The organism is Algoriphagus chordae (assembly GCF_003254055.1).
In the GTDB taxonomy this organism is placed as follows: domain Bacteria; phylum Bacteroidota; class Bacteroidia; order Cytophagales; family Cyclobacteriaceae; genus Algoriphagus; species Algoriphagus chordae.
The window spans coordinates 268,753-326,423 of the sequence record NZ_QKZT01000003.1; the positions used below are offsets into that span (position 1 = coordinate 268,753).

General features: G+C 40.5%; 58 protein-coding genes and 1 pseudogene (1 of these 59 running past the window's edge). 20 read left to right on the plus strand and 39 right to left on the minus strand.

What is annotated here, in order from left to right:
* Positions 1-139: 139 nt before the first annotated feature.
* Positions 140-1,771, minus strand: a complete 1,632-nt coding sequence (groL, locus tag LV85_RS04785) for a chaperonin GroEL (protein WP_111317041.1) — start codon at positions 1,769-1,771, stop codon at positions 140-142.
* A 38-nt stretch (positions 1,772-1,809) separates the two neighbouring features.
* Entirely contained in the window at positions 1,810-2,088 is a 279-nt protein-coding gene (locus LV85_RS04790) for a co-chaperone GroES (protein WP_111317042.1), read from the minus strand.
* A gap of 214 nt (positions 2,089-2,302) precedes the next feature.
* Here LV85_RS04790 and LV85_RS04800 point away from each other — a divergent pair, with 214 nt between their 5' ends.
* Entirely contained in the window at positions 2,303-3,016 is a 714-nt protein-coding gene (locus tag LV85_RS04800; RefSeq protein WP_111317044.1) for a hypothetical protein, read from the plus strand.
* An 87-nt stretch (positions 3,017-3,103) separates the two neighbouring features.
* Here LV85_RS04800 and secG read toward each other — a convergent pair whose 3' ends face one another.
* From secG to LV85_RS04840, 8 genes are all read right to left on the minus strand, one after another.
* Positions 3,104-3,469, minus strand: coding sequence for a preprotein translocase subunit SecG (gene secG, locus LV85_RS04805; RefSeq protein ID WP_111317045.1), 366 nt, complete (start codon positions 3,467-3,469; stop codon positions 3,104-3,106).
* 12 nt (positions 3,470-3,481) lie between these two features.
* Positions 3,482-4,186 (minus strand): hypothetical protein, encoded by a 705-nt coding sequence (locus LV85_RS04810; protein WP_111317046.1) that lies wholly within the window; start codon positions 4,184-4,186, stop codon positions 3,482-3,484.
* Between the two features lie 33 nt (positions 4,187-4,219).
* The gene (lptE, locus tag LV85_RS04815; RefSeq protein WP_111317047.1) at positions 4,220-4,759 is read right to left on the minus strand and encodes an LPS assembly lipoprotein LptE; all 540 of its coding nucleotides are present in this window, start codon (positions 4,757-4,759) and stop codon (positions 4,220-4,222) included.
* A complete protein-coding gene (locus LV85_RS04820) occupies positions 4,743-6,032 on the minus strand; it encodes a sigma-54 interaction domain-containing protein (protein WP_111317048.1) in 1,290 nt (429 codons plus the stop codon). Before LV85_RS04820 ends, lptE begins: the two co-directional genes overlap by 17 nt.
* A complete protein-coding gene (gene miaB / locus LV85_RS04825; RefSeq protein WP_111317049.1) occupies positions 6,032-7,507 on the minus strand; it encodes a tRNA (N6-isopentenyl adenosine(37)-C2)-methylthiotransferase MiaB in 1,476 nt (491 codons plus the stop codon). Before miaB ends, LV85_RS04820 begins: the two co-directional genes overlap by 1 nt.
* Positions 7,508-7,643: 136 nt before the next feature.
* Positions 7,644-8,729: a DNA polymerase IV gene (gene dinB / locus LV85_RS04830; protein WP_111317169.1), complete on the minus strand. Its 1,086-nt coding sequence runs from the start codon at positions 8,727-8,729 to the stop codon at positions 7,644-7,646.
* A gap of 7 nt (positions 8,730-8,736) precedes the next feature.
* Positions 8,737-9,987 carry an anthranilate synthase component I family protein gene (locus tag LV85_RS04835; protein WP_111317050.1) on the minus strand — a complete coding sequence of 417 codons (1,251 nt, stop codon included), beginning with the start codon at positions 9,985-9,987 and terminating at the stop codon, positions 8,737-8,739.
* A gap of 62 nt (positions 9,988-10,049) precedes the next feature.
* Positions 10,050-10,772, minus strand: coding sequence for a YceI family protein (locus LV85_RS04840; protein ID WP_111317051.1), 723 nt, complete (start codon positions 10,770-10,772; stop codon positions 10,050-10,052).
* Between the two features lie 135 nt (positions 10,773-10,907).
* Here LV85_RS04840 and LV85_RS04845 point away from each other — a divergent pair, with 135 nt between their 5' ends.
* Together LV85_RS04845 and LV85_RS04850 are read left to right on the plus strand one after the other, a co-directional pair.
* On the plus strand, positions 10,908-11,420 hold the full coding sequence (locus LV85_RS04845; RefSeq protein WP_111317052.1) for a gamma carbonic anhydrase family protein: 513 nt from the start codon (positions 10,908-10,910) through the stop codon (positions 11,418-11,420).
* Between the two features lie 87 nt (positions 11,421-11,507).
* Complete coding sequence (locus LV85_RS04850; RefSeq protein WP_111317053.1) at positions 11,508-12,020, plus strand: hypothetical protein; 513 nt, start codon at positions 11,508-11,510, stop codon at positions 12,018-12,020.
* A gap of 90 nt (positions 12,021-12,110) precedes the next feature.
* Here LV85_RS04850 and pyrE read toward each other — a convergent pair whose 3' ends face one another.
* The gene (gene pyrE, locus LV85_RS04855; RefSeq protein WP_111317054.1) at positions 12,111-12,755 is read right to left on the minus strand and encodes an orotate phosphoribosyltransferase; all 645 of its coding nucleotides are present in this window, start codon (positions 12,753-12,755) and stop codon (positions 12,111-12,113) included.
* Between the two features lie 99 nt (positions 12,756-12,854).
* On the opposite strand from pyrE, the gene LV85_RS04860 reads away from it, so the two are divergent.
* Positions 12,855-13,541, plus strand: coding sequence for an NUDIX hydrolase (locus LV85_RS04860; protein ID WP_111317055.1), 687 nt, complete (start codon positions 12,855-12,857; stop codon positions 13,539-13,541).
* On the opposite strand, the gene coaD is transcribed toward LV85_RS04860, so the two are convergent.
* The 4 genes from coaD to LV85_RS04880 form a co-directional block, all read right to left on the minus strand.
* Positions 13,529-13,984, minus strand: a complete 456-nt coding sequence (gene coaD, locus LV85_RS04865) for a pantetheine-phosphate adenylyltransferase (protein WP_111317056.1) — start codon at positions 13,982-13,984, stop codon at positions 13,529-13,531. The genes LV85_RS04860 and coaD overlap by 13 nt on opposite strands.
* 75 nt (positions 13,985-14,059) lie before the next feature.
* Positions 14,060-14,878, minus strand: coding sequence for a DUF3822 family protein (locus tag LV85_RS04870; RefSeq protein WP_158531143.1), 819 nt, complete (start codon positions 14,876-14,878; stop codon positions 14,060-14,062).
* An 11-nt stretch (positions 14,879-14,889) separates the two neighbouring features.
* Positions 14,890-15,471 (minus strand): hypothetical protein, encoded by a 582-nt coding sequence (locus tag LV85_RS04875; protein WP_111317058.1) that lies wholly within the window; start codon positions 15,469-15,471, stop codon positions 14,890-14,892.
* A gap of 48 nt (positions 15,472-15,519) precedes the next feature.
* Complete coding sequence (locus tag LV85_RS04880) at positions 15,520-16,029, minus strand: NUDIX domain-containing protein (RefSeq protein WP_111317059.1); 510 nt, start codon at positions 16,027-16,029, stop codon at positions 15,520-15,522.
* Between the two features lie 14 nt (positions 16,030-16,043).
* On the opposite strand from LV85_RS04880, the gene LV85_RS04885 reads away from it, so the two are divergent.
* The 3 genes from LV85_RS04885 (at position 16,044) to LV85_RS04895 (ending at position 19,780) form a co-directional block, all read left to right on the plus strand.
* Complete coding sequence (locus LV85_RS04885; protein WP_111317060.1) at positions 16,044-17,498, plus strand: ATP-dependent DNA helicase; 1,455 nt, start codon at positions 16,044-16,046, stop codon at positions 17,496-17,498.
* A 618-nt stretch (positions 17,499-18,116) separates the two neighbouring features.
* Entirely contained in the window at positions 18,117-18,512 is a 396-nt protein-coding gene (locus tag LV85_RS04890; protein WP_111317061.1) for a DUF1573 domain-containing protein, read from the plus strand.
* Positions 18,513-19,123: 611 nt separating this feature from the next.
* A complete protein-coding gene (locus tag LV85_RS04895; RefSeq protein WP_111317062.1) occupies positions 19,124-19,780 on the plus strand; it encodes a pyridoxamine 5'-phosphate oxidase family protein in 657 nt (218 codons plus the stop codon).
* A 155-nt stretch (positions 19,781-19,935) separates the two neighbouring features.
* Here LV85_RS04895 and LV85_RS04900 read toward each other — a convergent pair whose 3' ends face one another.
* Positions 19,936-20,415, minus strand: a complete 480-nt coding sequence (locus LV85_RS04900; RefSeq protein WP_111317063.1) for a hypothetical protein — start codon at positions 20,413-20,415, stop codon at positions 19,936-19,938.
* An 87-nt stretch (positions 20,416-20,502) separates the two neighbouring features.
* Positions 20,503-21,603, minus strand: a complete 1,101-nt coding sequence (locus LV85_RS04905) for a serine hydrolase domain-containing protein (RefSeq protein WP_146260432.1) — start codon at positions 21,601-21,603, stop codon at positions 20,503-20,505.
* 531 nt (positions 21,604-22,134) lie between these two features.
* Here LV85_RS04905 and betA point away from each other — a divergent pair.
* Positions 22,135-23,775 carry a choline dehydrogenase gene (gene betA, locus LV85_RS04910; RefSeq protein ID WP_111317065.1) on the plus strand — a complete coding sequence of 547 codons (1,641 nt, stop codon included), beginning with the start codon at positions 22,135-22,137 and terminating at the stop codon, positions 23,773-23,775.
* 134 nt (positions 23,776-23,909) lie between these two features.
* On the opposite strand, the gene LV85_RS04915 is transcribed toward betA, so the two are convergent.
* The 7 genes and pseudogenes from LV85_RS04915 to LV85_RS04940 all read right to left on the minus strand — a co-directional run bounded on the left by LV85_RS04915 (position 23,910) and on the right by LV85_RS04940 (position 29,919).
* On the minus strand, positions 23,910-25,445 hold the full coding sequence (locus tag LV85_RS04915; protein ID WP_111317066.1) for an arylsulfatase: 1,536 nt from the start codon (positions 25,443-25,445) through the stop codon (positions 23,910-23,912).
* Between the two features lie 121 nt (positions 25,446-25,566).
* The gene (locus LV85_RS04920) at positions 25,567-26,619 is read right to left on the minus strand and encodes a serine hydrolase domain-containing protein (RefSeq protein ID WP_111317067.1); all 1,053 of its coding nucleotides are present in this window, start codon (positions 26,617-26,619) and stop codon (positions 25,567-25,569) included.
* A gap of 86 nt (positions 26,620-26,705) precedes the next feature.
* Positions 26,706-27,239, minus strand: a complete 534-nt coding sequence (locus LV85_RS04925) for a hypothetical protein (RefSeq protein ID WP_111317068.1) — start codon at positions 27,237-27,239, stop codon at positions 26,706-26,708.
* Between the two features lie 121 nt (positions 27,240-27,360).
* Positions 27,361-27,756: pseudogene (locus tag LV85_RS04930) on the minus strand (acyl-CoA dehydrogenase family protein); the annotation flags it as partial.
* Positions 27,757-27,816: 60 nt separating this feature from the next.
* A complete protein-coding gene (locus LV85_RS22150) occupies positions 27,817-27,969 on the minus strand; it encodes a hypothetical protein (protein WP_170125599.1) in 153 nt (50 codons plus the stop codon).
* 1 nt (position 27,970) lies between these two features.
* Positions 27,971-28,501, minus strand: a complete 531-nt coding sequence (locus LV85_RS04935) for a hypothetical protein (RefSeq protein WP_111317069.1) — start codon at positions 28,499-28,501, stop codon at positions 27,971-27,973.
* Between the two features lie 212 nt (positions 28,502-28,713).
* The gene (locus LV85_RS04940; RefSeq protein ID WP_111317070.1) at positions 28,714-29,919 is read right to left on the minus strand and encodes an acyl-CoA dehydrogenase family protein; all 1,206 of its coding nucleotides are present in this window, start codon (positions 29,917-29,919) and stop codon (positions 28,714-28,716) included.
* Between the two features lie 119 nt (positions 29,920-30,038).
* Here LV85_RS04940 and LV85_RS04945 point away from each other — a divergent pair, with 119 nt between their 5' ends.
* Complete coding sequence (locus tag LV85_RS04945) at positions 30,039-30,998, plus strand: tryptophan 2,3-dioxygenase family protein (RefSeq protein WP_111317071.1); 960 nt, start codon at positions 30,039-30,041, stop codon at positions 30,996-30,998.
* Positions 30,999-31,691: 693 nt separating this feature from the next.
* Here the strand turns inward: LV85_RS04945 and LV85_RS04950 are convergent.
* Complete coding sequence (locus LV85_RS04950) at positions 31,692-33,302, minus strand: amidohydrolase family protein (protein ID WP_111317072.1); 1,611 nt, start codon at positions 33,300-33,302, stop codon at positions 31,692-31,694.
* Between the two features lie 220 nt (positions 33,303-33,522).
* Here LV85_RS04950 and LV85_RS04955 point away from each other — a divergent pair, with 220 nt between their 5' ends.
* The 5 genes from LV85_RS04955 to LV85_RS04975 all read left to right on the plus strand — a co-directional run bounded on the left by LV85_RS04955 (position 33,523) and on the right by LV85_RS04975 (position 39,333).
* Positions 33,523-34,998, plus strand: a complete 1,476-nt coding sequence (locus tag LV85_RS04955) for a calcineurin-like phosphoesterase C-terminal domain-containing protein (protein ID WP_111317073.1) — start codon at positions 33,523-33,525, stop codon at positions 34,996-34,998.
* 139 nt (positions 34,999-35,137) lie between these two features.
* Positions 35,138-36,526 (plus strand): MATE family efflux transporter, encoded by a 1,389-nt coding sequence (locus LV85_RS04960; protein WP_111317074.1) that lies wholly within the window; start codon positions 35,138-35,140, stop codon positions 36,524-36,526.
* Between the two features lie 46 nt (positions 36,527-36,572).
* Positions 36,573-37,286, plus strand: coding sequence for a 6-phosphogluconolactonase (locus LV85_RS04965; RefSeq protein WP_111317075.1), 714 nt, complete (start codon positions 36,573-36,575; stop codon positions 37,284-37,286).
* Between the two features lie 317 nt (positions 37,287-37,603).
* A complete protein-coding gene (locus LV85_RS04970; RefSeq protein ID WP_111317076.1) occupies positions 37,604-38,983 on the plus strand; it encodes an MATE family efflux transporter in 1,380 nt (459 codons plus the stop codon).
* A gap of 62 nt (positions 38,984-39,045) precedes the next feature.
* Positions 39,046-39,333: a hypothetical protein gene (locus LV85_RS04975; RefSeq protein WP_111317077.1), complete on the plus strand. Its 288-nt coding sequence runs from the start codon at positions 39,046-39,048 to the stop codon at positions 39,331-39,333.
* Positions 39,334-39,925: 592 nt separating this feature from the next.
* Here LV85_RS04975 and LV85_RS22035 read toward each other — a convergent pair.
* Positions 39,926-40,093 (minus strand): hypothetical protein, encoded by a 168-nt coding sequence (locus LV85_RS22035; protein ID WP_158531144.1) that lies wholly within the window; start codon positions 40,091-40,093, stop codon positions 39,926-39,928.
* Between the two features lie 881 nt (positions 40,094-40,974).
* On the opposite strand from LV85_RS22035, the gene LV85_RS04980 reads away from it, so the two are divergent.
* Both LV85_RS04980 and LV85_RS04985 read left to right on the plus strand, forming a co-directional pair.
* Entirely contained in the window at positions 40,975-41,412 is a 438-nt protein-coding gene (locus LV85_RS04980; protein WP_111317078.1) for a VOC family protein, read from the plus strand.
* 310 nt (positions 41,413-41,722) lie between these two features.
* The gene (locus tag LV85_RS04985; RefSeq protein ID WP_111317079.1) at positions 41,723-42,202 is read left to right on the plus strand and encodes a YehS family protein; all 480 of its coding nucleotides are present in this window, start codon (positions 41,723-41,725) and stop codon (positions 42,200-42,202) included.
* Between the two features lie 30 nt (positions 42,203-42,232).
* Here the strand turns inward: LV85_RS04985 and LV85_RS04990 are convergent, their stop codons facing one another.
* The 6 genes from LV85_RS04990 to LV85_RS05015 form a co-directional block, all read right to left on the minus strand.
* A complete protein-coding gene (locus tag LV85_RS04990; RefSeq protein ID WP_111317080.1) occupies positions 42,233-44,452 on the minus strand; it encodes a xanthine dehydrogenase family protein molybdopterin-binding subunit in 2,220 nt (739 codons plus the stop codon).
* Positions 44,449-44,922 (minus strand): (2Fe-2S)-binding protein, encoded by a 474-nt coding sequence (locus tag LV85_RS04995; protein WP_111317081.1) that lies wholly within the window; start codon positions 44,920-44,922, stop codon positions 44,449-44,451. The genes LV85_RS04990 and LV85_RS04995 overlap by 4 nt, the downstream gene beginning before the upstream one ends.
* Positions 44,923-45,121: 199 nt before the next feature.
* Complete coding sequence (locus tag LV85_RS05000; RefSeq protein ID WP_111317082.1) at positions 45,122-45,820, minus strand: SCO family protein; 699 nt, start codon at positions 45,818-45,820, stop codon at positions 45,122-45,124.
* A 2-nt stretch (positions 45,821-45,822) separates the two neighbouring features.
* On the minus strand, positions 45,823-46,596 hold the full coding sequence (locus LV85_RS05005) for a formylglycine-generating enzyme family protein (protein ID WP_245942152.1): 774 nt from the start codon (positions 46,594-46,596) through the stop codon (positions 45,823-45,825).
* Positions 46,597-48,051 (minus strand): copper-containing nitrite reductase, encoded by a 1,455-nt coding sequence (gene nirK / locus LV85_RS05010; RefSeq protein WP_111317083.1) that lies wholly within the window; start codon positions 48,049-48,051, stop codon positions 46,597-46,599. It abuts the gene before it with no gap.
* Positions 48,052-48,279: 228 nt separating this feature from the next.
* On the minus strand, positions 48,280-48,498 hold the full coding sequence (locus LV85_RS05015) for a YwbE family protein (RefSeq protein ID WP_111317084.1): 219 nt from the start codon (positions 48,496-48,498) through the stop codon (positions 48,280-48,282).
* A gap of 162 nt (positions 48,499-48,660) precedes the next feature.
* Here LV85_RS05015 and LV85_RS05020 point away from each other — a divergent pair, with 162 nt between their 5' ends.
* The 3 genes from LV85_RS05020 to LV85_RS05030 are packed head-to-tail and all read left to right on the plus strand — an operon-like array spanning position 48,661 to position 50,077.
* Positions 48,661-49,119 (plus strand): hypothetical protein, encoded by a 459-nt coding sequence (locus LV85_RS05020; RefSeq protein WP_111317085.1) that lies wholly within the window; start codon positions 48,661-48,663, stop codon positions 49,117-49,119.
* 21 nt (positions 49,120-49,140) lie between these two features.
* Positions 49,141-49,602, plus strand: a complete 462-nt coding sequence (locus tag LV85_RS05025; protein ID WP_111317086.1) for a hypothetical protein — start codon at positions 49,141-49,143, stop codon at positions 49,600-49,602.
* Between the two features lie 7 nt (positions 49,603-49,609).
* Positions 49,610-50,077, plus strand: coding sequence for a hypothetical protein (locus LV85_RS05030; protein WP_111317087.1), 468 nt, complete (start codon positions 49,610-49,612; stop codon positions 50,075-50,077).
* Between the two features lie 86 nt (positions 50,078-50,163).
* Here LV85_RS05030 and LV85_RS05035 read toward each other — a convergent pair whose 3' ends face one another.
* The 7 genes from LV85_RS05035 to LV85_RS05065 all read right to left on the minus strand — a co-directional run bounded on the left by LV85_RS05035 (position 50,164) and on the right by LV85_RS05065 (position 57,275).
* Positions 50,164-50,412, minus strand: a complete 249-nt coding sequence (locus LV85_RS05035; RefSeq protein ID WP_111317088.1) for an acyl carrier protein — start codon at positions 50,410-50,412, stop codon at positions 50,164-50,166.
* 335 nt (positions 50,413-50,747) lie between these two features.
* The gene (locus LV85_RS05040) at positions 50,748-52,631 is read right to left on the minus strand and encodes a monovalent cation:proton antiporter-2 (CPA2) family protein (RefSeq protein WP_111317089.1); all 1,884 of its coding nucleotides are present in this window, start codon (positions 52,629-52,631) and stop codon (positions 50,748-50,750) included.
* A complete protein-coding gene (kefF, locus tag LV85_RS05045) occupies positions 52,628-53,203 on the minus strand; it encodes a glutathione-regulated potassium-efflux system oxidoreductase KefF (protein WP_111317090.1) in 576 nt (191 codons plus the stop codon). Before kefF ends, LV85_RS05040 begins: the two co-directional genes overlap by 4 nt.
* An 11-nt stretch (positions 53,204-53,214) precedes the next feature.
* Positions 53,215-53,649, minus strand: coding sequence for a (4Fe-4S)-binding protein (locus tag LV85_RS05050; RefSeq protein WP_111317091.1), 435 nt, complete (start codon positions 53,647-53,649; stop codon positions 53,215-53,217).
* 183 nt (positions 53,650-53,832) lie between these two features.
* Positions 53,833-54,417: a hypothetical protein gene (locus LV85_RS05055; RefSeq protein WP_111317092.1), complete on the minus strand. Its 585-nt coding sequence runs from the start codon at positions 54,415-54,417 to the stop codon at positions 53,833-53,835.
* Positions 54,418-54,500: 83 nt separating this feature from the next.
* Positions 54,501-55,988, minus strand: coding sequence for a glycoside hydrolase family 32 protein (locus tag LV85_RS05060; RefSeq protein ID WP_111317093.1), 1,488 nt, complete (start codon positions 55,986-55,988; stop codon positions 54,501-54,503).
* Positions 55,989-57,275, minus strand: coding sequence for a glycosyltransferase (locus LV85_RS05065; RefSeq protein WP_111317094.1), 1,287 nt, complete (start codon positions 57,273-57,275; stop codon positions 55,989-55,991).
* A gap of 196 nt (positions 57,276-57,471) precedes the next feature.
* Here LV85_RS05065 and rfbA point away from each other — a divergent pair, with 196 nt between their 5' ends.
* Positions 57,472-57,671, plus strand: partial view of a glucose-1-phosphate thymidylyltransferase RfbA gene (gene rfbA, locus LV85_RS05070; RefSeq protein WP_111317095.1) — the 5' end (the start) only. The gene runs 661 nt beyond the window's last position; 200 of the gene's 861 nt are visible here — the first part of the coding sequence; it begins with the start codon at positions 57,472-57,474; its stop codon lies off the right edge, out of view.

Below are 57,671 nucleotides of genomic sequence, written 5' to 3' on the forward strand. Positions count from 1 at the left end.
AGTATAGCCAAAATACGACTAATACTATTTCAAGAAAATGAATACCTCCTTTTTTATTTTGAAGCTATTCAGTAATAGCTAGAAAAACAAAAAAGGAGACCCATTGGATCTCCTTTAATGTATTAAGAAAGGGGGATGATTACATCATGCCGCCCATTCCTCCGCCGCCACCCATAGGAGGCATTGAAGGACCTTCTTCTTTCATATCTGCTACAACACACTCAGTAGTCAAAAGAAGTGCTGCGATAGACGCTGCATTCTCAAGAGCTAAACGAGTTACTTTAGTAGGATCGATTACACCAGCCTTGAATAAGTCTTCGTAAACGTCCGTTCTAGCGTTGTAACCATAGTTTCCTTTGTGCTCTCTGATCTTATTGATCACTACAGAAGGCTCACCACCTGCATTAGAAACGATAGTTCTCAATGGAGATTCGATAGCCTGTCTGATGATGTTGATACCAGTATCTTCATCTTCGTTAAGACCTTTAAGGTTGTTAAGTGCTTCAGCAGCTCTTACTAGCGCTACACCACCACCTACAACAACACCTTCTTGAACCGCAGCTCTCGTTGCGTGAAGTGCATCGTCTACACGATCTTTCTTTTCTTTCATTTCTACTTCAGTAGCAGCACCGATATAAAGGATAGCTACACCGCCAGAAAGCTTAGCAAGTCTTTCTTGCAATTTCTCTCTGTCGTAATCAGAAGTAGTTTTGTCAATCTGAGCTTTGATTTCAGCAATTCTACCTTTGATAGCAGTCTTATCACCAGCACCATTTACAAGCGTAGTATTGTCTTTGTCAATATTGATTTTCTCAGCTCTTCCAAGCATATCAATAGTAGCATTTTCCAATTTGAAACCTCTTTCTTCAGAGATTACTGTTCCGCCAGTAAGGATCGCGATGTCTTCCAACATAGCTTTTCTTCTGTCACCGAAACCTGGAGCTTTCACAGCTGCTACTTTCAAAGCACCTCTGATTTTGTTTACTACAAGTGTAGCAAGAGCTTCACCATCTACATCTTCAGAGATGATAACTAGTCCTTTGCCTGACTGAGCTACTGGCTCAAGAACTGGAAGCAATTCTTTCATCGAAGAGATCTTCTTGTCGTAGATCAAGATGTAAGGCTGCTCCAATTCAACTTCCATTTTCTCCGTGTTAGTCACGAAATAAGGAGAAAGGTAACCTCTGTCAAACTGCATACCTTCTACAGTTTTCACATCAGTTTCAGTACCTTTTGCTTCCTCTACAGTGATCACACCGTCTTTACCTACTTTGTCCATTGCGTTAGAAATCATTGTTCCGATTTCCTCGTCATTGTTAGCAGATACAGTCGCTACTTGAGCTATTTCTTTAGAAGTAGAGATTTGCTTAGAATCAGCTTGAAGTTGCTTAACAACAGCAGAAACTGCTTTGTCAATACCTCTTTTAAGATCCATTGGGTTAGCTCCGGCAGCTACGTTTTTGATACCTACACCGAAGATAGATTGAGCAAGTACAGTTGCAGTAGTAGTACCATCACCTGCATTATCTGCAGTTTTGGAAGCTACTTCTTTCACAAGCTGAGCGCCCATGTTTTCGATTGGCTCTTCCAATTCGATCTCTTTAGCTACAGATACACCATCTTTAGTAATGGTAGGAGCTCCGAACTTTTTATCTATAATTACATTACGACCTTTTGGTCCCAAAGTCACTTTTACTGCATCAGCAAGAGCATCTACGCCTTTTTTCAGCTGATCTCTTGCACTTGTATTGAAAAATAATTGCTTAGCCATATTGTTAAATATTTTGGTTAACGATTAGGGTTGATTAATTAAAGGATTGCAAAGATGTCAGACTCTCTCATGATGAGGTAGTCAGATCCTTCTACAGTGAGTTCTGTACCAGAGTATTTCCCGTACAATACAGTGTCTCCAACTTTCACAGTAATAGGCTCATCTTTTTTGCCATTTCCTACTGCCACTACAATACCTTTTTGTGGCTTTTCTTTAGCGGTATCTGGGATGTAAAGACCAGAAGCTGTTTTCTCTTCAGCTGCAGCAGGTTGTACCAAAACTCTGTCTGCAAGAGGTTTGATGTTCACATTTGACATAATATAAATTCGTTTAAAGGTTAGATTAAAATGTAATTGCCTAATAGCACTTCTTGTGCCAAGGAAGGAATAGGGGGAAAGGCTGACAAATCGGCTGTAAATCTTGGGGAAATCAATGCTACCAAGGGATTTTTTTGGCAGAAAGGACTGCCATTTTTGCTCAAGACACTTCATCCTTGTCAGAAATTCGTAATTTATATCAAACCTATAAGCTATGACAACCCTTCCTAAAAATTGGATTACCGAAGGTCTCATTGATTTCGAATATAAAAAGTATCAGTTGCTGGCCTATTTGCAGCAAACGAACAAGCATTTCAATGAGATGAAGCTTTACCCTGTCTTGAGTGATTTGATCGATCATTACAGAGATTTGGAAAAATTGAAGTCTGACAGTGCAGCGCTAAATGGTCAATTCCCCAAAACCTTGGATTCAATTGACTTTCAAAAAGGCAAATTGAATTATCAATCGAAGGTAATACCGAGCGCGGTGATGAAGGAAGTATCCATGATTACCGACTTTGCGCTGCCTAAATTGGTCTCACAAATCGAGGAAGGAAGGACGATTTATGATTTTGTGGAAGATCAATTGGAGTTTGAGCCAGTCGGCATAGTCCCAATCTATAAGCAGGAGGGCTATATCTTGATGTCTAGAGAGAAGACGAAGGAGGTGCATGCATTCCGCTATAAATCCAGTTTGCTGCATTATGCTGGAGAAAACTTTCGAAGTATCAGCATGTGGCTCATAGCTGTTTTTCAGCGTAGCTTAGTCAATACCCTGGAGAAAATTAAAATGGATCTTATCCGAGAGATCAAAGAATTACCCAATCCTGCTACTTGGAGAATTCATAGCCAACAGGAATTCCCTATTGAAGAGACTTTGATCCCAATCAGCAAGCGACTTTTGTTGAAGTCTGTTTCGGTTCAGTAAACTTCCCCCAAGTTACCATTCACTACTATAAACTGAAAAAGTCTGCCCCTTGCGGAGCAGACTTAAAATATCTTGAATCTGTTTTTCTTAGTTTCCTGAAGTAGTATCAGTAGCTGCTGGAGTTTCATCAGTAGCTGCAGGAAGTAAACTTGCATCTTCACCAAAGGTTGGCGCTACTACTTGCTGCTTGGCGCTATCAATGTTTGGAGAAGAGAATTGGTTGGACTGAGCTCCTGAATAGAAAGCAGAAGATGCCAATGAAAGTGCAAGGATAGAGATAGCCAATACCCACGTAGCTTTTTCAAGCACATTTCCGGTACGGGTCACACCCATGATTTGAGAAGCGCTGCCTCCAAATGCTGCACCAGCTCCACCTTTTGAATTCTGGCCTAGGATCACTAAGATTAGCAAAACAGCTAAAATTAGGATAATTGTAATCAATAAAGTAAACATATAATGTGGGTGTTAATCTTTCAGTTTTTCAATCAAGTCCGCAAAGTAAGCCCTTTTATCCGGAAATTTCAATACCAACTTCTCATAAATTTGTTTGGCCAATTGCTTCTTTCCTTGTTTGGCTAGAATCTTAGCATAGGATTCTGATATCAACTTATCATTGATCTGGGTGCTGGCTGCAGCGAGGTTCTCAGTATTTTGATTTGCTTCGATCTCTTTGATCGTTGCCATTTTGATTGATTTCTTGCTAAAAGCCTTGATCAAGTCGATTTGTTCTTTCTTTTTTTCGTCAAGAATCACCTTTTTTTCTTTCCTTTTGATCGTTTCGATCAGGTCATCCTTAGGTGGTTTTCGTCTTCTTGGCGTTGCTTTGACTGGCTCAGATTTAGGTTCTGACTTATCTACTATTGGTGTAGCTGGAGCTTTTTCCTTTGATTCAATTTCAACTTTTGGACTAACTTTATTAGTTGGGGCACTGGTTTCCACCTGCTTTTCTAGCAAAGCTTTTAGCCAAATTCTATCTGGACTGCAGATTGCTGCAGATCCCAGAGATGGGATTTTTTGAGCCCCATTTTTCAGAAATTCAGCACGCGCCGTTAGCACATGTGGGATTTGAAAATATGGGAAATTTTTCTGCACCTTATGAAGCAACAGGAGCTCACTTTGATCTAAGGAGTCTTGCTTTTGGACAAGTTCTAAAAATTGGGCTGCGTTCACGGGAATATTTCTTTAGGCTTTAATATAGGTAAATTACCAATTTGCTACAGTGGCAGTGAAGATATCTTGAATAATATTAGTGAAAATTTCCTCCACCAACTCACTTTCCACATCCAATAAAGTTGTGGTTCTCGGGTCATAATCCTTAAAGAACGAAAAACTCTGCTTTAAATTTTCCTCTTCATTTGTAGTATTGATGTATTCAACTTGTACCACTATAGTCAAGCGCATCGTACCTGCTCTATCAGGAAGATTAGGATCGCCACTTGAAACGGCTGCCTGAGGGGTAACTGTATAGCGGGTGATCGATCCCATAAACTGCAAGTTGCCGTTTGATCGCACCAACTCCAGCTGGGTGTTTCTTTGATAATATTCTTTTAGAGCCTCAGTGAATTTCTGTTCTATATTCGCAGGCCCTCCTCCAGAATCATTGAAGAAATTTTCTACGGTAAATGTCTTTACCAAATTGTAATCGATATTCGTGCCTGTAAAGCTGTATTTGACCGAACAGCTTTGGAGCAGGAAAAAGACCAATCCAAGTGCAATGAATGTAAGTTTATTGGTCGATCTCATATTGCTTTATCTTTCTGTAAAGTGTGCGTTCTGAGATCCCTAGATCACTAGCTGCATATTTTCTTTTATTGTTGTGCTTGCGCAAAGCTCTGAGAATCATCTCTTTTTCTTTCTTTTCCAAAGAAAGCGAGTTGTCATCTTCCTCATGAATAATGTCCTCAATGGCATCATCCTCATAATCATCCTCGTTTGAAGAGTTTGATTTTTTGGAATCGATCACTAAGGGAACGTAGTTAGATCCAGAATCTGTACTTTCTTTGGAAGAAAATCCGCCATCCATATCTTCGAAAAGTCCCTGATGTTTTTGAATGATGTTTTGACTTAGCCCACCGTTATGATAGGTTTCCAGTACGAGTTTTTTCAAATCATTCATATCCTTTTTCATGTCAAACAGCACCTTGTACAACAAATCTCTTTCGGAGAAATCTGATGAGTCACTGCCCTTAGACATGCTAGGAAGTGTCATCGGCAAGCGGGAATTATCGGCAGGCAGGTATTTAGCCATGGTCGCAGCATCTACTTCTCGCTCACTTTCCAACAGGGAAATTTGCTCCGCAATATTTTTCAGCTGACGAATATTTCCAGGAAAGGAATAACGCATCAAAGCTGCCTGTGCCTCTGCATCTAAGGTGATTGGGCGTACATGGTATTTTTCAGAAAAGTCAGAGGTGAATTTTCTAAAGAGCAAGACCATATCTTCTCCACGCTCTCTCAGTGGAGGCACAAAAATCGGAACAGTATTGAGTCTATAATATAGGTCTTCTCGGAATTTGCCTTTTTCTACCGCTTTGAGCAGTTTGACATTGGTAGCGGTGATTACTCGGACATTCGTTTTGAGTACTTTGGACGAACCTACTTTTATAAATTCTCCGTTTTCTAGAACTCTCAATAGTCGAGATTGTGTGCCCAGAGGCAATTCACCTATTTCATCCAAGAAAATCGACCCGCCGTCGGTGACCTCGAAATAGCCCTTTCGAGCTTCGTGTGCTCCTGTAAAAGAGCCTTTCTCATGACCAAAAAGTTCGGAATCAATGGTTCCTTCGGGAATAGCTCCACAGTTGATCGCGATGAATTTGCCGTGCTTACGAAGGCTGAGTGAATGTATGATCTTCGAGAAACTTTCCTTACCACTGCCACTTTCGCCGGTGATCAGCACAGTCATATCAGTTGGTGCTGCTTGCATAGCAACCTGAATGGCGTGATTCAATAAAGGGCTATTGCCTATGATGCCGAAGCGCTGTTTGACGCTTTGTACTTCCGGATTTGTAATCATTAATGTGTCGGGTTTATTTCTATCACCTCACCAAAAAGCGTTGCAGGGGTGCAATCGGTGATTTTCACCTTTAAGTAATCACCTTTGGAGAAGTCTCCAGCAGGCACGATCACTACTTTATTGGCAGAGTTTCTTCCTTTGAAGTCATCCGCTGATTTCTTGGATGCACCTTCGACTAGCATGATCTGCTCTTTTCCGATGTCCAGTTTATTTCTCTCTAGAGAAAGTGCACTTTGCTTTTTGATGACTTCAGAAAGTCTTCGTTTTTTGACTTCCATAGGAATATCATCTGGGTATTTCTTGGCTGCCAAAGTCCCTGGTCTTTCAGAGTAGAAGAACATGTAAGAAAAATCAAACTTAACAATGTCCATCAACGAAAGTGTGTCCTGATGCTCTTCTTCTGTTTCGCTGCAGAATCCAGTGATTGTGTCCGAAGAGATGCCACATTCTTCCCCTAGAATCTCTCTGATTTTGGAAACACGTTCCAAGTACCATTCGCGATCATAAGTTCTATTCATCATCTCCAGTACGCGGGAATTCCCACTTTGTGCTGGTAAATGGATGTAATTGCAAATGTTGTCGTACTTCTTTATTGTGTACAAAACATCGTCTGTGATGTCCTTAGGATGGGAAGTAGAGAATCGCACACGAAGAGCTGGATCTACTAAGGCAACCATCTCCAATAAATTGGCAAAATTGACAATGCTAGTTACTTCCTCCTCTTTTTTGTTCAGTCTTGCTTTGTTATTCTCTTCTGCAGACCACTTGTAACTATCTACATTTTGACCGAGTAGGGTCACTTCCTTGAATCCTTTGGAAAAAAGATCTTTTGCTTCCTCGACGATGGAATAAGGATCGCGGCTTCTCTCGCGCCCACGAGTGAATGGTACCACGCAGAAAGAGCACATATTGTCGCAACCACGCATGATGGAAATGAAGGCCGATACACCATTGGAATTCAGGCGAACAGGGGAGATGTCTGCGTAAGTTTCCTCACGAGAAAGGAAGGTGTTTACCCCTTTCTGTCCATCTTCTGCATTGGAAATTAGATTGGGCAGATCCCGGTATGCGTCAGGGCCTACCACGATATCCACGATTTTCTCCTCTTCGAGAAGCTTCTCCTTAAGTCGCTCAGCCATGCATCCCAAAACTCCGATAGTCATTCCAGGCTTACTTCTTTTGGCTCTTTGAAAATCAGTGAGTCGCTTTCGTACGGTTTGCTCTGCCTTCTCGCGGATAGAGCAGGTGTTGAGGAAAATCACATCTGCTTGATAAAAATCAGCGGTTGTATCAAAACCACCTTCTTTCATTATGGATGCTACAATCTCTGAATCTGCGAAATTCATGGCGCAACCGTAGCTCTCAATATAGAGTTTTCGAGTTTTGCCGGTATTTTCATCTGCTGTGGTTTTGAAGTCGCAAGCTTGCGCTTCATCCGCTGAGATGATGTCTATGTCTGCAATCAAATTATTCATGTACTTCTTCTTTCCTTCTTTCGGTTGGCGAAATTACGAAAATGCGGACAAAATGGCAGAATGTCTGATCCTTTTATTTTGTTAATATCCCTAATGCTTCTTGCTAGGGTAATGACTGCAGTTTAATTGCCACCAATCAAGCTTCAAAAGGAATCCTCAGCTGCTCTCCAAAATGCTGTTGTTCTTCGATAATGTTGAGATTGGAGATGCCAAGCCCTAGTAAGCGAATAGATTTTTCAAAGGGTTCTTGAGCTAGAAGTTCTTGAGCGGTCGCCCAAATCAGTTCATCGTCAGGATACTGCTCCTGAGTTTTGCTGCGAGTCTGCTGTGTGAAATCAGAGAATTTGATTTTCAAGGTGATTGTCCGGCCTTTTATCCCAGATTTCTTGATTCGCTTGATTAACTCATCACAAATAGGTTTTAGGGCAAAAAGTAAATCTTCCCTCGCCATAATATCTTTTTCAAAAGTATTCTCAGCACTCAGAGATTTCCGTATACGATGTGGTTGCACCTCCGAGAGGTGTATGCCTCGTACGATGTTGAAGTAGTGAATGCCTGATTTCCCAAACTTCTTAGTGAGGTATTGTAGCGAAAATTGCTTGAGGTCTTTGCCACAGTGTATTCCCAGTCCACTCATTTTCTCAGCAGTTACTTTCCCGATTCCAAAGAATTTCTTGATGGGGAGTTTTTCTAAAAAAGCTTCTGCTTCCTCTGGAAGAATCACCGCCTGCCCATTGGGCTTGTTTAGATCAGAGGCGATTTTAGCTAGAAATTTATTGTATGAAACTCCCGCAGAAGCATTCAGTCCTGTACGCTCTTTGATCTTTTCACGGATCTGCATGGCTATCAAAATGGCTGATTTTAAACCCATTTTGTTTTCTGTCACATCCATAAATGCCTCGTCAAGCGAAAGAGGCTCTACCAGATCTGTGTATTCATAGAAAACTTCTCGGATCTGACTGGAAATCTCCTTGTAGCGATCAAATCTCGCAGGAGCAAAAATAAGTTGGGGACATTTCCGTGCAGCCAATACAGAAGGCATAGCGGAATAGACGCCGAATTTTCTAGCTTCATAACTAGCCGCCGCGATCACCCCTCTAGCAGCATTTCCTCCCACCACCAGTGGTTTCCCTCTCCATTCAGGATGATCAAGCTGCTCCACGGATGCGTAAAATGCGTCCATGTCCACATGGATGATTTTCCGGATTGGAGGGGCTGTTATATCGCTTTCATTTTCCACTGAGCACTTCTAAAATTGCCTGGGCTTTGAGGCCACATTCCTCATATTCTTGTGCAGCATCGGCATCGTATGTGATGGCACTACCAACTCCAAAGTAAAGTCTTTTCACATCGAGATCAGCAATGATACTGCGAATGATAACTGAGAAATCAAAATCTCCATTTTCTTCGATGATCCCAAATGCACCAGAAAACCAGCCTCTTTTGAAACTTTCCAGTTCCTCTATTATTTCCATCGTTCGGATCTTAGGAGCTCCGGTCATACTTCCCATAGGAAATGAAGCTTGGATGATTTCGGCAAAGGAAACATCTTTCTTCAACTTGGAAACTACTGTGCTGATCATTTGAAATACTCTAGGATAGGGGTATATCCCAAATAACTCTTGGACTTGCACCGAACCAATCATTGATACCTTCGAGAGGTCATTTCTCATCAGGTCGGTGATCATCAGATTTTCGGCTTGTTCTTTTTCGCTGCTGGCCAAGGTCTCTCGGTTATCAGCATCCTCCGTGATGGATTTCCCACGCTTGATCGTTCCCTTGATAGGCTGCGCGATTATTTTACTTCCTTTTCTTTTCAAATAGCGCTCAGGAGAAGTTGAAACAAGCCAAACTGACTTTGCCTTGAAAAGTGCAGAGAAGGGCATAGGGGAAAGTCTGTTCAGTTTGAAGTAGGCTGCAATAGGATCCCAAGATTCAAATTCACCGGAGTAGGCCTGACAAAAATTGCTCTCGTAAGTGTTGCCCTCGATGATGTGGTTCTGGATGGTATGTACAGTTTGCAGGTAGCTCTCCTTTGAGATTTGAGGACTGACTGTACAAGCCGTATTTGTAGAGATAGGAAGCTCTATGCTGGCTACTTCATCCCAGAAATCATTAGATAATTCAGTTTCAGAATAAATGCTATTCGCATCAAATGTTAATGAAAAGGAAGGCTGGAAAAAGCAAAGTTCTGGAAGTTCGAAAAAAGTAGAGTTTTCACTTTTAAGTTTTTCTAGCCGGTTTTTGAAGTCATATCCAATGATACCGACCTTTTTGAAACTGCTGTATTCACACCAGATTTCTTCCTCAGTCAATTCCTTGTTTCCGGCATAAAAAGCCGTGGCGATTGGCGCTTCTGGATATTGGTAATCGTTTCCATTGCTATAGGCAAAAAAGTCATAATGTAGGTCAGCCCATCTGCAAAGTTTTTCCACCCAATTGGGATCTTTGATAGGATAGACGTAGGAGCTGTTTTGCATTGGTATCACAAAAAAAGAGGAATCCTGTGAAGAATTCCTCTTTAATGTTGAGTTTGTTAAGATTAATTGGCTTTCACATCCAATACTAATCCAACGTTGTTGTAAACGAATTTGTCTTTAGCCTTATCAGCTACGGTAGCTTCGTCACCATAAGCAAGTCCCCAATCGGTTCTATCGATGTTGAAACCAGCTTTCGCAGTCACAGATCCGTCGGCTACCTGGATAGCTGCAGGGAATTTGATGTTTTTGGTAGTTCCTCTCATTGTCAAGTTACCGCTTACCCAGTAGTTAGGACTTTCTGGAGAAAGTTCGCTGTTTGCTTTCGGAGTGTTATCAGAAGCAAATTGTTCTTCGTCAGATATCACATCATCTGCAGAGAAAGGCTCAACAGCAGTGATTTCGAAAGTAGCAGTTGGGTGATTTTCTGCATCGAAGAAATCATCTGACTGAAGGTGGTTTTTCAATTTGCCATGCATTTCAGTACCTTCTTCCATATCGTGGATTTCAAGTGCAGAGATGTCAAAAGAGAATGTGCCACCAGTTACTTCTGTGCCATTTACAGTCATTGTGCCTGTAGTAGCAGGGATTACACCATGATGCTGTCCTGTTGGCTTGTAACCCATCCAAGCTATTTTAGAAGCTTCTTGATTCAGTGTTAGGGTAGTTCCTTCAGATGAAGCTACTTCCTGAGCGTCAGTGGCTTCTACAGTGTCTGCAGGTTTGCTACAAGCAAAAGTCAAAAGAGCGGCCGCCAAAACAAGGCCAGTTTGTTGGAAAATTTTCATTGTTGTGAGTTGTTTTCGATTTTAGATGTATATACACGGAAACTCAAATTTTGGTAAAAAGTTCAATACTGAAAAGAAAAAGTGAAACTTTGTTTTAGTAGTAAGTTTAATTGACGCTCAATAATTTCAGTAAATATGGCATTGCTTTTAGAAGTAAATGGTAAAAACCCAGTCTTTGGAGACAGATGCTGGTTGGCACCAAATTCCACCGTAGTAGGTGACGTGATCATGGGTAACAACTGTACCGTATGGTTTAATGCAGTGATTCGTGGAGATGTGCATGAGATACGAATAGGAGATGATACCAATATTCAGGATGGTGCGGTGATCCATTGTACTTACCAAAAGGCGGGGACATATATTGGGAATCAAGTATCAATCGCTCATAATGCCGTCGTGCATGGCTGTACCATTCACGATCGAGTATTGATAGGAATGGGAGCTATCGTGATGGATGGTGCTGTGGTTCATTCTGGTGCGGTGATCGCTGCTGGTGCGGTAGTTTTGGCTAATACTATTGTAGAAGCCAACTCGATTTATGCCGGTATGCCTGCTAAAAAAATCAAGGATACTGGTGCTGCCATGGATGAAGTAATTAGCAGAACCGCCAAAAACTATCCCATGTATGCCAGTTGGTTTAAAAGCTAAAAAAATCGAGTATTTGCATTTTTGTGGATTGACTTTAATCTAGAAAAGCATAGATTAATTAGTATTCAATTTTAAAACCATTTTTTCATGGATTCACTTTTCAAAAAATTAGATAAACCGGCCATTCTGCTGGCGCTTGCTGCGACATTTATTTTAATGAACTTACTTCTCAATATATTAATGCCCAAAGGATTAGCATTAGATCTTCGTTTTGCATATTCAGCAAATGAGGCCTATGCTGCACTTGAAAATATGGGTGAGAAATTGAGGGAGCAGTATTTGATCGTCATTTGGACAGTGGATATGCCTTATATTCTGGTGTATTTTTTACTTCTTACCGGCATTTTCCGGAAGCTATTGACAGGCAAAAACATATTGATTTTGCCATTGGTAGTTGCGATGTTAGACTTGATGGAGAATTTATTGGTGTCTGGATTAATCTTAAGTTTCCCTACTGAGCATATATTTTTAGGATACTTAGCTTCTTTCTTCACCAGTAGCAAATGGCTTTTTGTTGGAGCTTGTTTGGTTTATATCCTGCTTGGTTTACTTCGAAAATACCTACCTAAAAGTCCCGGAGACTTGGATTTGAAAGGCTAAAGGTTTGTTGAAAATCGACCTTAGTATTGGTTTGGCCTTAAACGAACAAAAGCAGTGATTTCTCACTGCCTTTGTTGGTGCAAATAGATTTTATTGTTTCCAGCTAGCCGGATCATTTCTCCATTCTGAAAGTGATTCTAGAGTGTCGTCTGTAATGTAATTTCTCTGAACAGCCATTGGAAGCATGGCTTCATAATGACTTAAGCAAATAAGTTTTACACCAGCTTTCTCGAAGTTTTGCGCAGCCAGATCAAATCCATAGCTGAAAATAGCAACCATACCCATTACTTCAAATCCTGCATCTAGCAAATCTTGGGTTGCTTTGAGTGAACTGCCTCCCGTAGAGACCAAGTCTTCCACTACAACTACTTTTTGCCCAGGTACGACTTTGCCTTCGATCATGTTTTCCATTCCATGGCCCTTTGCCTTGGAGCGGACGTAGATAAATGGTAGATCAAGATCATTGGCTAGCAGAGCTCCCTGAGGAATACCTGCCGTAGCTACTCCAGCGATGGCTTCCACATCTGGGAAATAATGCTGAATGCTTCTTACCAATTGTTCTTTGATCATGGTACGAACCTTAGGAAAAGATAGTGAAAGCCTATTGTCACAGTAAATAGGTGATTTCCAGCCAGAAGCCCAGGTGAAAGGCTTTTCAGGTTGAAGTCTAATCGCTTGAATTTCCAATAATTTATCAGCTACTTCAGCAGCTACATTCGCGTCTAAAATTTCCATGACTCAAAAATAAGAGATTAACTCAGGCTAAGGTTGTAGCAAGTGAAAAATTTATGCACTTTTGACTAATTACTACCACGCCAAACCTTTGATTCAGCCATGAGAATCTTCGTGAATGACAAACCATTTGATCTGATAAGCTACGAGGAGTTAAATCCTTCGAAGTCTTATGATACTGTTTATCAGCAAGATGAGGAATTGCCAGACCATATACTATGGAAGGACGACGTACTTTTTCATGAGCCTTCTCATGATTTGATTATTCGCTTGCTGTATATTCTGCGAACGCGTAAACTGAAAGATTTAGATTCAATCACCTTGGTCTCTAAAGATCAGCCTGCACTAAAAAAGTTTGTAAAAAGTCGTTTCTCGATTATCAAAGCAGCTGGCGGCATAGTATCTAAAAAGAATCAAATGCTGCTGATTTTTCGACTAGGGAAGTGGGATTTCCCGAAGGGAAAGTTTGAGAAAGGCGAAACTCCTAAGGAGTGTGCGGTGCGTGAAGTGGAGGAAGAATGCGCTGTGAAAGTAAAAGCAGGCACCAAGATCTGCAACACTTGGCACACCTATACACAAAATAGGAAGAGCATTTTGAAAAAGACCTACTGGTTTGAAATGGACTGCTTAGATGATTCTCACATGTCTCCTCAGGAAGAAGAGGGGATTCAGGATATTCGATGGTTCTATGAGGGCGATGCTAAAATCGCTTTGATTAATTCTTATCCATCTATGCGTTTTCTTTTTAAGCAACACATCAAAGCGCATCGTAAGCCTCAGACGTTGTAAGGAAGGAATTCTGATACATCACCGCCAAAGCGATGTACTTCTCGTATGATAGTGGAGCTGATGGCAGCATACCTAGGCGAAGTGATCAGGAAGACAGTTTCCAAGTCAGCATTTAGATAGCGATTCATTTGGCTGATGGTGTTCTCATACTCAAAATCTGTGGTGTTTCTCAAACCTCTCACTAGGAATTGGGCATTATGTTTTTTGGCAAGTGTAGAGGTTAGTTCATTATAGACAATCACCTTTACTCCTGGGATGTTTTCATAAACACTTTCTACTTTTTTGACCATCTCATCGATCTCAAAGTACCTAGATTTCTTTGTGGAATTATAGCCAATCCCGATAATTACTTCATCAAATATATTGAGGCTTCTCATCACAATATCGTGATGCCCAAGGGTGTATGGGTCGAATGAACCAGGGAAAATGGCAGTCTTTTTCATTTGATTATTTTAGTTTTTCAATGGCCACATGGAAGCTTTGATGCCTGAAGATAGCATCGTCAAGGATTTCATGGGTCAATCAAATTGCCAATTGGTTTCAAAAAGATTAACTGATTTCAAATGCTTGAATCCGTGTGTGAAATTCTGATTGGTATGAGGAGTCAAGAGGCGGAAATGATGGAAATATTCCTTCCCCCAGTTTTCTGTAATACCACTTTTGCTGCTAGCCCCGAATAGAGAAATGCGTACGTGATTTCGATCAAATTTTAATTGTTTGATCAGGATCAATGCGTATTTCAAGACATCTTCTTTGGACTCGATCGAAAATACATTGAAGGCTGCCAATTCCTGATTGGAAAATGCGGCAGCATAGATTTGATTTCCAAAGATGCTGATTAAGATCTCCTGCCCGATTAAGTTAAATCGTTCTTTGAATAAATAAGAAAGGAAGGAGACCGAGCCATGATGAAAAGTCAATTCAGAGAAGCGGGCTTCCAGTGACTTCTTTAGCTTGCCTGAGATAGCCGATATGACCTGCAGGTTGTTGCTGTCTAGGGGAGTATTGAAATAGCTGGCATTGGCTTGCTGATCTGTCGCAAAAGCCAGGTACGATGCTTCTTCTCCTGGCTGATACAAAACGCCAGGAACCAAGCTGAAATTCTTTTGATGCAGATATACAGTAGCTGGAATGTCAGCTTTGAGTAAATGGTCTGAGATCACCAATTGCTCTAAAGAATTCCAATCAAAATTCATGTATTCGTGAATACAGATGTTTGACTGGTTCTTGTCCTTAGCAAAAATGAACAGAAAATCAGGATACAAAAAAAGTGATAGGCTTGCGGCGTCTTCCACATCAAACCTATCACTTTTAAATACTTTGAGGTTGCTTTCCAAAATAGGAGGTTTTATTTCCAGTTACCTTCAGTAGAGGCATCTGTTCTTGAACCTACTTTCAAGGCTTTTTCGTTGTTGTTCAATCTTCTTTTTGGATTCACTGGAGCTGGATCTCTAATCTCGAATACAGAGATTTCGTAAGAATTTCTTTCCACTTTGTCTGCGAAGAATTCAAACTGCTTTCCGCCAGAACCAGGTACAACTGCTAAGGCATCTAACTTGAAGTCAGGATACTTTCTTTCGTTGAATAGAGAATCGATCACTGGTACAGAACCAAGGGTGTCAAATTCTACTGTAACTTCTTCAGCACCGTAGTCTAAAACTTTGGTAGTTTCAGTTCTCTGTACAAGCCAGATTTGACCGTTTTGGATAAATGCTTTCAGTTCATTCCAATTCTCGGCATATCTACCGTTAGAAGCTTGGAACGCAAGCTCTGCATCTCTAAGCATTTGCAATTTTTCGATAATTGCTGCTTCGATTAGAGCAATTCTTTTTTCTTCCTCTACTACGTCTTCAACACCTTTCCAGAGAAGGTAGCCGAGACCGATTGCAACTACTAAGAAGACCAAGGATAGTACTTTTGATAAATTCATTTGCTAAAATTTTAAGAATCTGGGTAAGGTTGAAGGTTTTAAATCGTGCTATTTTAGAGAATTATTTTCAAAATTAAAATATCCTCGCAACAATACTAAGTCCTCTAGCGATTTTATTCCCCAAAAGATTTGATGAAGGGCTTCATTAGGCAATGATCGGATTTGATTTATGTCCATCCAGCAGATTTCTTCGATAATTTGAGAATCTGGGTAGAGTTCAGGATCCGTACCAAGTGCTAATTTTCCTCCAATTTTTTCCACCCGAAAGAAATGTTCCATCGCATGGAGTGGTGTTGCAAGGTATTCGTGGATGAAAAGATAGTCTTTTACTTCTATATCTAGGCCAGTTTCCTCAGAAAACTCGCGTTTTAAATTTTCAGTGGCTGTATGACCAAAATGCATGCCTCCACCGGGAACAGACCATAAGAACCTACCATTGCCCATTAAATGTTTGATCATCAGGATTTTTTCATCTTCGATCAGGACACCGTTTACTCGTGATCTGAGATGATTTCCGAACTTTGATTCGATTTCCTTGCTGATTTGGTCTTTTGACATTTACATTCGTTTGTATGAGTAAAGATAAGGAGTCATTGCCGAGGCCTTCCGCACTGCTAAGTAAATATTTTCCATTTGAGCCTACACCTGGCCAGGCTGCTTTTTTTTCCAAAATGGATTACTTCCTATTGATGGAGCCGGAGAAAAAGCCAACTTTCGTCCTTCGTGGCTATGCGGGTACAGGGAAGACTTCTGTGATCTCAGCTTTGGTGAAGGCACTTCCCAAATTATCCATGCGCTCACTTTTGCTCGCACCTACTGGTCGTGCTGCCAAGGTAATGAGCAATTACTCAGGACGCGCAGCTTATACCATCCACAAGATAATCTATAAGCCCAAGGCGGAAGACGGTAGTTTGGGTGGGGGATTTATCCTGCAAAAGAATTATTACAAAGACACAGTTTTTATTATAGATGAATCATCCATGCTGGCAGATGATGGGGGCATGTCGGGCAATTTGCTTGGGGATTTGATCAGCTTTGTTTTCCACGGTCAGAATAATCGACTGATCTTAGTAGGAGATACGGCTCAGCTTCCACCTGTAGGGTCTGAGTTCAGTCCAGCTCTTGAAGCAGATTACTTACTGAGGCATTTTCGACTGGATGCAGACTTTATAGAATTGACGGAGGTGATGCGGCAGCGACTCGAATCAGGGATTCTTTTCAATGCCACCAATCTTAGATATCAATTGCTGCAGGAGAAGCAGGTAGTTCAGATCAGCACAAGTCAGTTCAAGGATACCTTCAAAATGACTGGAGAGCGGCTGGAAGATGGCTTGCGGTATGCCTATGACAAGTTTGGTACGGAGAATACGACCATCATTACCAGGTCCAATAAGGCGGCGGTGCAATACAATCTATATATCCGGCGAACGATCCATTTTTTTGAGGATGAAATCAGTTCTGGAGACTTATTGATGATCGTGAAGAACAATTACACCTATATGGCTGAATCCGAAAAGGTGAATTTCTTAGCGAATGGAGACATGGCAGAGGTGATGAAAATCCGATCTTTCGAGGAGTTCTATGGGCTCCGATTTGCCACACTAGAGCTACGTTTATTAGATTATCCAGATGAGCCGCATTTTGAGGCCAAGGTGATTTTAGACACGCTTTATTCCCCAAGTCCTTCACTTACTCGAGATCAGTATAGGAGCCTTTACCAGCAAGTGTCTGAAGACTATGCAGATGTGGCTAGTAAGGCGGAGCGAAGGGAATTGATCAAGAAAGATCCCTTTCTAAATGCACTGCAAATCAAGTTTGCCTATGCCTTGACTTGTCACAAAGCACAAGGAGGGCAGTGGAAGGCTGTTTTTGTTGATCAGGGGTACTTGCCAGAAAATCAAGTAGATAAGGATTTTACCAGATGGCTTTATACCGCTATTACCCGTGCTACTGAGGAATTATACCTAGTGAATTTTGCGCCGGTATTCTTTGTGAAGCCTAAGGAGAGTGATGATTCGGAGTTTTGAAGTAGGTAAGATTTTAGATGCTAGACGTAAGTAAGAAGGGGCAGTGGTGAGTCGTAAGCTGTAAGGGGGGGGATGTAGGAGGTGAGAGGTGAATTGTAAAAAGTGTAAGTGGTTAGTTGTGAGTAGTGTGAAAATTTTAGTGTTGGTAGAAAAGTTGTGCTGCTTCTCCAGAAGCAGTATTTATAAACTCATAGCCGTGTGCTCTGTGGTTAACTTTAAAAATCAGCACTTGACTTGAGTATCAAGATATAGTGAGATGTGAGAGGTAGGAATTGGTAGGTAAAAAGGGTCAGTGGTGAGTCGTAAGTCGTAAACGGTAGTATGTAGGAGGTGAGAGGTGAGAGGTGAGAGGTGAAATGTTAAAAGAGTAAGTGGTGAGTTGTGAGTAGTGTGAAAATTTTAGTGTTGGTAGAAAAGTTGTGCTGCTTTTCAAGAAGCAGTATTGTCAAACTCATAGCTGTGTGCTCTGTGGTTAACTTTAAAAAGCAGCACTTGAAAATCATTTTTGGCAAGGTATTTTCGATATAATCTGGAAAGAGGGCATCCAAAAGCTTTAAAATCCGTTATTTTGAAGTTGATACAAAAAATTGAATATTTGAAAACCAAATAACTATAGCTATGAAAAAATTAGGATTACTATTTACCGTCTTTGCTTTGGTGTTTGCATTTAATGCCAATGCTCAGGAACAAAGTGGTGCAGCAATCACTTTCAAAGAAAAATCAATTGATTTCGGTGACATCACCCAAGGAGATAAAGTAGAACACACATTTCAGTTGACAAATACAGGATCTACTCCTCTGATCATTTCGAATGTAGCAGCAACTTGTGGATGTACTGTACCAAGCTGGCCAAAAGAGCCTATCGCTCCAGGGAAAACTTCTGAGATCAAAGTATCTTTCAATTCAGCTGGTAAAATGGGCAAGCAAAATTCAGTAGTGAGAATCTACTCTAATGCTTCTGAACCAATCGAAAAAGTATCACTGATTTCAAACGTCCTTCCAAAGACGAAGTAATCAGTAAGTCAAACATAAAGGATGAGCCTCTCGGATTTATTTCGAGAGGCTCTTTTTTTTGCCTAGGGTCTCTATATGGCAAGTGGGGCGGTCATCTCGCTCTGGTCATTCTGGCAAGACCTCAACCAATGCTTTTGCATTTTTTTATTTTATTATAAGTACTAATTCAAAAGGTTTGGCGATGCCAGTAAATACGCCTATATCAGCAGGGATAGGTTTTCGGTCATTTGCTAAAGCTATTCGCTTTAATGGTTTCCTCCCAGCTTGCTACGCTTCCACTGCGTTCTGTTTTTTTGAAAATCCAAGCGAGTAAAAACTACGATAGGTTTTGGATTTGCAGTTTTAATTTACGGGTAGTGTTCCCTCTCTTCTTAGTGCGAGAGAGCGATAATTCCGTTCAGTTTTTCTATTCGATCCTTCATTAAAATAGCACAAAATCTATATTTGACTGCTAAAGCATCCCTTGCTCTATCTAATGTGAAAGTCTTCTATTTAAATATTATAGAGCTGATTTAGAGTTTCTTATATTAATTTATTACCTTAATATGAACAATCCATTGTCGTCAAAATTTAAGCATTAAGATGAATTTGATGAACTAAATAATTTCAAAATGAGTGAAATATACGGAGTGCAGCACAGGCGTTTACAGGAAAAGTTTGACACAAATAAATTGGCTGACAGACTTAATGAAATTACTGTTTTATCTGAAATCACAGAGCAGCATCAAGCTTTTATCGAAAGTAGAGACATGTTTTTTCTAACCTCAATCGATCATCGTGGTTACCCTACTTGCTCATACAAAGGAGGGAAACCTGGATTTCTTAGAATTATTGACAGTAAAACCCTTGCATTCCCAAGCTACGATGGGAATGGAATGTTTCTTTCCATGGGCAATATCAATTCAAATGATAAAATTGGGATGTTGCTTATTGATTTTGAGACTCCCCACCGAGTTCGAATACATGGTACCGCAAGCATAGACAAGATGGATCCCTTGATGAAAGAATTCAAAGGATCTGATTTAGTTGTGCGTATTACAATCACTGAAATTTTTGTCAATTGCCCACGCTACATCCACACCTATAAGCGTTTGAAGACTTCTAAATATGTGCCTCAATCAGACTTCGAAAAGCCATTGACTCCTAATTGGAAACGCATTGATGCGCTACAGGATGCCTTGCCTGAACGGGATAGTGAAGTATCTGCTCAAGGTGGAATAATTACGGTAGAAGAGTACGGAGAACTACTTATGAAAGGAAAAGGTTGACGGAGGACCCTATGCCTCAATGTATTAAATCACTGAAAATACTTAATATAAAAGGCCTCTCGGATTTATTTCGAGAGGTTTTTTTTGGTCAATTTCGGCTATGAGAAATTAATGACAGCAGTACATTGTGTAGCTTGTAGACTGATTTAGACTGTTCACCTATTTTGTTTGTTATTGGAAAATAATCCTGACAGGTAAATAAAACCGCTCAGAGCAGAAAGTGACATGAACAATAAACTGTAATTTCTCCAAGTTTTTCCTAGGGCTATTAGCTCTTGGTCTACTGTATTTGTGAACTCTGTTGATAAAAATTCTGTCTGAGCCGGGCTTAATAAAATAAAGACCACCAGTCCGGATAAAATCCAGACTAAACCTCCAGCCAGCACCCATTTCCGTAATGAACTTTTCCAGTTGAATACTAAGGCAAGCAAAAGTGTGATCAAGACTAATGTTGGGAATTTCTCCCAAAACAAATCTGGGTTAAAAGCATAAGGACCTTGAGCGGATACAAGAGATGCTGGTGGTGACTCTATCAAAGTTGAAACATTCACTGTTATGGCAAAAAGACTCGCTCCCGCCTGCATAAAGGTCAGGCCTATTAACAATATGTACGTCAGCTTTCCGAATGTTTTCATCTTAGATTATAGATTTCCTAGGAGGTTTATATGCAAATGATTAATATGAATGGTCGTTTTATACCAGAAGATTCGGTTTTGATGAATTTAAAGTTTTGCAAGTTCTTCCAATAATTCAGGAGGAAGGGGTGTCAGAAATTCATTGTTCCAATGAATTATAATCCTGTTACTCTCGATAAACTTTAACATATAATTTGATGAGCCATACCCTGCTCCTCCATGACCTATTGCCAAAGCTTTATTTTCACCTTTAAATGGTAAATCCATTACGCTACAACCATATCCATATGGTTCAAAATGTGCACCAAAAGGGCGACTGGCCTCTTTTGGGTAGGAGTGTTTTTGGAACATCAAATTCCAACTTTCTGGTTTAAGAAGCTTATCATTTCCTAAAGCAACCATAAACTTGTGCAAATCTTGTAAAGTTGACTTTTCTCCTCCATCACCTCGATAGTTACCATGCGGAAAGGGAGTCGCCGGTGAACCATTTTGAAGGTAATAGACTGACGAACCAGGTCCATAAATTGATGTAGAATTATAGGTGCTATTCATACCAAGTGGCAAAAATATTCTCTGGTTTTCTACAGTGTAGTAGTCTGCTTCTCTATACTTCATAATTACTTCACCCAATAATAAATAACCCGTATTAGTGTAATCAAAACCAGTTCCTGGTTCGAAGTTTAACTCAAGCATGGCCATTTTATCCAACACTTCCCTTTGAGGTAAAAAAAACTCTAAATCCTCTTTGATTTGCTCATCAAAATATCCCTTTAAACCAGAACGATGTGATAATAAATGATGGATAGTTATATCATTGGCTCTAGGATGTGTAAACCAAGGCAAATGCTTTGAGATTGGGTCGCTAAGAGTAATTAAGCCATCTTCCACCAGTTGAAGTGTCAATACGGCTGTGAACATTTTACCCATACTATTAATAACGAATCTGGTTTTAACTGTATTAGGAAGGTCTAATGTACGGTCAGCTTTTCCAAATGCATTTTGATAAATCACCTTTTCACCTTCAGCAACAAGTATCCCTCCGTGGATCTTTCCTTCGTTGTATAATTTATTAATGATTGAGTCAATTTTTAATGAATCAGATGACTCTAATTGTGCATATACTATTGTGATGTTAAGAATTGCTATTAGAAAAATTAGCAATTGTTTGTATGTCAAATAATGTTTCATCACTTTTTTGAGCTTCTGTGGATGCAAGTTGTCAATTAATAATAAGCTGCCTTTTAAGGTTAAAAGAGAATCGTGCTGGTAAGCTACTCTTGAGATATCGTTCTATTCAATTTATAAAAAATCCTATTGTCTATCAACTGTCCTCCCAAAATAAGTTTGACAACACTGCTACTTCAATTTTTATATTTTTGTTGATTGATTTTGTGGGGATATAGTTGTTGGGGAGTTCAGGTTATTGATGATCAGTGAAGCTTATTGCTTCTTCTCTAGTTCATTTTTCATTCCTAGATCTCAAGCTTTTTGAAGCTCTCATACTCAGTTTTCCATGGTCCTTATGGTAAATAATTGGACAGGCCAATCTTTTTTTTCTAATTTTCAATCCAGAAATTTCCAGCTAGCTTCAATTTGAAGGTTTATTAGTTATCCGCCTTAAGTGCCCTGCTATCACTTCTATTAGGTCTTTTGTCCTACAAAGTCGAACAAAATTGATACCTTTGACCTACACCCAGAACAAAAAACAGAATTCTTTTCATGACTCACGACTACATAATAATAGGAGGAGGTTCAGCAGGAGCAGTGCTCACCAACCGTTTAAGTGAAGATCCCAAAAACAAAGTACTTGTATTGGAAGCAGGTAAACCCGATTACAAATGGGATTTTCGGATTCACATGCCAGCTGCGCTCACTTACCTGTTGACCGGAACAGATTATAACTGGAGCTACTCTTCAGATCCAGAACCTTATATGAACAATCGCAGAATCGCACAGCCAAGAGGTAAAGTATTGGGTGGTTCTAGTTGTATCAATGGTATGATCTGGATTCGTGGAAATGCGATGGATTATGATAAATGGGCAGGGGAAAAAGGACTTGAAAAATGGGATTACGCCCACTGTCTTCCATATTTCAAAAGAGTAGAAACAAGGCTGATTGGTGGGGATGATTATCGTGGAGACGAAGGAAATCTAAAGCTGACAACTCCTAAATGTGAAAATCCATTATTTGAAGCATTTTTCAATTCAGTACAGGAAGCTGGATATCCATTGACTGAAGATGTAAATGGATATAAGCAAGAAGGTTTTGGGAAGTTTGATCAGACCATCTACAATTCAAGAAGACTGAATGCTGCTAGAGCATATATACACCCAGTAAAACATCGTGAGAACCTCAATGTCGTGACAGAAGCCATGGTATTGCGTATCCTGTTTGAAGGAAAGAAAGCGGTGGGTGTTGAATACAAAAAAGGCGGAAAAGTAGAGCAGGTTTTTGCCAAAGAAATTATTTGCTGTGGAGGAGCGATCAATACTCCTCAGCTGTTGCAGGTGTCGGGTGTAGGTAATGCCGAGCATCTGAAAAGCCTTGGAATACCTGTTGTGCATGATTTACCAGGCGTAGGAGAAGACCTACAGGATCACTTGGAAGTTTATGTGCAGTGGGCTTGTAAAAAACCGGTTAGTATGTATCCGGCATTAAGTCCTTGGCGTGCTCCGAAAATCGGCTTCGATTGGCTGTTTAGAAAAAAAGGAATAGGCGCTACAAATCATTTTGAAGCAGGTGGGTTTATTCGCGGAAACGAGACCGTGGAATATCCGAATCTTCAATTCCACTTTTTGCCACTAGCCATCCGCTATGATGGTACAGCTCCAAGCGAGGGCCATGGCTTCCAATTGCATGTGGGCCCGATGAATACGGATGTGAAGGGTCGTGTGAAGATCAAATCTGCTGACCCACTTGAGTATCCTAGCATTTTATTCAACTACCTCTCTACGGAAAAGGAACGCAAAGAATGGTGTGAAGCTATTCGTTTATCCAGAAAAATCATCGAGACCGAAGCAATGTCTGAGCTGATGGGAAAAGAATTGTCCCCTGGTGCAGAAGTACAAACTGATGAGGAAATTCTAGACTTTATAGCAAAAGAGGGTGAGAGCGCTTACCATCCAAGTTGTACCTGTAGAATGGGAGTCGATCCTATGGCAGTTACTGATCCGGAGCTAAGGGTTCATGGAGTAGAAAACCTTCGGGTGGTCGATGCTTCTGTATTTCCTTATATCACCAATGGAAATATCTATTCCCCTGTAATGATGGTGGCAGAAAAGGCCGCTGATATTATTCTTGGTAAAAAGCCTTTGGAACCAGAATATGTGCCCTTTTACAAAAAGGAAACCACTACCTAATCAGGAGATTAATTCGAGTTCTCACAAACGGGGTTTCAGGTCACTGAAACCCCGTTTTGTTTGCTACTGAGGAAATACTTCATAGTTAGGTATCCAATTGTCAACGGAAAATTAAAGGATGACCCAATCCGTGCCTACTTGTATAACCCATTATTATAATCCCCATCACACAATTCCAGAAGCTTGCTTTTCAATTCTTCAAATTTCTCTGGGAATTCCTTCGACAGATCATTTTCCTCTCTAAAATCATCTGGTAAAAAATAGAGCTCAAAGGCATCCTTATTTAGGTGAGTTCTCAGTTTCCAACCATCCTTGGAGATAAGTGTGGGGCCAGTGTAAGAAGAATACACCACAGATTCATGTCCTTCAAAAGAACTGTCCTCTACCAGTTCCTTATAAAAAGAAAGGCCATCTATATTATGCTTCTGTGTATATCCTGTAATATCAGCAAGGGTAGGGAGTATGTCGTAATTGGCGATAAGCTGATTGCTGACTCTTCCCTTCTTTATTTTTCCGGGCCATCTGATAATCAAGGGGACATTGATGCCTCCTTCCAAATTGCTTCGTTTCATCCCAGCTCTTCCACCATTCCCATCAAAAACATCACCAGCCAAGTCGCTGTAGTATTTTCTCTCCAAATCATCAAATCGCTCGCCCGTTTGCATATTGGTGTAGGGTTTGAGAATTCTGCCAGCTTCGCTATAGTAGATTTCATGTCCGTTGTCGGCAGTGAAAATGACGATCGTATTATCTTCTAAATTGTTCTCCTTAAGTTTTGCAAGAATCTGCCCCACATTATCATCCAATAGCTTGACCATAGAGGCATATTCCTTTTCGATTTGAGTCAGTCGCTCATCATTCACAAAGTCTGGATGAACTGCTGGAATGGAAACAGGCCCGTGTGGCAACTGGGTAGGGAAATACAGGAAAAATGGATTGGCCTTATTCGAGTCAATAAAGTTGAGAATACTGTCCATGAAAATAGTTTGGGAATAGACTTCCTTACCCTCCATATTCCAGCGTTCTTCGAAGTTTTCAGTCGTTTCCGGCTCACCGGATTTCCCCGCTTTTACGAGCGTATTTCCTTCAAATTCCACTATTTCCCCATTCTCGAATAGAAATGGAGGATAAAATCCATGAGCTCTCACATGGTCCAGGTAGCCCAGATAGTAATCCCAACCGTGACGCTTCATTTGCTTATCTGTAGCAGAAAAACCCCATTCCAGTTTACCCACTTGGGCGGTTTTGTAACCCATTCTTTGAGCAACTTCTCCAAGGAAAATCTGGTCTTCGGGGATTGAGTCTAGCTTGTCATTTATCTTGTTTTCAATCTCAGGTAGATTGGATTTAGTGGCATTCATATAGGCAGTGCCATTCGTGATCTGAAAGCCATTTGCATGGGAATCATGAAGTCCCGTGATCAGCGAAGCTCTAGCCGGAGCACATAGCATGTTGGAATAGGCGCGCTGGAAACGTATACCATCTTGCGCCAACTTGTCTATGTTGGGAGTTTGGATGATTTTCTGCCCCTCATGACTAAGCAACCCAATTCCTAAGTCATCGGCATAGATCAGAATGATGTTTGGTTTCTTTGGCTCCACAACTGGCTCGCTACATGCACTACAAAAAAGTATGAGAATAAGCAGTGCTGTGTTTAAATGGGATCTCATGATTTCGTTATTGGGAGGTGATTTAACTGTTAGGATGTCCGAAGTCTAAAGTACAAAGTCTAAAGTTGGGGGACGCATACCAAATTAACAAAGTAATAAGAGGGGAGGACTGATAACTAGCTCAATCTCTAGAACGCTTTACAATTTTCACAACACGGTTGTAGATAATTTCAGCCAAGTTCCAGTCGTAGCCATCAAAGTTGGTGGTATTGTTAAATTGAATAACGACTGTGTCAATGTCTTTGTGGTACTTGGCGATACTCTGATAGCCTGGAAGCAGTCCTGTGTGTTCGTACACGTAAATGGAAGAATAGATTTCCTGTTCGCCTTCCTTGAACACCGAACCATCATTTAATGCCCGAAGGAAAATGCCCACATCTTCTGCCGTAGCCAGCATGGATCCGGCTGGGTTGATGAAGTCATTAGACTTCAAATCTTCTTCGTAACCCACGTAATAACCGCTCATGACCTCGTCTATCTCATCCACATCACTTAGCAAACTGTAGGTATTGTTCAACCCAAGTGGGATCAAAATCTCCTCCTTGATATAGCGGTGATGGCTATGTCCCAGTGCTCCATCCAGTATCTCGCCGATCAACAAGTAATTCGTATTGGAATAGCCATAGCTTTCGTCAGGTGCAAAGTCAGCAGGCATATCCAGTACCAAGTCAAGGTTGTCACTAGAGGCTTGTGGTGGATCTACCCAATAGTTAGGAGTACGGGAATAATCAGGAATGCCGGATCTATGCTGGACCATCATTTTTAGGGTGATTTTATCCGCATTTTCTATTCTACCTACCAATTCAGGAAAGTACTCAGCGACAGTCCCGTCCAAAGACAAGCGTCCTTCCTTGACTAGTTTAGCTACCGCCACAGCGACGTAAAGCTTGCTGATACTGGCGATCTTAAATAAAGCTTGTGGATTGGCAGGTATCTTCTTATCACGGTCATGCCAGCCAGCGGCATAAAACTCTGGGGGCTTCCCGCCCTGATCCACGTAAACAATCATTCCATCAAATCCTTGTTCAACACCTTCTTCCAACTGTTCCTGAACCGAATCGGGTAGGGGTACTATCCAGGCCTTCACCAAAATCCAGGGCACAAAATACAGCGAACCTATGCTTGCAAGAATAAATAGGATTCGGAGGGTTTGTTTGATTTTGGGGTTGGGCATGGTGTAACACTAAGAGTATGCTTAAGGAAGGTTTTAATTCTTACGACCTTATTATAGAATGAAATTCTTACATTTTTTGGTTCCAATTAATTTAAACTATCTTCTACATTGGTTTTTGTTTCTATAGGTTGTCGTTTGTCTGACTGGGGTGTTTCAATAGGTTGCTTATTTTCAGAACTACGAAATTCAAAACCAATAATAGAAATCAATAAATTCAAAATCGTAATTATTATGCCCGCTATAACTATTTTTCTTCCTATTCTTGATTCAAACTGTTTGAGTTTTAAATCCAAATCCATTAGTTTGTCAACTTTTACTTCTCGTTCCGTCCGTTTTATTAGTTCAGTTTCTAAATCTTGATCGATTTTAGTAAATCCTCCATTTGCTAAAAATGATTCTACTATTCCAGTTGGAGAAATAGCAAAAGGGGCGCTGCTGACTTTTTCAATTTTTATGAGTTCTTGTTTTTCATTTATTATTTGTTTAATAATAAACTCTACTTGATCGGTATTATGATTTGGAAACAAATGTTCCTTTAATGAGTGAGGGGTATAAAAAGTGTTAGGAGCTCTATTTGGATTAGAAATCATTGCTTTTAAAATAATGTCTTTATCATTCATTTCTCAAATAGTAGGATAAGATTTAAAGTAAATATTATTCAAGTCTAATTTATCACCTGTGTCATGTAATCTATTTCGCGCTCTCCGCGTTACCCTCCGTGCCCTCCGCGGTAAAACACCCTCACACAAAAGCCGGAATCCCCGTAATCTCCTGACCTAAAATCAGCAAGTGAATATCATGCGTGCCTTCATTGGGTAATTACCGATTCCAGATTCATCATATGACGCATAATCGGATATTCTCCTGTGAGGCCCATTCCTCCATGGATTTGTCTGGCTTCCCGGGCGATATGCAAGGCCATGTCCACGTTGTTTCTCTTTGCCATGGAGATGTGGACAGTTTTGGCTTTTCCCTCATTCATCATCTTACCTACTTCCAGGGTAGGAGTTGGGCTTTGGTGATTTCGGTCAGCAATTCGGAAAGCTTTTTCTGTACCAGTTGAAAACCTGCTATGGGTTTGCCGAATTGGATTCGCTCAGCGGCATACTTTCTGGCAGACTCATAACAGTCCATTGCAACTCTAGATAATCAAGACTATTTACTGGGGAACTCCCATTTTTTATGACTTATTGAATGTTATACTTTCTCCTTTTTAGAGGGAGTATTTTTTGCCTGGTTTTTAGATTTTCTTTCTTTAATAAATTCACTGATTTCCTTTCTTTCTTGATCAGTTAAAGGAGGGCTTTTAATCAAAAAGTCCACTCCTTTCGGTTCTTTTATATGTCCCATATTAGTTTGTTTTAAAATATTTTTCAACCAAAATACTGGCTGATCTTGTTTCGATTATCATTCTTTGATTTTTGAAATGGTAGGCACCTAATGTTTTTTCGTAATGGTCTATCAATACTGTTTTGGCTGTAAATGCTACATACCCTTCAAATCCTTTTTGAAATGAAACTTTACAAGCATATGCCACCAAATTCCCTGGCACACCTTCATACAATTTGTTCTTCCCAACGTTGAAAGGTGCGCTTTCCAACAAATCTATAAATATATGATCGCTCTCAATGGTAATGGTCAGTAAGCCTTGGACAATGGTTGGATTGTTTACGATTGTCAATTTGTAAGTTTCTTTTTTCAAATCCTTGAACTCAGATTCCCAATCGAAATTCCAACCATTTTTTGGTGCAATATTATCTAAGTCTGCTTTCGTTACTATTGAGATTTCGGTAGGAAAGCTGTCTCCCGAAATTGTGTTTAAAATGGAATCAGTCAACCTGTCAATTATAAAATTTTGCTCAATAGGATTTTTAGGTTTCATCTATGGTAAGTTACGAATTTACGTCGAGTTTTAAATGGGAATTGTACGCGTTCCTTAGCATGCTCGTTCATTTTATAATAGAGGAATAGTTTATGCGAATGCCTAACTGACTCTCTTTTTTTCAATCAAATTAATCCAAAACACTTACTACCTAATTATACTTTCACTTCTAGCTCTCTGCGTTTCCCTCTGTGCCCTTCGCGGTTAAGAACCTACACAAAAGCTGGAATCCCTGTAATCTCCTGACCTAAGATCAGCAAGTGAATATCATGTGTTCCCTCGTAGGTAATCACCGATTCCAAGTTCATCATATGACGCATAAGCGGATATTCTCCTGTGATGCCCATTCCTCCATGGATTTGTCTGGCTTCTCGGGCGATGTTGAGTGCCATATCCACATTGTTGCGCTTTGCCATGGAGATATGGACAGTTTTGGCTTTTCCTTCATTCATCATCTTGCCTACTTTCCAAGCTAGAAGTTGGGCTTTGGTGATTTCGGTAAGCATCTCGGAAAGCTTCTTCTGTACCAGCTGAAAACCAGCGATAGGTTTACCGAACTGGATACGCTCAGCGGCGTACTTTCTCGCAGACTCGTAACAGTCCATCGCTGCGCCGATCACGCCCCAGGCAATTCCAAATCTTGCTGAATCCAGACACATTAGTGGTGCACCCAAACCTGATTTGCCAGGAAGAAGATTTTCCTTTGGCACTTTCACATTATCAAAAACCAATTCTCCGGTACAGGAAGCCCGAAGAGACCATTTGCCATGAGTTTCCGGAGTAGTGAATCCTTCCATTCCCCGCTCCACGGTCAAGCCATGAATTCGGCCTTCTTCATTTTTTGCCCATACCACAGCGATATCCGCTTCTGGAGAATTTGAAATCCACATTTTGGCACCATTCAGTAAGTAATGATCGCCCATATCTTTGAAGTTGGTCACCATGCCAGATGGGTTGGAACCGTGATCTGGCTCAGTAAGTCCAAAGCAACCCAGCATTTCTCCTGAAGCTAGTTTGGGAAGGTATTTTCTTCGCTGTTCTTCAGAACCGAATTTATAAATGGGATACATCACTAGCGATCCTTGCACGGATGCCGTCGACCGCATTCCCGAGTCACCCCGCTCAATCTCCTGCATGATCAATCCATAGGAAATGTAGTCCATTCCACCTCCTCCATATTCCTCAGGAATCTGCGGGCCGAAAGCTCCCACATCACCGAATTTCTTTACGATATCGCTAGGGAAGTAGGCCTTCTGCGCCCAGTCTTCCACGTAAGGAGAGATCTCTTTTTTGACAAAATCCCGGATGGAAGTTCTGATCAATTTGTGCTCATCTGTAAGCAGATCATCTAGGTCTAAAAAATCAACACCCTCGAAGGTATCCTGCTTTAATGACTTCCGGATTTCAACTGACTCCATGTTATTTTTGGTTTATAAAGATGAATCTGTGATTTTTGTCGGGAAATTAAAAATCCCCAGCTGATTCTAAGTAAATAGATCACTGACGAAAATACTATCTTTTTACACTAAAAGCACAGATGCAAGAATCTCAATTTGATCCTAAGATATTAGAAAAAATAGAGCTGCTAGAGAAGAAATTCAAAGCTTCGGGACAAGATATGCTTTCTTACTTGGAAGGATTGCAGTATGCAAACTATCTCACGTACTGGGATTATATCAATTTGGATGTGCTGCTTTCGCTACAGCAGCCGAAGACTTCATTCAAGGACGAAAAGATTTTTATCATCTATCATCAGATCACAGAATTGTATTTCAAGTTAATTATTTCTGAAATTGAACAAATTGCTGATCATCAAGATATTACTGATAAGTTTCTAAAAGGTAGGTTGGACAGAATCAATATGTATTTTGATCAGTTAATCGGCTCCTTTGCGGTAATGTGGAAGGGAATGGAACAGGAGCAGTTCTTGAAATTCCGTATGTCTTTACTTCCTTCCTCAGGTTTTCAGAGCGCTCAGTATAGGGAAATAGAATTGATGGCTGCGGATGCGTTTAATCTTCTCGCATTGAACAAGCGGACTGAGCCGGATTTCCATACGCCTACGGATGAGATTTTTGAGAATCTGTACTGGCAGCAAGGGGCAATAGAATTAGCTACAGGGGAGAAAACGTTGACCTTAAAGAATTTTGAAGCTAAGTACAGCAAAAAATTGAGGGATCTGATCGATGCCTATAGACGTAAGAATGTTTGGCAGCGTTTTATGGACGTAACTGAACCTTCCGAGGAATTGGTTGAAGCTATGAAGCAGTTCGATCTTAAGGCAAATGTGTTCTGGCCTCTGGCTCATTATAAGTCTGCTGTTCGTTTCTTGCAAAGAGACCCTGTGGACATCGCTGCTACCGGCGGTACCAACTGGCAGAAATACCTGCCTCCGCGCTTCCAGAAAGTTATTTTTTATCCTGAACTCTGGACTGAGAAGGAAAGAGAAGATTGGGGAAAAGGCTGGGTAGTGAAGGAGATTTTTGGGGAGGAGTAGTTGCTTGGGAGTATCAAGTTGCAAGTATATAGTATCAAGATTTTAGTAGCAGGTGGTAAGTCATAAGTGGAAAGTATTATGTAGAGGTATAAGTAGTAAGACATTGGTAAAGAGAGGCTATTGTGCTGGCCACTATAAGCTATAAAACTTGTCAGGCTGAGTAATAAAAATTTAGAATTTACAAAAGAGCGATGGCTGTGTCAGGCTGAGCTAAGTCGAAATGTCAGGCTGAGCGAAGTCGAAGCCTCATTTAAAGTATATACAATTATTGTCCTCGACTTCGCTACCAATGACAGATTGATTTGAGGACACCAAAAGCTGGTCAGTTCGAGCGAATTCGAGACTCTCGTCTCTCATGTGCTCAAGGTGACCATGGTTATGGTTCCAAAGAAAATTACTGTCATTTCCTGTTTGTATGTTCGCAGAATATTTATGACTCGGACTGACACTATTTGGTGTAAAAAATATAATCCGTCATTGGTAGAGAAGTCTAATCCCAGTAGATTTTTGCTCGGTCTAGATAGCTACGGAACGATAGGACTGACAAATGTTATTGTTGTTTGATTTTGGAGACTAACCAAAATGTCAGAATAATGAAATGACATCAACTCTTCGGGAATCTCCTAAATCGTATTTCGTATATCGTAAATAATTCCAATACCCTCATTATTAGTTCCTAATAACACCTTCACTTTACCTAGGATAATTCGCCTGCACAAATGCCTCCGCGTTATTATAGCAGAAATCATCCACCAAAGCTTCCGTGTCTTCTCTAGACTTGAGATGGGAGAGATGCTTTGCCTTAGGATTTTTGCGGGCTTGTTCGATTTCAAAAATCAGATTATTGGAAAAAAGCTCAAATTCCAGGACAGTAGGATAGTGGTCAATTGGATCGATTAATCCTTCGAAATCTGTGCCCAAGGTCATACATTTCCAGACTTTTGACTTTTCAGCATCTGTGAGATTTGGATTGGCATAAGCTGATTTGGCTATGCCTTCAATATTGTCCCAGAGCAGCTCAATTCCATTGCGTTTGGATTTTTTATTCTTTTTGGTGATTCCGAGAATTCGCTGATCAAAAGAAAGCCCGAAGAGCCCGTCGGTCTTCACAATCATTTCTATATCCTCTTCACAGGCATTGATGTTCCAAGCATTGAATTTCTTGCTTTCATCTGTGAAATCGTCTTTCTCCTTATCGAAGCAGTCTATATGATCCTGCAAGGTTTTGACCCCTGAAAATCCACAATGAGAAGCAATGACAGGGATTTTATCGCCTTTGGCAAGACAAGGACGGATAATCTGGTCGTAATATTCCTGTCGGCCACAAGCACTCATATGCTTGACATCGATGAGGATTCGGTAACCTAGCTTAGGGTCCTTTTGAAGATTATTGTCCAAGCCCAATAACTCTAACACAATCCTTTTTCCAAAATCAGAAAAGCCTTCATTCATATTATGAATCTGATTCAATAGTATTTTGCCTTTGTCGGGAATAGAGTGCGCGTGTCCGCAGAGGTTATTGTTGAAGTGATGGGAAAAAGTCATGAAGAACACAGGAACTTGCCAGTCATTTTTGATCTCCTGAATTCGCTTGGAAATTTCAGTAATTGAGATTTTTCCCTTTTCCAATAGGTCTGTTCCCAGAGCATGCGATCCTTCGATGGTTAGGATCATCGTAATCTCATTGTCATTTTGCAGGGATTCTTCCAAGGAGTTTTTGGACTCAGGAATCAAATAGCGGGCATTTTCAGCCCAGAGTTCCTTTCTGAATTTGGTTCTCCTCTTTTTCTCATTTTCAAAAATCCTCCTGATCACCCCTGAAGTGTGTATTTTATTGCAATCAATTGTTTTTCCTGAGTCCATAAGGACAAACTCAAACTCCCTATACAATGACTCCCAGTAATCGTAATTTCTCGATTGAACATAGTCGACGGTCTGTTTGGGAATGCGCATATAAAATGTCTGAATCAGATCCCGAAGCGGCAATTTGTGATGCGTGCTGACGCCAACTGCTATATTCAGTAAATCAACTGAATTGATTTTGTCTAAGCCCAGAACAAATTGTCTTTCAAGCGGATATAAGGAATTGAATGTGAGTCGCACGTTACCATTCCAGGCTTTTACCAGATCACACTGGCTGTAAGATGCGCCCATTTTGCCCTTGACATAACCTGCTCTATTGGAAGAAATAACCGTCCAAGGACTGAATTCATCCTTTTTTTCAAAAGCTTCTCTTTTCTCCTGCATATGCAGATGTGCCCGCATGTGATTGTGACAATGTAAATCTGAAAACTTCCTAGCCATGGTCTAAAAATTTAAGAAAAACGAAATAGAACTTCCCCTTAATTTCCTGATTATTAGGATAAAATGCAATTAGTCTGCTCGTTGAAGTCTTAATTTCTATCTTGATATAAGATTATCAAATTGAGAATTTTTATAAACGAGCTAGAGAGAGTAAGATGCAATTCGCATTTTTAGGGAATCAAGCTTAATCAAACCCGAGACAATCAAAAGCTAATAAGCCATGTATAAAAGAAGAGACTTTATCAAGACACTGGGACTTACTTCGGTAGGATATTTTGGAATTCAGGAATCACTTTTTGCTAAACCACAGAATATAGCAGAGCCGCAGACCTTCAAATCTATTAAAGTTCGTGGCAGAGTAAAGGTAGGAGGCCAAGGCATTCACCGAGTTGCCGTTTCAGATGGTCGATCTGTTGTGTTGACCAACTCATCTGGGGAATTTGATTTGCTTACAGGTTCGGATCGTGAGTTTGTGTTTATCTCTATTCCATCGGGTTATGAGATTAAAAAGCTGGCAAATGGCTCAGCTGATTTTTTCCAAAGAATAGATAAAAGCAAGTCGGAGCAGAACATGGGTTTTGATCTGAAAAAGTCTGGATCAAGTGACGAAAATCATCATTTCCTTTTGCTTTCGGATACGCAAATCCAGAATGACTACGAAGCCAATCAGCTGCTCACAGTGGCTGCTCCAGATGTACAGCAGACGATCAAAGCCCTGAATGATCCCAATCTCTTTGGGATAGGCTGTGGGGATTTGGTGTTCGATCATTTGGAGCTTTTCAAGGATTACAAACAGAGTGTTCAGATGTACGATACGCCGTTTTTCCAAGTAATCGGAAATCATGACATGGATTTGGGAGTCAGATCAGATGCTTTAAGCAATCAGACTTTTAGTAGTCACTTTGGACCGACCTATTACTCCTGGAATAGAGGAGAAGTGCATTACGTGGTCTTAGACGATGTTTTTTACATAGGAAGCAAATACATCGGCTACATTGGTGAAGAACAATTGGCTTGGCTAGAGCAGGATTTGGCACAGGTAGAGAAAGGCAAAACAGTCGTTGTTTCGCTTCACATTCCGACTTATACCGGCGCTGTTACTCGTTATCCAGATCGAGATACAATTGGTGGCACGGTGAGCAATCGAGATCATTTGTACAAACTTTTGGAAGGCTACAATGCTCATTTACTTTCCGGTCATACGCATTTCAACGATAACATGATCATGGGTCATGTTTATGAGCATTGCCATGGAACGGTCTGCGGAGCTTGGTGGTCAGGGCCGATTTGCTTTGATGGTACACCGAGCGGTTACGCGGTCTATGAGGCTCGGGGATCAGAATTGAAATGGCAGTATAAGGGGACTGGATTAGATATCAATGAGCAGTTTAGAGTTTATGATACCGGATATCATCCAGATTTCCCTGCGCATATGAGTCTCAATTGCTGGAATTATGATCCGGCCTGGGAAATCAGCTGGTTTGAAAATGGAATGAAAAAGGGCTCTCCGGAGAAAATAGTAGCAAAAGATCCCTGGAGTATGGAGCTGCATACTGGTCCTGCTTTGCCAAAGAGAAGAGAATGGGTAGAGCCTCAGTTGAACGATCACATGTTCTTTTTTAAGCCGGAGTCAAAAGATGATCTTGTCGTAGAGGTGAAGGATAGGTTTGGGAATGTTTATACGAAAAAAGTGTAGTCAACATTTAAACGTGCATGCAGGTTCTAAGCATAGGAATTAGTTTTTTACGACTTTTCTAGGTAAGAATATTTCTATATGACAGATTTTACCTTGAACTTAGGAGACTTGGGTTCTATAAAACCGATTCATCAAAACTATGCAGAAAGACAATACCTTACAGCAAGGCAGCTTAATCAACACACTTTTTTCAATTGCTTGGCCGATCATCATGGCCAACATATTGCAAACGGCCTATCAGCTGATAGATACATTTTGGCTGGGTCGATTGGGTGCAAATGCTGTGGCTGCTGTGAGTATCAGTTTTCCGATTTTGTTTCTCGTTCTTTCGCTAGGCGCTGGATTGACACTTGCCGGGACCGTAATTATCTCTCAGTACAAAGGAGCTAATAATCAGAAAATGATTGATTTCAGCGCCTCTCAGACGGTGCTTATCATTTTCTTCATATCTATTTTCTTGGCCATTTTAGGCTATTTTTCAGCATCTCCACTGATGAATTTGGTAGGGGCTGGGCCAGAGATCCTAGCGGATTCTGTTACATATTTCAAAGTTTCATCTTGGGGATTTGTATTCCTGTTTATGTTTTTTGTTTTTCAGTCCCTTATGCGTGGTATAGGTAATGTACTATTGCCTATGTACATCGTGCTAGGCACTGTGCTTTTAAATCTATTCCTTGATCCCATATTTATTTTTGGCTTTGGTTCTATTCCTGGCTATGGAGTAGCAGGCGCTGCGATTGCCAGCGTAATTACCCAGGGACTTTCTGCACTAGTAGGTATGATTATCCTTTTCAGAGGAAAGCGTGGAATTAGAATTCGCTTAGCTCATATGAAACCTCAGTTTAAGTGGGTGAAGCGAATGTTTCAACTGGGAATTCCTGCTAGTTTGGAGCAGTCCTCTCGTGCTGCAGCAATGACCGTTATGGTGATGTTGGTAACGAGTTTTGGCTCTGAGGTGGTGGCTGCCTACGGAATAGGGGCTAGAATTCTAAGTTTGGTAATTGTACCTGCTTTAGGACTTGCTATTGCTACCACTACCTTGGTGGGTCAACAGGTGGGAGCTGGAAATATAAAGGGAGCTGAAAAAGTTGGGGATTTGAGTGTGAAGATTGCATTCTTTGGACTCACTGGAGTTGGACTTATGCTCTTTGTTTTTGCGGAGCATTTGACTGCTTTTTTCGTACCAAATGATCCTCAGGTAATCAAAGATGGAGCACAATTTATCCGTATAATGGCCCCTAGTTTTGGTTTACTAGGAGTTCAGCAAGTCCTCAATGGATTGTTTAACGGTACTCGATTTACACAGGCTTCCCTTTTGATTTCTGTCTTTAGCTTATGGATGGTGCGATTTCCTCTGGCATTTGTGATGTCTCAGCGAACAGATCTAGCCTTCGAAGGGATATGGTGGGCATTTCCATTGTCCAATTTGGTCGCCGCATTGGTGGCATTTATTTATTACAAAACGGGATATTGGAAAATTCGAACGCTTAGGCACAGAGGGGATTGGTTGGGAGCAAAGACGAGCTAGCTTAATTAGTTTTAGAAATTGAATTTCACTTTTAATATTCATTCAAATGAAAATACACAACTGCAAAGATTATGAGGTGATGTCACAACTCGGGGCAGAGCTAGTTCATGCTGAGATAGAGATCAAACCTGACTTGCTATTTTGCGCAGCAAGCGGAAATTCGCCTGCTGGTTTGTATGAGTTGATGGCAGAGAAACACGCTGATTCACATGGCTTTTTTGATTGGATGAAAGTGATCAAACTCGACGAATGGGTAGGTTTGAGTAAGGATTCGACCTTCAGTTCCGAGTACGATATTCAAGAAAAGCTTCTCAAAAAATTGCACATAGGAAGCGATCGATACATTTCATTCGAAGTAGAAGCGCTGGATCCAGAATCGGAATGTGATAGAATTCAGGATGAAATAATCGATCATGATGGATTGGATATCTGTATTCTGGGAATTGGGATCAATGGGCATATAGCTTTGAATGAACCCGCAGAATTTCTCCAGCCCAATTGCCATGTAGCGGATTTGCATCCTGTAACTCTCTCAAGTGGAATGATTGAGAAAGTTGGAATACCACTTAAGCAGGGGATGACGATGGGTATTGGTAATATCATGAATTCAAAAATGATCATCCTTTTCGTCACTGGAAAAGGTAAAAAACCAGCCTTGGATCTATTCTTGGAAGGGAAAATAAGGACTGATCTGCCAGCTTCCTTTCTTTGGCTCCACCCTAATGTACATGTGATCGTGGATAAGAAAACGGTGCATTGAGAGATTATTACAATAGTTTGATGGGAATGGTTAAAAAGCCTCGGCAAGCTTGGTGGCCTGATTATGTTTTGAAATTCCCGCTACTCCCTAACCTATATATGATCTTCGGGGGGCGAGCCTGGCGAGACCAATTTGGAGATAATGTGCCCTAGCATAATACCGAATGTATAGAAATGAATATAGGAAGACGGAAGACCGAGGTAAAAGACGACAAAAAGTGTCTGTTACACGTCTGGTAACTCTATAATAACAAGGGGAGCTTTTTGGTCATCAGAAAATTGCTTTTCTTACGTGCTTCATAATTTTTCTTATCAGCAATGACTTGGCAATTAATCAAAGATGCCCTGCGAGGCAAAGAGCAGGATTTTACTAGCCTCTCACTTAAAACAGCCATTTTCGTACTAGCCATTCCCATGATCCTAGAGATGATGATGGAATCGGCATTTGCTGTCGTGGATATCTTCTTTGTGGCCAAATTGGGAGAGCATGCCATCGCTACCGTCGGGCTAACTGAATCGGTGGTTGTACTTGTTTATGCCATGGGTTTTGGGATTAGTATGGCGGCCACGGCATTGATTTCAAGGAGATTTGGTGAAAAGGAATATAAAGAAGCTGGAGCTGCGGCTTTTCAACTGCTCATCGTAGGTGGAGCTATATCAATTGTTCTAGGGATTCTGGGCTGGACTTTCGCCCCGGATATCTTGGGATTGATGGGAGCAGAGGCTCAGGTTATTGAAACTGGCGTCAGCTATACCCGGATTATTTTTGCGGGTAATACGGCCATCATGCTGCTGTTTTTGCTCAATGGAGCTTTTCGAGGAGCAGGACAGGCGCATCATGCGATGAGATCTCTTTGGATCGCCAATGGATTGAATATGATTTTGGATCCGATTCTGATTTTTGGGATTGGAAATTTAGAAGGCTTTGGGCTGGAAGGAGCTGCGATAGCTACCACTTTTGGTAGAGGTGTTGGTGTAGTGTATCAGTTATATCACCTGTTCAACGGGAAGCATAAGCTGAAAATTCTGAGAGAAAACATTGTTATTTCTTGGGCAATCATCAAAAAAATAATGGAAATCGCAGCTGGAGGAATGGGGCAGTTTCTGATTGATTCGGTTTCTTGGATTGCACTTACACGTATGAATGCAGAGTTTGGATCCGCTTCTTTGGCTGGTTTTACGATTGCGTTTAGAATATTGATATTCACTCTTTTACCAGCTTGGGGTTTATCTGGTGCTGCATCTACTTTGGTAGGGCAGAACCTAGGAGCAAAGCAGCCCGATCGGGCTGAAAAGGCTGTTTGGATTACTACCAGATATACCGTGATCTTTATGGCTTCCGTGACGGGTATTTATATTCTGTTCAACCAGGAACTGGCTGGATTCTTTACCGATATCCCGGAAGTTCAGTCCGTAGCTGCACAGGGATTATGGGTGGTGGCATTGGGTTATGTTTTCTTTGCGGTAGGGATGGTTTTGACTCAGGCTTTCAATGGTGCTGGAGATACCAAAACTCCAGCTTGGATTAATATCGGAGTGCTTTGGTTTATCGAGATTCCACTGGCTTATGTCTTGGCGTTTACCTTTGGTTTGGCTCATTTGGGGATTTTCATTTCCATCGCTTTCAGTCATAGTTTTCATTCTTTGGTTTCTCTGTATTTCTTCAGAAAAGGCAAATGGAAGCTTATGGAGGTTTGAGGTGTTGTTTTTATAGCACTTCAATTTAAGTATATTAAATACTTGTAAATGATTGGATTATCATGGATTTCAGGGAAGCTATAATTTTAGATAAGTTGGTGGAAACTCTGAACGCTGCAGGACTGTCCCTTATTCCTGAAAGAGGAGTACTATTAGATCGAATTAGGATTCGAATGGAGGAAACACCCCTGAACCAAACCAAAAAGGAAGATACTAATGACCGAGAATTCACTTCGCCAGTTTGTTTCGCTGCTAGCGAGGAGGTTCAGGCAGATTACCAAAATGAAAATTATGATTTGAAGCAAATCGATGAATATATTGATCGATTGATTTTGGGTGAAGAAGCATAGTGTTTCTTGATCAAGCTTTGCCGCAAACCTGCATACCGACGGCAAGTCATTGTAGATAAATTTTGCTGATTAAGTCGCAGAATATTTTGTCCTAGCGGGACAACTGGTCTGTAGCTGTGAGGAATAGATGTTCGTTCCCTCGTTCCATCTGAACGAATGGTGATTTACTTTCACGAGTCGTTCCTACGGAACGAGGGTCTTTTTTAATTCTGTTTTGCTACAAACCAGACATTCCTACGGAATGAAACGAGTATTGATTTAGGGTATGCTTAGTACCTTGATTATTGAATTTGATCATTGACTATTGAAAATTTATTCTTCAAGTTTTCCAGCTAAGCTTTGTACCGATGGCAATTAATCGGAGGTAAATTTTGCTGATTAAGTCGCAGAATATTTTGTCCTAGCGGGACAACTGGTCTGTAGCTGTGAGGAATAGATGTTCGTTCCCTCGTTCCCTCGGAACGAATGGTGATTTGTTTTCAGGAGTCGTTCCTACGGAACGAGGGGTCTTTTTTAATTCTGTTTTGCTACAAACCAGACGTTCCTACGGACCGTAACGGGTATTAATATAGGGCGAGATTTTCTACCATGATTATTGAGTTTGATCATTGACTATTGAAAATTTATTCTTCAAGTTTTCCTGCATATCGACGGCAAGCCATTGTAGGTTAATATTGCTGATTAAGTCGTAGAATGTTTTGTCCCAGCGGGACAATTGGTCTGTAGCTGTCAGGAATAGATGTTCGTTCCCTCGTTCCATAGGAACGAATGGTGATTTACTTTCACGAGTCGTTCCCTCGGAACGAGGGGGATTTATATATTCTTTTGTGCTACAAACCAGACGTTCATACGGCACGTAAAGTCAATTTATTTAGGGTAGTCTTTCTTCCTAGATTGTTGAATTTGATCATTGACTATTGAAAATTTATTCTTCACGCTTTCCTGCATACGGACGGCAAGTCATTGTAGATAAATTTAGCTGAGTAAGTCGTAGAATATTTTGTCCTAGCGGGACAACTGGTCTGTAGCTGTGAGGAATAGATGTTCGTTCCCTCGTTCCATCGGAACGAATGGTGATTTACTTTCACGAGACGTTCCTACGGAACGAGGGGGATTTATAAATTCTTTTGTGCTACAAACCAGACGTTCCTATGGAACGTAACGGGTATTGATTTAGGGTGTGCTTAGTACCTTGATTATTGAATTTGATCATTGACTATTGAAAATTTATTCTTCAAGTTTTCCTGCATACCGACGGCAAGTCATTGTAGATAAATTTTGCTGAGTAAGTCGTAGAATATTTTGTCCCAGCGGGACATCTGGTTTGTAGCTGTGAGGAGTAAATGTTCGTTCCCTCGTTCCATAGGAACGAATGGTGATTTACTTTCACGAGTCGTTCCTACGGAACGAGGATTCTTTTTTAATTCTGTTTTGATACAAACCAGACGTTCCTACGGAACGAAATTGCAATTTATTTAGGGTATGCCTTCTACCTTGAACATTGAATTTGATCATTGAATATTGAAAATTTCTTGCTTTTCATCAGACTTGCATGTCAACGGCATGTCTTCTTAGATCAGCGGGAAATTTATTGAACATTGATTATCTTATAGAAAATATCTAATGCTAACCCAAAACACTATGACAACTTTAAACACTTATTTGACTTTCGAAGGAAACTGTGAAAATGCCTTCAATTTCTACCGCTCAGTTTTCGGAGGAGAATTCGCCCATGTGGGAAGATTTGCTGATATGCCGGCAGACCCTAATTATCCCATCGCTGATGAAGCAAGAAATCAAATCATGCATATCAGTTTGCCTATCAGCAAGGAATGTGTCCTGATGGGATCAGATACAGGTGGGCATGGCGGGCCATTGACAGTTGGAAACAATTTCTCCATTTCTATAAACACTGATTCTAAAGAAAAGGCAGATACTTTTTTTGAGAAGCTTTCTGCTAAGGGTAAGGTGACAATGAGTATGGAAAAAACCTTCTGGGGAGATTACTTCGGAATGGTTACAGATCGATTTGGGATAAATTGGATGATAAGTTTTGCTGAGGAGGCGCAAAAGGGCTGATATAAAGAAGTATTGTGATTATCCGCAATGATGCCAGTCACCTTAGATTCTTTGTTTATCTGGTCGGAAGACCGAAGACCGAAATGTCCTCAATTATATATTTAAACATATCCTAGATGGTTTTTCTCTCTTTATTGGTAGATAAGCGGATATACATAAAAAGTATTTTAAAGTTGAAGACAAGTCCTGCTTCTCGCGAAGCAGGACAACTGTCTGAAGCAAGATTACTGTGGGTTTATGGCCATCGCGGTTAAAGACTTCTCTGAAAAAAGCTTAATTTTAGGCCTTCAAACAAGATTTAAAACTCCTTATGACCAATAACGACGTAGCCCGTAGCCTTCGCTATACTTTTGATTTCAACGATTTTACGATGATAGAAATCATCAAATCAGCAGGGGAGACGGTAGATCGGGAATTGGTAGCAAATTGGCTAAAGCGTGATGATGATCCTGAGTTTGAAGAAATGTACGACAAGGAATTGGCGACATTTTTAAATGGGTTTATCATCCTGAAGCGTGGCAAAAAAGATGGGGAAGTTCCAGTTGCTGAGAAAAGATTGAACAACAATATTATTTTCCGCAAGCTTAAAATAGCGTTGAATTTCAAGGATGAGGATATCCTGGAGATTTTGAGCTCTGCTGACAGAAACATCAGCAAGCATGAGTTGAGTGCATTTTTTCGCAAGCCAGGACAGGCGCAATTCCGTCCGTGCAAAGATCAGATTTTGAGGAATTTTCTAAAGGGATTGCAGGAGAAGTATAGACCTACTGTGACAGAGAAGGGTGATTGAATAGGAGGATTCTAGAAATACCATTTTCACTTATCCTAAAATTTTCTCGGCAGTAATCGGAAGATTATAGACCCGCTTTCCGCAGGCATTATAAACAGCATTCGCAATTGCAGCACCAGTAGGAGGCATAGAGACTTCTCCACCACCTTCTGCGGGTTCAGTAGGACGATCAATCATTGCAACTTCCAGTTCAGGAATATCGGAAAACCGAAATACAGGATATCTATTCCAATCAGTGCTGGTAATCTCGTTTCCTGCAAAGGTTACTTGCTCTTTCAGCGTCCAGCTAGCAGCCTGAAGCATACCACCTTCGATTTGGTTGATAATTCCATCTAGATTGATGATTTCGCCTACGTCCACTGCAGCCCACATTTTCTTGAGTTTTATCGTTCCTGCAGATTTATCAACCCAGACTTTGGCGGCACAAGCGGAATATGCACTTGTATTTTTATAGCGGGAAAAAGAATAACCCATACCTTCTCCATCTTTCAAGTTTTCTCTTTCGCACATTAACTTGATTTTGTTAATAACCGCAATGGCTCTTTCATCTTCCAAATGTGCCAATCTAAAGGCTAATGGGTCTTTTCCGGCTTTTTCTGCTAACTCATCCATAAATGACTCGATGGAAAAAATGGTGGTATAAGAAGCCAAGCTTCGCAAAGAAGAAACACGCAACGGGCCGTCAAAGTAGTGTGCATTCACCTGCATATTAGGAATGCTATAATATGGATCTGCATTTCTATGAGCTCCTCCCAAATATCCTCGGCCTGTTAATGGAATAGCCTGCTCAAAATACCTGGTATCCAATAGTGTAGCCGGATCTTTATCTGGTCTTATGCTATGGGAATCTGACCACACATCGGCCTTCCAAGAATAGATTTTACCATTGGCGTTCATGCTAGCCTCCAATTCCATAATCATGGCAGTTCCATACGGATCCCAGGTGTTTTCATCATGTCGTGACCACTGTACTCGAATGTGTTTCCCAGGATGCGCCATGGCTAGAATTGCAGCATCAGCAGCGGCATCATCTGCAGTACTATGTCCGAAGCATCCTGCTCCAGGAACGGCAATCACATGGAGTTTATCCTCATCCATCTTTAGCATGGCTGCAATTGCCCGCCGCATAGGATATATTCCCTGTGAATGTGACCAAATGTGTAAGACTTTCCTATCATACATCGCTATTCCACATGCGGGACCTATTGCCCCATGCTTGAGGTATGGCTTGGTAAAAGTGGCTTTGAAAGTTTGATTTTCTGCATATTCGATTGAGACATCACCCTGGTTTTTAATATTTTTGGGTTTTTCGGCAATGGACTTTATGTGAGAGAAAAGAGCTTTTTGTTCTGGGAAAGCTGGGTTTGGAGTCCATTTGGAATGTCTATTTAAATAGGATTCTGCTTTCACAGCTTGGTACTCTCGCTCGGTAATCACTCCTACAAACCTTCCATTTACTACCGTCTTGACAATACCAGAAACTTCCGAAGAAAGGCCCGATTCATCAAGATTTATCAATTTTGATTGATAACCTGCAGGTCTGAGTACCCGTGCATGTAGCATCCCAGGAAATCGTAAATCTTGTATATAGACTTCCTCACCATGTACCATTTTTTCAATGTCCATTCTCGGAATGGATTTACCTACGTATCGATAGTCGGATTTAGCTTTAAGTGGAACAAGCTTACTGACTTCCATTTCAAGTTGTGTACCATCAAGTATTTCTGAAAAATTCAAGGAGAGATTGCTGTTCTTGGATTTGACCTGTCCATTGATTAGGATCAGATCTTCTTCAGGGGTATTTAATTTTGTGCTAGCCAACTCCAATAGTTTTTGCCTGGCAGTGGCAGCGGCATAGCGAACAGACATCGCGCTATTTGGGATGGAGCTACTTCCAGCTGTATAGCCTTCATCGGGAGTTACTCCAGTTTCTGCCAGATGAACTTCTACTTGCTCTAGTTCCAATTCCAATTCTTCAGCGGCTACCTGTCTAACGGCTGTTCGGATTCCCTGACCCAATTCTACTTTACCGGAATACACCAATACTCTTCCGTCTTCCAATACATTTAGCCAAGCATTCACTGGATTTGCAAATCGCAAGTTTCGATTTAAGTTACTCTCAAAACTCCCGTTTTGATCAAGTAAAGAATCTTCATCTCCAAAGTTGTAACTGAGTAAAGGGAAGCCAATACTTATAAAACCGATGTTACGCAGAAATTTTCTTCTGCTGTTTTTTGGGAATTCAATCATGGTCCAGTTTGATTTTTAGCTGCACTTTTGATCGCTTTGATGATGCGCGTGTGAGCAGAACAACGACAAAGATTTAATTCCAAGGCTTCTTTGATTTCAGTATCAGTAGGCCTAGGGTTTTCATTGAGTAAGCCTGTTGCGGCCATTAACATCCCATTCAAACAGTAGCCGCATTGGGCTGCTTGCTCTTTGATAAAAGCCTCCTGAAGGGCATGCATTTTTCCATTGGACTCCACCAAACCCTCCAATGTTATGATCTCCGAATTACCGATAGAAGCGATAGGTAACAAACAACTAGTTACTGCTTTTCCATCCTTCAAAACCATACAAGCACCACATTGAGACAGCCCACAGCCGAACTTTGGGCCATTGAGTTGTAGGTAATCACGTAGAGCATATAGCAGTGGCGTGTCAGCTTCTGTGTCTATCACTTTCTGTGTACCATTGATATGTAAGGTGTATTTTGGCATAGTCAATTTGAGTAACTGTTAAGATAGGAAATAGAATAATAAATCTAGAACCGTACTTACAAAAGGATGATGAGTACCCACACAAAATCCCAACCTAAAAGGCTGGGATTTAATTTGACTTATCCCTATTCAAACTAGTGAAATTGGATTATTGAATGTGCTGAATATAGGGTGTTTCTTAGACCCAAAAATATTCAGACTATTCGCTGAGTGATTTTACTTCTTCTACAAGCTTGTCATTGCTTACTCCTAGCCCTTCTTGCTGATATTGCAATACGCCATGTTTGTCGAAAACAGAAATGATGTTGGTATGAGAAAAGTCAATAGGGGAGATCTTCTTGTATTTCATCGAGAGCACATTTGAGAATTCCCTCACATCATCCAGCGTTCCTTGTAGCAATATCCATTGATCACCCTCCAAATGTTCTTCTTTGGCGTAGGCTTTTAATTTCTCTGGAGTGTCCTTTTCTGGATCTATACTTACCAATACATAGTCAATGTTTGGATCATCTACTTTATTTTTGATATTTCTCATATCTGCCACCAATCTAGGACAAGCAGCTTCACATGAGGTGTAGATCATCACTACTACCAGCACTTTTCCTTTCAGATCAGTAAGCTGAATTTTTTCATTGTTTTGGGTATTCCATGAAGAGGTAAGGTTGAAAATAGAATTATCGGATGCGTTATCGGTTGCCAAAACTGGAGCTTCCAGGGAACTTACTTTTACTAAATCCATCTTACATACCGGGCAAGTGCCAGGATGATCATAGGTCTTATGATCTACACATTTCATGGGACAGATGTACTGTTCTGAATCATCCGTTTGCTTTTGGCAGGCAAAGAGATTTACCAACAGTACTAGAGATAACAGTTGGAAGATATACTTTAATTTCATAGTTAGTTAGATTTAGCACATCGAAAACCTAGGTTTTTGATGCTATAATTAGCCTTAATGCTTCCTCGGAAGGCATAGCGCATAAATGCGGCATAGTCTCGAAGATTGCTAGCGCTGATGGCTGCGCCTGCACAAAAAAGGTTTCTATCTGCATCTCCATCTCTTCGGGATTCTCCTGATATCAAGACGGAATTGAAATCACTGGTCCATTCCCAGACCAATCCATGCATATCATATACACCCCAGTAGTTTTCATAAGTGCTTCCCACTTGTTTGCTGGAGGTGTTGGGTGTTTCATAGCTTTCTACTATGCGTTGATTGAAAAGACTGTCGTTTTCTGCATTAGGATTGGTTTCGCTTGCTCTTGCAGCCAGCTCCCACTCATCTACAGAGGGTAGTCTTTTGTCTTGGCAGGCACAATAAGCTTTGGCAGCAAACCAAGATACATTGGTGACAGGTGAATTGGGATTCATATGACTACCTAGTAGTTCATCATCTTGCCACTCTGAGAGGTAATTTCCATTGGCAAAAATTGCTTTAGCATTAGATTTCTGCCATTCTGGATAGTTTTTTACAAAATCCAGGTATTGCTCATTGGTGACAGGGTATACATCCAGCAGGAAGTCATCAACCCAAACCTTGCTTGAATCTAAACCATAAAGGGGGGACAATGCCCCCCCTTTTACTGGTTTCATCGCAGTAATATCTTGACCAATTCCGAAATGTGTTATACAGAAGAAAGCTAGAAACACTCCGATGTATTTTGTATTATTCATTTAGTGTGAACTCTTGGCCTTGGTAACCATAATAGGAGTTACTTCAGTACCATTATTACCCCAACTATTATATACGTAAGTCAATACACTAGCTACTTCCTCGTCAGACAAAGTTTGTGCTGTCATAACTGAGTTGTAGGTTTCACCATTTACTTCGATTTCTCCTGATAGACCATGAAGTACGATCGAAATAGCTCTATCCACATCAGCATTTAGGTAATCAGATTTTGCCAATGGAGGGAATGCACTTGGGATTCCTTGTCCTTCTTCCTGGTGACAGGCAAGACATGTTCTAGCATATAATCTTTTCCCGTTCTCAATTCTTTCGGATAGAGAAGCTGCTTGAGGGGCTGCTGGGGCACCTTTATCACCTGGCATGGTCTGAATAGTACCACCTTCAGGCTGATAAATTCCTTCTTGAATAGTTCCAGAGTACACATCTGCGTTTTCATCTCCAGTTACATTCAGCATTCCGAGTGCACCTTTGTTGAATGCTCTAAAGATGGCGTGATCTACCAATACCAAAGTACCCGGAGCTTCCACTTTAAATTCTACGATTGCAGCTCCTCCAGGAGGAATAAGTGTAGTTTGTACATCATGGTTTATCAATTTTCCACCTTCGACATGGACTCTGTCAAATATTTCTCCAATCACGTGGAAAGAAGAAGTTAGATTTGGTCCACCATTACCTACATAAAGACGTATAGTTTCTCCTACCTCAGCTGTAAGCGCATTGTCTCCAGTAAGTGCATTTGTACTACCGTTGAATACCACATAATCAGCATCTTCGTCAATGGCTTTTTGCATATCGAAAGGTTGTAATCCAGGCTCACCATTAGATCCTTTGGTGTAGAAGTCTCCTTGCATTACGTAATATTCCTTGTCTACAGTAGGCAATCCCCCAGGAGGCTCGACCAAAATCAACCCATACATTCCATTTGCTATGTGCATACCAACGGGTGCAGTAGCACAGTGATAGACATACAATCCTGGATTAAGGGTTTTGAATGAAAAAGTAATCTCATGACCTGGGGCCACAAAAGAAGATGAAGCTCCACCACCTGGTCCTGTTACGGCATGAAGGTCAATGTTGTGTGGAAGTTTGTTGTTTGGGTGGTTTTTCAGCGTAAATTCCACTTCATCACCTAGTCTCGTTCGGATAAAACTTCCTGGCACAGAACCTCCAAATGTCCAATAGATGTAACTCACTCCATTTGCCATTTGTGCTTCTTCTTCCAGAATCTCCATATCAACTAGGACATGCTTTGCTGGCCTGCTTCCAATGGGATCTGGTACATGTGGTGGACTGGTAAGTTGAGCAGTGATCTTGCCGTTTGTTTTGATGTCGACGGCACTTTCACCACTTTCATGGCTACCTCCACTACATCCAGCTAGGCTAATAATTACTCCTAAAAAAAGGAGCTTTATCCATCTGCTTTCTAATCGATATTTCATAATCAATCGTTTAAAATGAACAATAATTAAAAATTTTTTATTCTGTTTACTTTTAATAATTCATCCTTCTGAGATTCTAAATATCCTTTGCAGTTTAAAATCACTGGTTATTGGCTGTTTAGAGCACCTTTGAATTATCATACAAAAATATAAATATTTTTATGGTCAAATAACAATTAATCTCTTGTAACTATCTGATTTATATCATATAAAATTGGTTTTATTATACTATTCTTCTCCGATAAATACATTTACAACTCGTCCTACTTCACCTGTATCAAGCATTACTTTGATACCATGCGGATGAGTAGGCGAAGAGGTGAGAATTCTCTTTACAAACCCTTCGGTAAGTTCTCCACTACGCTGATGATGCTTTTGTATAATGCTGACTTCGCTGTCGATTTGTATGTTTTTTCGGATGGTTCCTGAGAGAGTTTTCTTTTCCATTAGAATTGATTTCTATGATGATGACGTAATTTACAGATGACTTTGCTCCTAAAATAATTTAAGAAGTTATTACCAGCTGTAGCGTTTTTGAAATCTTCTTCGTCATGTGTATGGTTTTGATTTTCTTTAGGTTAATCAATTTTTCTTCAATATATTTTCTTTATGAAAACTAAGCTACTGTATTTGTTTTTAATTGCTTTTCTAGCCTTTTCCTGCGATGATGGAGATAAAAATCCAGATAAAACACTGATTGGAACTTGGGAATTAGCATCTAGAGGTTCTGAATTTGACTTCGCAAGTACCTTTATAATCAGTGCTGATGGTACTATCAAAGGAATGAATACTATCAGAAAAAAAGACTCCCGCACGGTTTTAGGGTATCAGAGCGTATTTTCAGGAAGTTATACCATTGAAGGGACTATTTTAATTATTAAAAGAAATGAGGTAGCATACTTGACTAATCCTGATTTGGACTATGTAGATAAGGAGGATTTAACCAGTATTGAAGGCGATTTAGGTGAGAATTGGTATACTATAAATGATTCCTTTACAAAATTATATTATAGCTGTGGTCCCGGCGAGCTTTGCTCTCCGCCAAAGCCTTATTTGAAAATCAAATAAACTCTTTAAAATTATCGTGCTATGATGAATAAAAAATTACTTTATCTGATCGCAAGTGTTTTACTTCTGCTAGGCTGTAGTGATGAGGAAGTAACTCCAGAGAGAACTATTACAGGGACATGGCAATCTGTTTTTCATCTCGAAGATTATGACCAAGTAAGCACATTTGAAATTATTCCAGACGGTACAATTAAAGGAAGTGTGACTCTACGCCAAAAAGGTTCGCGGGTCGATTTGGGCTATTCAAGCGAATTTATAGGAATCTATCGTGTAGAAGATTCTAAGCTGATTATTACAAGAAACCAATTTTCCCTTCCAGCAGATTCGAAGCTTCAATATTCGGATAAGGAACTCCTGATGTCGGTAGAGGATGGGAAAACTATTAGGGAGTACGCTATTGAAAGTGACTTCTCAAAGTTCTATTACAGATGTGGAGTGAATGAGAGTTGCCCCCCACCAAAACCTTTTATTAAGATTGATTAGAAAAATTATGAAAATCAACTTATTTCCTGCCGTATTTCTTGTGCTACTGCTCCTTGGATGCAAAAATGAGGATGAAATCAACCCTGAAGTTTTGACACAGAATCAATGGCTGAGAGTCTATGAATATTCAGATGCAGATCAACCCTATGATATAGTGTATTCTATTGATTTTAAGTCAGATGGTAAAGTTTATTCTGAGGTTTTTGTTAGAGATATGGAGACCAAGAATGTGTTAGGGTTCCTGGAATATTACAATGGTACCTATCAAATAATTGAAAATAAAGTGACCGTATCAATTATAGAACATTTCATTAACATGGGTGGAACGTTTTATTCGAACAAAGAGGGTCTAAGTTTACAGAATATAGAAAACCAATCCAGAGAATATCAACTTAGAAAAAATAATTCCGAACTTCATACACTTATGCCTCTCTATGCTAGTTCTTTGGGCATTATTTACAAAAGAATTGATTAACAGGTGATTTGTATTTATTTATTAAAAAGGGCTGAATTCCAGTATGAATTCAGCCCTTTTTAGTTGGTTTAGTTTTGGCACTCAGATCAATTTTCCTGAGGGATATTCACAAGCAGAGCGATCAAGTCTTTTGGTGTGTGAACCATCCCTAATTTTTCCTCTTGGAAAATGACTTGAAGTTGATATTCTAACTCGAATATCAGACCATTGATAAAAACCGGATCCATGTGCAATTGTTGGATGAAATCTGCATTTTTCTGCGATCCAATTAGCGTGATGCCATAGGAGTGAAAGACCTCAATGGCTTTTTTTAGTAGAGTAAATTGTTGGTTCATAATTCTCTGGTTAAAAGTTAGTTTATCATCTTTTCAATTTGTTGGATTATAACACGATAAAGACAACGATAGAAAACATGAAAAAGGTTTTCAAATTGGCATTTGTTAACATTAATTAGAAAAGTGAATTTTCTCTTTAGATATGGATTTACGCTGAGCTAATGGAATTCATACCCCGAACCCTCATTACTTCTATCGTCGTGCTATTAGTCTGACAACATATACGTAGCCAGAAATGAAATCGGATTAAATGGAGTTCATTCCTTGAAAAATAAGATGCTGTATGCAAAAAATGCTAATCGAAGCTGGAATCAAGCTTTCTTGTCTAGTAAGGATTAGTCCTCTGCAGTAGCTTCCTTGATAGAATCACTGTCCCAAGTATGATCATTTACTGAGAACTTCCGCATCAATTCACCAGATAGCAGACTTTCCTGCATTTCAATTTGCTGTCGGCTTTTTGAAATATACTCATCTCTGTTGTTTTTGAATTTCACCAATACTTTCAGCGCATCTTCGTCATAATCCCGGAATTGCTTGGCCAGTCTGTGTACTGTGTGAGCTCTAAATCCTAGTTTTTTCAGGACATCTTCACCCATGCGAATAGATGTGTCGAGATGTTCTCTATAGATGTTTTTTACGCCCATTTCCATCAGTTCAAAAGCATCATATCTGTTTTTGGCACGAATCATCACTTCTAAATGTGGGAATTCTTCCTTGCAGAGCTCTACGAGTTTGATACTATAGTCTGTATTGTCAATGGCCGAAATCAGGATAGTAGCTTCACTTGCACCAGCAGAATGAAGCAGCTCAGCACGTGTTCCATCACCGAAATACACTTTGAAACCCATCTTCCTCAGGTATTCTACACGATCAGGATCCGAATCCAAGATGGTAGCTTCTACACCATTTGCTCTCAGGAATCTACCCAAAGTTGATCCAAAGTGCCCAAAACCCACCAGTATGACCTTGTTATGCTCATCGATATTATCCATCTCCTTTTCTATTGTCTCGCTAGATTTATTGATCGCAGGAACGATGTATTTGTCGAAAACTACTATCAGAATCGGAGTAATAGTCATGCTCAAAGCTGTCACGGCCATCAAGGTGTCGGAAATGGATTGGTCAAAAATCCCAAGCTGAAGCGCAAATGCGTAGGTGACAAAAGAGAATTCTCCAACCTGCGAAAGCCCGATAGCAAAACTGAGGTTACTCGCTAATTTTAATTTCTTGGTTTTGCCTATTACTAGCAAAATAATTGTTTTCAATAAAATGATCCCAAGAGTCAGGGAGATGATGGTAGAGGCATTGTTGAAGATCAAGCTGAAATTGATCGTTGAGCCAACGGCCATAAAAAACAAACCGAGAAGCAAACCTTTAAATGGTTCTAAATCTGACTCAAGTGCATGCTTATAAGGAGAGTTGGCAAGGATAACTCCTGCTAGAAAAGCTCCTAAGGCTGGACTTAAACCAACGAGCTCCATCAAGAATGAGATTCCTACTACGATCAGTAGTGCAGAGGCTGTAAACAGTTCTCTTTGCCTCGTTTTGGCAACCCAGTTTAGCAGTGGGCCAAAGCCAAATCGTCCAAGGAGCACAACTATTCCTATGGCTGCGAAAATTGATAGCGTCTGCGCCCATCCAGGAAGAGTATCGATCAGGCCATGCATGTCTGAAGCTTCAGCCGCTGGCGCAGCTTGTCCGAAAATCAGCAAAGGCAAAAGTGCGAGAATGGGGATCACGGCAATATCCTGCATAAGTAAAACGCCAAAAGACATCCTCCCAGTTGGAGTATTCATTTGGTTTTTTTCCTTAAGCGACTGCAATACAATTGCAGTGGAAGACAATGCCATGGATAGGCCTATAGCTAGAGAAATTTGCCACTGCACATCGAGTAGTAGCCCGATTCCAAAAACCAATACTGATGTTGCCAGTACTTGTGTCAAACCTATTTTGACGATTAGCTGACGCATTTTCCATAGGTTTTTGGGCTCCAATTCCAAGCCAATCAGAAACAACATCATGACCACCCCGAATTCGGTCGCATGCATGATATCTTGACCTTGGCCTTCATTAGTGATGAAGCCAAGTAAATATGGTCCGATAAGAATTCCAGCAAATAAGTAGCCTAGGACAGAGCCCATTCCAAGCTTTTTGGCAATAGGCACACAAATTATCGCTGCCAAAATATATAAGATGGCATTTGCCAAAAATCCATTCATATGTTCAAGTTTTGGGGCTTCTGAATACCTGCAATATCGTCCTCATCTCGTAGACTCAGTAGTAGGTTTTTGTAGGATTGTGCTTTTCGCAATAGATCCCATTCCGAAATTTTATGTGTGCCAGCAACGTGAAAAGGGGCTAGGTAATTCATTTGGCAGAGTCTGGCAGTTTGCTCAAAAGGCCGAAGAAAATCTTCGATTTCGTAATTGTTCCGACCACTGTTTTGGTATGCTTCCTGGGAACCGCCAGTTGTGATTGTGTTGAGAATATGTTTTCCCTTTAAGTAAATACCTCCAGGGCCATAAGCCCAGGCAAATTCTAGGACTAAATCTATCCACTGCTTCATGAGTGGAGGACAGGAGTACCAATAAATAGGATGATGCCAGATGACTACTTCAGCCTCAAAAAGTGCCTCTTGCTCTTTCTGAATAGAAATATTGAAATCAGGATAGAGTTCATACAAATCTCTGATTTCAACGTTTTCCAGTCCTGTAATTGCTTGGATGAGAGCTTGATTGACTTTGGAATGTTCAAATTTTGGGTGAGCAAATAGAACGAGTACTTTACGCATGAAATTAGGCTTTAGCCTTCAAAATTAATTTTTTTATGTGTGCCATCACAAAAGGGTTTGTTTTGGCTGGCGCCACATCTACAGAAGGCAGATACCTTACTTTGATTGGTGATATGACCATTAGGTAGTTTGACTTTGAGATTGCCATAGACCATGAGTGGACCATTTGGAATTGCCTCCACCAGTTGTTCTGCCATTACATCTCCAGTGCTTTTTTCTTTTTGCTCCGCAAAGTAATACCCCAAAGCAGCACTCGGGCATTTATCTATTTGCTTGACAATCGCCTCAGTACTTGCTCCATCAGCGTTGACCCATGGCCTACTTTCAAAGTTAAAGACCGTAGCAAGGCCAGCAATGCAATTTTTGGAATGAATGCATTTATGTGGCTCCCAAGTGATAGTGACTTCACCATTTGAGTATTCTTTGTGGATAGGATTGTCTGACATGGCGTTTGTGAAATTGACCTTGTTTTAATATTACAAAATATTCAACGTTGAATTAGAATTATCTCTAAGAGATGTACAAAAAAAGACCCAGTTAAAAACCGGGTCTTTTACAACCAACAAACCATTATATGAAATCTTATCTAAGGTGGAATCAACTAAATTTTTGAACCTTGAAGTTTTAAGCTATAGATGACTTTCAAGTATTCTTTGCCATTTTTCAGCGATGCCTTTTTCTCCTGCCAAACTGGTAAAAAGCAGTCCATCGTAGATTTCTATAGTCTTGGGAGAATGCATCCTGTCTTTAAAGTGAAATTGTAATGCAAGGAAGTCGAGAATATAGCGCTTCTCTTTACCGACCTGAACAAAGCGGATTTTTTCTTGAATACTTACTTTGTGAACTTCATTCAGGTCAATAACGCTCTGCTCGGGATAAGTCCCAAAACGATGATAAACCACCTTTTTGAATTGGCTATCAAGACCTAGATGATAGTGGTTTCGCCAACGCTCATGTTGCGTGGGAATCACATTATTGGAAGTGGAAAATTCCTCGAAGGTAGTGAGGTTTTCACTACTTAACTTTCTATTTAAGCTCCAATCCACTTTATTTTCAGGGATTTCCAGAACTTCTGTAGCCGCATTTAACTGGATATTAGTTGCCTGGGTAAGATTCGAAACTGAATCTTTAGAGAAGTCTTTGGTGGATGAATCTTGAGATAATGGAAATGCAAAAATAGCAACCAGCCAAATGACCCAGGAGAGGGAAATCATTAAGATGGATAGTTGTTATTTCATTTTTTACACGTTAATCAATGTAAAGTATAATATTTCTAGAAGTCAAAAGAGAACGATTGTTATTTCTTCAAATTATAAATTTTGAGGGATTTTAGATTTTCAGATATGGTCAGCGTTTTCCACGGACTAGTTGGGAAAAGGACAGAGGTCATTGCCAACTCACCGTCATTCACAAATAATTCTATAGATGAGGCGTCCAGAAATATCCTGATTTCTTTGGCTTCCCAACTCATCGGAGCGGAATGCATGGCAGCAAATTCAGCATTAAAATCAGCCTTACCTGCATTTCTTCGGTCTATACTTACCAGACCATTTTCTTTTGAAATTACTACTGTTTCTTCAAGCTCATTAGAGAGGGTAATCGTAAAAGTGTTGTCAGTAACTCCAGCGGTTATTTCCACCGCTTCTGAAGGCAAAGTAGAATTTCCACCGCTGATTTTGTAATCATCTGCACGTAGCTTTTCTAGTTCTTTTGCTGGAGCCGATTTCAGCAATAAAGTCCCATCTACATCGAATAAACTTAATTCTCTCGGAACAGTCATCGCAGATCTCCAGGCTTTGGTAGGTACTTCATTTGCATAAAGCCAGTTGCTCATCCAGCCGATAAAAAGCGTTCTGTTTTGATCACTTGGCAGGTTACTCCAAGTCACACCAGCGTAATTGTCTGGCCCGTAGTCTAGCCAGCGAAGCATGGTGTCGTCGGGAGTGAATTGACCATTTTCGAAGTCACCGATGAAATATTGTGTGGCGGATCCTTTCTGAGGACCTCCAGGATTGATACTGACTAGCAAAACCCATTTATCTTCTCCTGAAGGTGTTTTGAAAGGAAGAAGATCAGGACATTCCCATACACCACCATGTGCTCCAATCGTCTCTCCAAACTCGCTCTGTAAAGTCCAATTCTTTAAATCCGGAGAGCTGTAGAAATTAATGTGATCGAGGACAGCCAAAGTCATTATCCATGATTTGGAACCATCAGGATTTGTGATTTGAGAGACTTTAGGATCACGGAAGTCGCGAATTCCAGGATTGGGCAAGACAGGGTTTCCATCATATTTCTCCCAAGTCCTACCTTTATCCAGAGAAAAAGCTAGAGCTTGATACTGAAATGTATCTGAAGAAGTATTCGCTTCTTCAGCATTGTGATAGGTGAAGATAGCCACCATTGGAGGGTTTTCGGTCGTGCCCAATCCAGAGCTATTTTCAGTATCGAGCACTGCACTTCCAGAGAAAATATATCCTAGACTATCAGGGTAAAGAGCGATAGGCAGCGACTCCCAGTTTACCAAATCGGTAGAAACTGCATGTCCCCAGTGCATCGGTCCCCAGACGGTTGCGTCAGGATAATGCTGATAAAAGAGATGGTATTCTCCATCCAAGTAGATCAAGCCATTGGGGTCATTCATCCAGCCAGTTTCTGGTGTGAAATGATAAAGAGGTCTAAACTCCTCTGTGGAGCTGGATTCGAATGTGATTTCGGGATCAGTCTGACAGCTTGAAATCAAGAGAATGCAGAGAACGGAAAGTATGGAATTGCTAAGTTTCATTTAATTGCTGTTAGGATTTGGATTCAAAACAAGATCAAGTACCGTCTCTCGTTTCGCTTCTGTTTTGATTTGGTTGGATAGCTTCTTTGCATTTTCAGTATAAAACGGATTCGTCCAAAAGTCTATCAAAGCTATCTCAAATTTGTCTTCATCCAAATCATGAATGCTTGTTCCTAGTGGGCCGACTTGTCGATTTTCTACGATTCTATTCCAAAAATACTGATCAATAATATGAGGAACGATCATCTGTACACAGCCATGCGCTGCGCCTTGATGGGTGGTTCCAGATCCTCCATGGTGTATAATTCCGTAAAGCTGTGGCAGGATCCAGTCGTATGGAATTTGATTCACATAGAAAATGGACTCATCAGAATTTTCTACCGGCTCCAGACCGCCCCAAGAAGTATTAACTATTGCGGGTATTTGGTGCTTTTGGAGTAAATCAATGAGCGTTTGGGAATGTTCTTTTGGTTTGGTATTACTCATGGAGCCAAAGGTGAGCAGGATTGCTTTGGGGTATTTTGCTATCCATGCTTTTAACTCTGGTGATGGGTGATATTGCTTGAGTTGATTTCTAAAATAATATCCAACGATCTTCGCAGATTCGGGCCAAATCGCAGGTCTAGGGAATAGGGAAGGAGAAATGGTGTAAATGGTTTGTAATTGATTCAATTCAAATTCCTTGATGGTTTTTGAGGTGATGAGTGTGGAGGGAAAATCCGAATAAAACTTCCCCATGAATTTTTTCATAGAAAGACGTCTCAGGCCATTCACCAAATCATAAGATTTGAGATTCCACTTTGGGCTAAAAGGTTTCCACTTTCCCAAGCCTATATGTGGGAATTCAGAGGAAGGATGCGTCATGCATGGTATAGGCGTAAGTAAAGAAAACCGATCTGGATTTTCCATGGCAGCCAAATAGAAATACATACACTTTGCATGAAATACAATTCTATCTGGTTTATGCGTACTAATTGCGCCTCGTTGTTGTGTGATGAGCGTATGTTGTAGGCTCATTGAGTTTTTGGCTAGCTTAAAATAGTTTATGAGTTGCTTCCATGCATTTCCGCCTCCTCCCATGATGTTTTTTCCGCTTTGGCTTTCCAGTAACTCTAAAAAACCTTTGTCGAAGCCGATGAATTCGTACCCAAGTTGGGTCACAGATTCTCTAAATTGCTCTGGAAAGAGGCAAACGACTTGATGTCCTGCTTCTGAGAAAATCTCAGCCTGCGCTAAAAAAGGCTCGATATCTCCGCGCGATCCTAAGGAAGCAAACAGTGTTTTCATTACTTATTTTTTTAATATTTACTCTTTATGTAGCTTTAAACCCTAATCTAATCTTAATTTTTAATCCATTCGATTAAGATGTGTATCAATTATTTCAAGCTGCTAAATCAGTGAGTGATTCTATTGCCTTGGAATTTGGATTCATTTTTGGAAAGTCAAGAGGGAATAATCTTTAAATTAATAAGACTAAAGTTATATGAAGGGAATTATTTTGGCCGGTGGGTCCGGAACGCGTTTGTATCCTTTGACTATTTCAGTGAGTAAGCAACTGATGCCAGTTTATGATAAGCCGATGATTTATTATCCGCTGTCGGTATTGATGATGGCAGGGATCAGGGAAGTTTTGATTATCACTACTCCTGAGGATAGCGAGGCTTTTCAGCACCTGTTAGGAGA

Excerpts from the sequence above, each read along its gene's own strand:
- LV85_RS04900 (WP_111317063.1), bottom strand. The coding sequence starts at position 20,415 with ATGAAAACATTCGGAAAGCTGACGTACATATTGTTAATAGGCCTGACC.
- LV85_RS04940 (WP_111317070.1), bottom strand. The coding sequence starts at position 29,919 with ATGGAGTCAGTTGAAATCCGGAAGTCATTAAAGCAGGATACCTTCGAG.
- LV85_RS05005 (WP_245942152.1), bottom strand. The coding sequence starts at position 46,596 with ATGAATAATACAAAATACATCGGAGTGTTTCTAGCTTTCTTCTGTATA.
- LV85_RS04835 (WP_111317050.1), bottom strand. The coding sequence starts at position 9,987 with ATGCAAAACAGCTCCTACGTCTATCCTATCAAAGATCCCAATTGGGTG.
- LV85_RS04995 (WP_111317081.1), bottom strand. The coding sequence starts at position 44,922 with ATGCCAAAATACACCTTACATATCAATGGTACACAGAAAGTGATAGAC.
- LV85_RS22150 (WP_170125599.1), bottom strand. The coding sequence starts at position 27,969 with ATGGGACATATAAAAGAACCGAAAGGAGTGGACTTTTTGATTAAAAGC.
- lptE (WP_111317047.1), bottom strand. The coding sequence starts at position 4,759 with ATGAGATCGACCAATAAACTTACATTCATTGCACTTGGATTGGTCTTT.
- LV85_RS04880 (WP_111317059.1), bottom strand. The coding sequence starts at position 16,029 with ATGTCAAAAGACCAAATCAGCAAGGAAATCGAATCAAAGTTCGGAAAT.
- LV85_RS04975 (WP_111317077.1), top strand. The coding sequence starts at position 39,046 with ATGGATTTCAGGGAAGCTATAATTTTAGATAAGTTGGTGGAAACTCTG.
- LV85_RS04840 (WP_111317051.1), bottom strand. The coding sequence starts at position 10,772 with ATGAAAATTTTCCAACAAACTGGCCTTGTTTTGGCGGCCGCTCTTTTG.
- LV85_RS04970 (WP_111317076.1), top strand. The coding sequence starts at position 37,604 with ATGACTTGGCAATTAATCAAAGATGCCCTGCGAGGCAAAGAGCAGGAT.
- LV85_RS04960 (WP_111317074.1), top strand. The coding sequence starts at position 35,138 with ATGCAGAAAGACAATACCTTACAGCAAGGCAGCTTAATCAACACACTT.
- kefF (WP_111317090.1), bottom strand. The coding sequence starts at position 53,203 with ATGCGTAAAGTACTCGTTCTATTTGCTCACCCAAAATTTGAACATTCC.
- LV85_RS04955 (WP_111317073.1), top strand. The coding sequence starts at position 33,523 with ATGTATAAAAGAAGAGACTTTATCAAGACACTGGGACTTACTTCGGTA.
- LV85_RS04875 (WP_111317058.1), bottom strand. The coding sequence starts at position 15,471 with ATGAATTTATCAAAAGTACTATCCTTGGTCTTCTTAGTAGTTGCAATC.
- LV85_RS22035 (WP_158531144.1), bottom strand. The coding sequence starts at position 40,093 with ATGGAACGAGGGAACGAACATCTATTCCTGACAGCTACAGACCAATTG.
- LV85_RS04950 (WP_111317072.1), bottom strand. The coding sequence starts at position 33,302 with ATGGCTAGGAAGTTTTCAGATTTACATTGTCACAATCACATGCGGGCA.
- LV85_RS04890 (WP_111317061.1), top strand. The coding sequence starts at position 18,117 with ATGAAAAAATTAGGATTACTATTTACCGTCTTTGCTTTGGTGTTTGCA.
- LV85_RS04965 (WP_111317075.1), top strand. The coding sequence starts at position 36,573 with ATGAAAATACACAACTGCAAAGATTATGAGGTGATGTCACAACTCGGG.
- LV85_RS04820 (WP_111317048.1), bottom strand. The coding sequence starts at position 6,032 with ATGATTACAAATCCGGAAGTACAAAGCGTCAAACAGCGCTTCGGCATC.
- LV85_RS05055 (WP_111317092.1), bottom strand. The coding sequence starts at position 54,417 with ATGATTTCCCTCTCCTGGGTCATTTGGCTGGTTGCTATTTTTGCATTT.
- LV85_RS04800 (WP_111317044.1), top strand. The coding sequence starts at position 2,303 with ATGACAACCCTTCCTAAAAATTGGATTACCGAAGGTCTCATTGATTTC.
- LV85_RS04850 (WP_111317053.1), top strand. The coding sequence starts at position 11,508 with ATGGATTCACTTTTCAAAAAATTAGATAAACCGGCCATTCTGCTGGCG.
- coaD (WP_111317056.1), bottom strand. The coding sequence starts at position 13,984 with ATGAAAAAGACTGCCATTTTCCCTGGTTCATTCGACCCATACACCCTT.
- LV85_RS04895 (WP_111317062.1), top strand. The coding sequence starts at position 19,124 with ATGAGTGAAATATACGGAGTGCAGCACAGGCGTTTACAGGAAAAGTTT.
- LV85_RS05050 (WP_111317091.1), bottom strand. The coding sequence starts at position 53,649 with ATGTCAGACAATCCTATCCACAAAGAATACTCAAATGGTGAAGTCACT.
- LV85_RS04790 (WP_111317042.1), bottom strand. The coding sequence starts at position 2,088 with ATGTCAAATGTGAACATCAAACCTCTTGCAGACAGAGTTTTGGTACAA.
- LV85_RS05020 (WP_111317085.1), top strand. The coding sequence starts at position 48,661 with ATGAAAACTAAGCTACTGTATTTGTTTTTAATTGCTTTTCTAGCCTTT.
- LV85_RS05025 (WP_111317086.1), top strand. The coding sequence starts at position 49,141 with ATGATGAATAAAAAATTACTTTATCTGATCGCAAGTGTTTTACTTCTG.
- LV85_RS05035 (WP_111317088.1), bottom strand. The coding sequence starts at position 50,412 with ATGAACCAACAATTTACTCTACTAAAAAAAGCCATTGAGGTCTTTCAC.
- LV85_RS05015 (WP_111317084.1), bottom strand. The coding sequence starts at position 48,498 with ATGGAAAAGAAAACTCTCTCAGGAACCATCCGAAAAAACATACAAATC.
- LV85_RS05040 (WP_111317089.1), bottom strand. The coding sequence starts at position 52,631 with ATGAATGGATTTTTGGCAAATGCCATCTTATATATTTTGGCAGCGATA.
- LV85_RS05030 (WP_111317087.1), top strand. The coding sequence starts at position 49,610 with ATGAAAATCAACTTATTTCCTGCCGTATTTCTTGTGCTACTGCTCCTT.
- LV85_RS04905 (WP_146260432.1), bottom strand. The coding sequence starts at position 21,603 with ATGAAACATTATTTGACATACAAACAATTGCTAATTTTTCTAATAGCA.
- LV85_RS04990 (WP_111317080.1), bottom strand. The coding sequence starts at position 44,452 with ATGATTGAATTCCCAAAAAACAGCAGAAGAAAATTTCTGCGTAACATC.
- LV85_RS05065 (WP_111317094.1), bottom strand. The coding sequence starts at position 57,275 with ATGAAAACACTGTTTGCTTCCTTAGGATCGCGCGGAGATATCGAGCCT.
- LV85_RS04925 (WP_111317068.1), bottom strand. The coding sequence starts at position 27,239 with ATGAATGATAAAGACATTATTTTAAAAGCAATGATTTCTAATCCAAAT.
- LV85_RS04915 (WP_111317066.1), bottom strand. The coding sequence starts at position 25,445 with ATGAGATCCCATTTAAACACAGCACTGCTTATTCTCATACTTTTTTGT.
- LV85_RS04945 (WP_111317071.1), top strand. The coding sequence starts at position 30,039 with ATGCAAGAATCTCAATTTGATCCTAAGATATTAGAAAAAATAGAGCTG.
- LV85_RS04935 (WP_111317069.1), bottom strand. The coding sequence starts at position 28,501 with ATGAAACCTAAAAATCCTATTGAGCAAAATTTTATAATTGACAGGTTG.
- betA (WP_111317065.1), top strand. The coding sequence starts at position 22,135 with ATGACTCACGACTACATAATAATAGGAGGAGGTTCAGCAGGAGCAGTG.
- LV85_RS05000 (WP_111317082.1), bottom strand. The coding sequence starts at position 45,820 with ATGAAATTAAAGTATATCTTCCAACTGTTATCTCTAGTACTGTTGGTA.
- secG (WP_111317045.1), bottom strand. The coding sequence starts at position 3,469 with ATGTTTACTTTATTGATTACAATTATCCTAATTTTAGCTGTTTTGCTA.
- LV85_RS04980 (WP_111317078.1), top strand. The coding sequence starts at position 40,975 with ATGACAACTTTAAACACTTATTTGACTTTCGAAGGAAACTGTGAAAAT.
- miaB (WP_111317049.1), bottom strand. The coding sequence starts at position 7,507 with ATGAATAATTTGATTGCAGACATAGACATCATCTCAGCGGATGAAGCG.
- LV85_RS04885 (WP_111317060.1), top strand. The coding sequence starts at position 16,044 with ATGAGTAAAGATAAGGAGTCATTGCCGAGGCCTTCCGCACTGCTAAGT.
- pyrE (WP_111317054.1), bottom strand. The coding sequence starts at position 12,755 with ATGGAAATTTTAGACGCGAATGTAGCTGCTGAAGTAGCTGATAAATTA.
- LV85_RS04845 (WP_111317052.1), top strand. The coding sequence starts at position 10,908 with ATGGCATTGCTTTTAGAAGTAAATGGTAAAAACCCAGTCTTTGGAGAC.
- nirK (WP_111317083.1), bottom strand. The coding sequence starts at position 48,051 with ATGAAATATCGATTAGAAAGCAGATGGATAAAGCTCCTTTTTTTAGGA.
- LV85_RS04985 (WP_111317079.1), top strand. The coding sequence starts at position 41,723 with ATGACCAATAACGACGTAGCCCGTAGCCTTCGCTATACTTTTGATTTC.
- LV85_RS04860 (WP_111317055.1), top strand. The coding sequence starts at position 12,855 with ATGAGAATCTTCGTGAATGACAAACCATTTGATCTGATAAGCTACGAG.
- LV85_RS05060 (WP_111317093.1), bottom strand. The coding sequence starts at position 55,988 with ATGAAACTTAGCAATTCCATACTTTCCGTTCTCTGCATTCTCTTGATT.
- LV85_RS04920 (WP_111317067.1), bottom strand. The coding sequence starts at position 26,619 with ATGCCCAACCCCAAAATCAAACAAACCCTCCGAATCCTATTTATTCTT.
- groL (WP_111317041.1), bottom strand. The coding sequence starts at position 1,771 with ATGGCTAAGCAATTATTTTTCAATACAAGTGCAAGAGATCAGCTGAAA.